This is a genomic window from Streptomyces sp. GLSS-08 (assembly GCF_056387915.1).
This window is the reverse complement of the sequence record NZ_JBWJAQ010000028.1, coordinates 1-55,230: the sequence shown is the minus strand read 5'-3', so window position 1 is coordinate 55,230 and position 55,230 is coordinate 1. Positions and strand designations below refer to the sequence as shown.

Below are 55,230 nucleotides of genomic sequence, written 5' to 3'. Positions count from 1 at the left end.
TCGTGCAGTGGCTGAACGCGCGCTTCGGGGCCGCGGGCCGCATCCTCGTCCTCGCCCTGCTGATGCTCCAGCTGACCTCGGCGGGCGGCACCTACCCCGTGCAGACCAGTCCCGGGTTCTTCAACGCCATCCACCCGTTCCTGCCGATGAGCCACGTCGTCGACGCCCTCCGCAGGCTCATCACGGGCGGCGGGCTCGGTCCGGTCTGGCAGGCGTGCGCCGTCCTCGTGGCGTTCACCGCGGGCGCCCTCGCCCTGACCGCCGTCTCCGCCCGCCGCAAGCAGGTGTGGACGCTCGACCGGCTGCACCCGGAGCTGACCCTGTGACCGTTCCTGTGAGAATCAAGGCCATGGAAAGCACCAGTGCCACGGGGGCCGGGAGCAGCCGTCGCGAGGCGACCCGGCAGAAGCTCTACGAGGCGGCCGTCACCCTCATCGCCGAACAGGGGTTCTCCGCCACCACCGTGGACGAGATCGCCGAACGGGCGGGAGTCGCGAAGGGCACCGTCTACTACAACTTCGCGAGCAAGTCGGTCCTCTTCGAGGAGTTGCTGCGGCACGGCGTCGGGCTCCTCACCGCGTCCCTCAGAGACGCGTCCGAGACGGCGGCGCGGGAGGGCGGCAGCAAGGTCGACGCGCTGGACGCGATGATCAGGGCCGGGCTCGTCTTCATCGACCGCTATCCCGCGTTCACCCAGCTGTACGTGGCCGAGCTGTGGCGCACCAACCGGGCCTGGCAGTCCACCTTGATGGTGGTCAGGCAGCAGGCGGTCGCGGTCGTCGAGGACGTCCTGCGCGACGGTGTGGCGAACGGCGAGCTCAGCGACGAACTCGACATCCCCCTGACGGCGGCGGCGCTGGTCGGCATGGTCCTCGTGGCCGCCCTGGACTGGCAGGCGTTCCAGCCGGAGCGATCCCTGGACGACGTGCACGCGGCGCTGTCCCGGCTCCTCCAGGGGCGCGTGAGCGGCAGCCGCTGAGCCGGCCGGCACGCGAAGGCGCCGGTCCGCGTGAGCGGCAGCCGCTGATGCGGCGGGTGCACGAAGGCGCCGGTCCGATCCGGCCGCGTCCCCCGCGGGCCGCCCCGAACCGGCGCCTTTCCGTACTCCCCCGTACTCCCCCGTGCCCCGTCGGCCCGGTGCGGTCGTCCACCGAGTCCCCCGTGCCTCGCTCCCACCGAATGCCGGCGGAAGGAGCGGTCGAGGGCCCGGCTCCGTTCCGCCGCCCCGTGCCGGCGGTGCCGGAGCCGCGCCCCTCTCCGTGCCTCCACTCTGCCGTTTCCGCAGGTCGAGCCCATCCGTGCGGCTACTCATCCCGTCGGCTGAGTACACCTACTCAGCCGTGGGCACAGGGGCCCAGGACGCGGCGGCGCCGCCTGGATACGATCGCGTCCGTGTCCGTACTCCCTTTGGTCTTCACCAGCGGCTGGGCCAGCGGCATCAACGCGTACGCGGTGGTGCTGCTCCTCGGCGTCTTCGGCGCGACCGGCCTGAGCGACGAGGTGCCGGAGTCCCTGCAGCGCCCGGAGGTCCTGATCACCGCCGCGGTGCTCTTCCTCTGCGAGGCGGTCGCCGACAAGATCCCGTACGTCGACTCGGTGTGGGACTCGGTGCACACCGTGATCCGGCCCGTGTCGGGGGCGGTGGTCGGGGCCCTGCTCGCCGGACAGAGCGGTTCGCTCCCGGATCTCGCGGCGGGCGCCGTCGGGGGTTCGACGGCGCTGGCGAGCCACGCGGTCAAGGCCGGCACCCGGATGGCGATCAACAGCTCTCCCGAGCCGTTCAGCAACATCATCGTGAGCCTGGCCGAGGATCTCGGGGTCGCCGGGATCCTCACCTTCGCGATGTTCCACCCGCAGGCAGCGGCCGTCATCGCGGGCGTCCTGCTGCTCGCCGGACTGCTGGTGCTCTACTTCCTGGTCTCCCGCATCCGGCGTTTTCTGCGCCGCAGGGCCCAGCGCCGGGAGGAGCGGCGGCTCGCGGCGCGGACGGCGTGGCCGCCCGGCTGACGGCCGCGCGCCGGGCTTTCGGTGGCGGCCGATAAAGTCCCTGGCATGGCACGGATTGCGGTGATCGGCGCCGGGATGGGCGCGATGGCGGCCGCCGCCCGGCTGGCCGTCGCGGGCCACCGGGTGGTGGTGTACGAGCGCGCGGCGACGTACGGCGGCGCGCTGCGCCGTTTCGAGCGCGACGGATTCTCCTTCGACCTCGGGCCGGGACTGCTGACGCTGCCCGCGGTCTACCGCGACCTGTTCGTCAAGACCGGCAAGGAGCCGCTGGAGGCGTGCGCCGAGCTGGTCCAGGTGGACCCGTCGGCGCAGCACGTCTTCGCCGACGGCACCCGGGTCGCCCTGTCGAACGCCTCCCGCGCGGGCGTCGTCAGCGCCCTGGACGAGGCGCTCGGCGTCGGCGCGGGGGCCCGCTGGGGCGACTTCCTGGTGCGGGCGCGCGAGGCGTGGGACCGCACCCGCCGGCCCCTCCTGGAGGAGCCGCTCTGGCCGAACTGGCCGGTGCTGGCCGAGCGCGAGCCCTACCCGGCGGTGCCGCACAGGCGTCTGCTGCGCACCCGGCGGGCCGCCACGCTCGCCGAGGTCGGCGCCCGGGAGCTGCGCGACCCGCGGCTCACCGCCCTGCTGGAGAGCCATGCCCTGGCGTACGGGCTCGACCCCCGCACCGCCCCCGCGGCGGCGGCCGTCCTGCCCTACATGGAGCACGCCTTCGGCACCTGGTACGTGCGCGGTGGCGTCCGTGAGCTGGCCCGGGCGGTGTACGAGCGGTGCCTGGACCGCAGGGTGGAGTTCGTGTTCGGTGCGCGGGTCGCGCGGATCGTCGTGCAGGACGGGCGGGCGGCGGGCGTAGAGCTCGGCGGGAGCGCGGGCACGGTCGCCGAGGCCGACCTGGTGGTGGCGGGGGTCGCTCCGGGTGTGCTGGAGGCCCTCGCCCCGGGCACGGCGCTGCGGGGCGGTGCCGGCGTCGTCCCGGCGCAGCGCGGCGCGGCGAGCCGGTTGACGGTGCTGCTGGCGCTGAGAGGCGGCCGGCCGGCCGGGGCGGCCCACCGGACCGTGGTGCACGCGGCGGACCGTGACGAGGAGTTGCACCGGCTCTTCGGCGACCCTCCGGGGCTCGCCGCCGCCCCCACCCTCACGCTGCTGCGCCCGGACGACCCGGCGTCGGCGCCGGACGCGGAGCACGAGGCGGTGACCCTGACCGCGACCGTCCCGGCGGGTCTGGAGGTGTCCGCACCGGACGTGGAGCGGCTGCTCGGCGTCGCGGAGCGTGCCCTGCCGGGGCTCCGCGACCGTCTTCTGTGGCACGAGGTCCAGACGCCCGCGGACATCGCCGAGGCGACCGGCGCGGCCGGTGGCGCGGTGCCCGCCCCGGCGCTCGCGGCGGCGGACGGACGGCTGCTGCACCCGTCGAACAGCACCGCGCTGCCGGGGCTGTTCGCCGTCGGCGGCTGGGCACACCCCGGCGGCGGGCTGCCGCACGCGGGGATGTCGGGTGCGCTCGTCACCGGCCTCGTCGTGGAGGGGCCGGACTTCCGGGGCTCGCAGTGAGGTGACCCGGGGGGCTCCGGGCTCACAGTGAGGTGACCGGGGGCTCCGGGCCACCGGGGCTCCTCAACGGACGCGGTGGCCGTGGCGGCGCTCCTGGGGGTCAGTACCGGTACTGCTCGTCGTAGCCGGTGCTGCTGCCGTTGCCGTCGCCCTGGTAGGGATACGGCTGCTCCGGCGGGAGTTCGCCGCCGTAGGGATCCTCGGCGTTGCGCTGCTGGGGCACCCACACGCCGCCGGGCGGGGTCTCGCCCGCGGAGGTCCCGGTGTACTGGGACTGGTCGTGGTTCTGCTGCCCGTACGCCTGGCCGTGGTAGGCGGCGGTGTCGTACGGGGCGCTGCCGTAGGTCTGCGTGCCGATGTACGGGTCGGAATAGGCCGCGTACTGCTGCTGCCCGGTGTCGTAGCCGTACTGCTGCTGGTCGTATCCCGCGTAGCTGTCGTAGGCGTAGGCCTGCTGGTCCTGGGGCTGGCCGGTGCCCTGGGGCGGGTTGCCGGCGTACGCGTTCTCGTCGTAGACGCCGTAGGAACCGGTGTCGTCGGGCAGCGGCTGCGGCTCGTAGACGGCGGTGGCCGCGGGGGCGGACGGCTGCGCGGGCGTGAAGACGTCGTCGGGGTCGTAGTCGTCGTCGCGTGTGTACGGCCGGTCGCCGGTCGCCTCCGCACCGGAGACCTCCGGCGCGGGCTCCTGGCGGCCCTGCTCGCCGCGGCGCCGCTTGCTGGCGCCCGGACGGCCGCCGATGGCCCAGCCGGTCGAGAAGCCGCGGCGGAAGGACAGCGTGACGTACGTCTGCCCGACCGCGAAGGCGGCGGCGCCCAGTCCGATGACCACCACGGAGGGGATCAGCACGCCGACGACGACGCAGAGGAAACCGCCGAAGGCGAGCAGCCGCCAGCGCAGCCGCGCCTTGTACTGCAGCAGCACCTCACCCAGCAGCCACAGCGCGACCATCCCGAACGCGATGTAGAGGACCGTCCAGCCCATGTACGCCCCTCTCCCAGTAACCGCTACGCAGTGTGTCGCACACCGGCGCGGCCGGTCCAGGCCCGCTGTGGGTGGTGCAGGCCGAGATTCTCGTAGATCTCCAGTGTCGCCGTGGAGTTGTTGAGCGTGATGAAGTGCAGGCCGGGAACTCCCTCGGCCAGCAGTCGCGCGCAGAACTCGGTGGCGAACTCGATGCCAATGGAGCGTACAGCCGCCGGATCGTCTTTGGCTGTGAGGATCCGCTCTTTCAGCTCCGCCGGGATGGAGGCGTTGCTGAGTTGTGGCAGCCGTTCCAGCATCTTCACGCTCGTCACCGGCATGACCTCGGGGATCACCGGGGTGCCGCAGCCGGCCGCGGAGACCCGGTCGCGCAGGCGCAGGTACGACTCGGGGTGGAAGAACATCTGCGTGATCGCGTAGTCGGCGCCCGCGCGGCACTTGTCGACGAAGTGCGCGACGTCCAGATCCCATTCGGCGGACCGCGGGTGCATCTCGGGGAAGGCCGCGACGCCGACGCAGAAGTCACCGGACTCCTTGATCAGCCGGACGAGATCGGCCGCGTAGGCCAGGCCCTGGGGGTGCGGGACCCACTCGCCCATGGGGTCGCCGGGCGGATCGCCGCGCACCGCGAGCATGTTCCGGATCCCGGCGTCCGCGTACTGCCCGATGATGTTGCGCAGCTCCGCGACGGAGTGGTTCACGGCGGTGAGGTGGGCGACCGGGGTGAGTGTCGTGTCGGCGACGATCTGTTCGGTCTCCCGGACCGTGCCCGCTCGCGTGGAACCGCCCGCTCCGTAGGTGACGGAGACGAAGTCGGGCGCGACGGCCTCGACCCGGCGGAGCGCGTTCCACAGGTTCCGCTCGCCCTTGGGGGTCTTCGGCGCGGAGAACTCGAACGAGTACGTCTTCTTGCCGGTCGCGAGCATGTCGCGCACGGTGCGTGCGCGATCAGTCCTGGTGGAAGCAGATCCGGAGGCCATGTTCGCAGGTTAGCCAGGGGACGCCGGTCACCCAACCGGAGAGATGGGATTCGTCCGGATTCGTCGGCTTCTTGTCCATCCCTCGGACACCGGGCGTCACCGCGGCGCAGGGGCGTCCCGCAGCCGCTTCGCGAACGCGCCGGCCGCCGCTCCCGGATCGTCCGCCTCGGTGATCGCCCGGACGACGACGACCCTGCGGGCGCCGGCCTCCAGGACCTGGTCCACGTTGCCGAGGTCGATGCCGCCGATGGCGAACCAGGGGCGGTCGGTGTCCAGCGAGGCGGTGTACCGGACCAGATCGAGGCCCGGCGCGTGGCGGCCGGGCTTAGTAGGGGTGGGCCAGCAGGGACCCGTGCAGAAGTAGTCGACGCCCTCCTGGACCGCGGCGGCCGCGGCCTCGGACTCCGCGTGCGTGGAGCGTCCGATCAGGATGTCGTCGCCGAGGACGGCGCGGGCCGCGGGGACCGGCAGGTCGCCCTGGCCGAGGTGGAGGATCTGGGCGCCGGCCGGATGCGCGGCGCGGATCGCGTGGGCCACGTCCGCCCGGTCGTTCACCGAGAGCAGCGCGCCGTGCCGGCGGCAGGCGTCCGCGAACAGCTCCAGGCACGCGAGCTCCTCCGCCGCCTCCAGGCTCTTGTCCCGCAGCTGCACCAGGTCGACACCGCCCGCCAGGACCGCGTCGAGGAACTCGGGGAGGTCGCCCTGGCGCTTGCGGGCGTCCGTGCACAGGTACAGGCGGGCGTCGGCGAGCTGTGCGCGGGCGGCGGCACCGGTCTCGGGCATCGTTGAGTCCCCCGTGGTCGGCGGTGTACGGACCGCGGCGGCCGGGCGGGCCGGCGGGCCGTGGTCCGTACACCGGAGGTTGTCGTCGGATCAGACGGCGAGCGCCTGGGCGCGGCGCTTCACCTCCGTGCCGCGATTCTCGCTCAGAGCCTGCGCGGGGGTGCCGGGCAGGGTCGAGTCGGGGGTGAAGAGCCACTCCAGCATCTCTTCGTCGTTGTAGCCGTCGTCCCGCAGGAGCGTCAGGGTGCCGGACAGGCCCTTGACCACCTTCTGCTCGGCCCCGTCGATGAAGGCGGCGGGGACGTGCAGCGCGCGGTTCTCACCACGGCGTACGGCGATGAGCTGGCCGTCCTTCACCAGCTGCCGGACGCGGGTCACCTCGACGCCGAGCATCTCGGCGATGTCGGGAAGGGTGAGCCAGTCGGGGACGAGAGCATCGATCTTTGCGTCAATCTCGGTCACGGGACAAGCCTGCCATCTGGGACCGACAGTCGGAAGCCGGGCCCGTCCGACCTGGGGAGGGGGGCCGGGGCGGCCGGGACGGCAGCCGCTACGCCGCGGCCGCCTTCAGCGGCTTCGACGGGTCCGTCAGGGCGACCGCGTCCATCGGCGTGCCCGCCTCGATGAGCTTGCGTCCCTGGGCCAGGTCCCGGGGCCGGCCCACCGCGAGCAGGGCGACGAGGCGGCCCTCGCGCAGCCAGCACACCGTCCACGCGGCGCCCGACGGGTCGCCGCGCCACAGGGTGGTGTCGGCGGACGCGTGGTGGCCCACGTACTGCACGAAGCGCCCGAACTGCTCGGACCAGAAGTACGGCACCGGGTCGTACGCGACGGGGGTCTCGCCGATGATGTTCGCCGCCACCGCGCGCGGTCCCTGGAGGGCGTTGTCCCAGTGGTGGACCAGCAGGCGGCCCTCGTACCGCCCCGAGGGGAAGGAGGCGCAGTCGCCGACCGCGTAGACGTCGGACGCGGAGGTGCGCAGGTGCGCGTCGGCCACGATCTCGCCGTGGGCGCCGAGCTCGATGCCTGAGCCGGTGAGCCAGCCGGTCGCGGGGCGGGCCCCGATACCGACGACGACCGCGCCCGCGGGCACCCGGGAGCCGTCGTCGAGGACGACGGCGCCGGGCTCGACGCGCTCCACGCGCGCGTGCGTGCGCAGCGCGGCTCCGCTGTCGGCGTACCAGGCCGCCATGGGCGCGGCCACTTCGGGAGGCAGCGCCCCGGCCAGCGGACGGTCGGCGGCCTCGACGACGGTCACCGTGCAGCCGGCCTCGCGCGCCGCGGTGGCGAACTCGGCACCGATCCAGCCCGCGCCGACGACCACGATGTCGTGCTGCTCGGCGAGGACCGGGCGCAGCAGCTCGGCGTCGTCCAGGGTGCGCAGCAGATGGACTCCGGGGACGCCCTCCGTGCCGGGCAGCCGGATCGGTTCCGCTCCGGTCGCGAGGACCAGGACGTCGTACGGCACGGGACCTTCGGCGGTGTCCAGCTCGTGGTCCGCGGGGCGCACCCCGAGCACCTCGCAGCCGAGGCGCAGTCCGATGCCGAGCGCCTCGAAGTCGACGTCGAAGGCGGAGCCCTCGGCCTTGCCGAGCAGCACCGCCTTGGACAGCGGCGGCCTGTCGTACGGCTGGTGCGGCTCCGCGCCGATCAGCGTCACCGTGCCGGCGAAGCCCTGTTCGCGCAGGGCGACGGCGGTCTGCACCCCGGCCATGCCCGCGCCCACGACGACGACCTGCCGCGCCGTGCGTTCCTCAGCCCGCGTCTGCTCGCTCACCTGATCACCATAGACACCTGACGGTCCATCAGTCATCGGGTGCGCGGGGTGATCTCCTCCACCGCGCTCGTCCCGCTGCCCTCCTGCGACTCCCACTGCCAGCTCTCCTCAAGCCGTACCCGTCCGTCGGCCAGCTCGACGACCGAGGACACGCAGTGCCCGGAAGAGGTCGTTCCGTCGTGCTTCAGCTGCACGTACCGGAAGTCGAGGCGGTCACCCTCACGCCTACCCACGAGATGACCTCGTACGACATCCCCGCCCGAGTACTCGGCCCAGATCTCCCCGTTCCGCTCGTGGTAGGTGAACCGGGTGCGGGTGCCGACCTGGCCCGGCGCCTGGTCGGCGACCGGGGCGAGGACGAGGCCGTCGAGCGAGCGGGTCATGCGGGGAACTCCTCTACTGGGGTCCGGGGTGACGGGCTAGGCTGGCCAACGTAGAGCACACGCGGGAGCCCGGACGCACCGGGCTGAGAGGGAGGCTGGGCGGCCTCCGACCGTACGAACCTGATCCGGGTCATGCCGGCGAAGGGAGGGGCTGGACGCCCATGTCGCGTATGTCGCACGCCGCGCCCACCGCACCGGGGTCCGCGGACATCCCGGACGTCCTCGTCGTGGGCGGTGGCATCATCGGGCTGGTGACCGCCTGGCGGGCCGCACAACGGGGACTCAGCACCGCGGTCGTCGACCCCGAGCCGGGCGGCGGAGCCGCGCAGGTGGCCGCAGGCATGCTGGCCGCCGTCACCGAACTGCACTACGGCGAGCAGACCCTGCTGGGCCTCAACCTGGCCTCCGCGCGCCGCTATCCGGACTTCGTGGCCGAGCTGACCGAGGTGACCGGCCTCGACCCCGGTTACCGCAGGTGCGGCACGCTCGCCGTCGCGCTGGACGCCGACGACCGCGCGCACCTGCGCGAACTGCACGCCCTGCAGCAGCGGTCCGGCCTGGACTCGGAGTGGCTCAGCGGTCGCGACTGCCGCCGTCTGGAGCCGATGCTCGCCCCGGGTGTGCGCGGCGGGCTGCGGGTGGACGGGGACCACCAGGTCGACCCGCGCCGGCTCGCCGCCGCCCTGGTCGCGGCCTGCGAGCGGGCCGGAGTGGTCCTCCACCGCACCTGGGCCGAATGCCTGACCGTCGTACGGGGCCGGGCCGCAGGCGTGCTCACCCGCGACGGCACCGCCCTCGGGGCCGGCCAGGTGGTCCTCGCCGCGGGCAGCCTCAGCGGACGGCTGGCGGGCGTCCCCGACGACCTGCTGCCGCCGGTGCGCCCCGTGAAGGGGCAGGTGCTGCGGCTGACCGTGCCGAAGCTGTACGCGCCGTTCCTGAGCCGGACCGTGCGCGCCGTCGTGCGCGGCAGCCACGTCTACCTGGTGCCCCGCGAGAGCGGCGAGCTGGTCGTGGGCGCCACCAGCGAGGAGCTGGGCTGGGACACCACGGTCACCGCGGGCGGGGTGTACGAGCTGCTGCGCGACGCGCACGAACTGGTCCCCGGGATCACCGAGCTGCCGCTGACCGAGACGCGCGCCGGACTGCGCCCCGGCTCGCCGGACAACGCGCCGCTGCTCGGCCCGACCGGGCTCGACGGCCTGTTGCTGGCCACCGGCCACTACCGCAACGGCGTGCTGCTCACCCCGGTCACCGGCGACGCCATGGCGCACGTCCTCACCACCGGTGAACTCCCGGACGAGGCACGCCCCTTCACACCCGAACGCTTCAGCACGGCCCGCACGGAGCAGCCCGCATGAACATCCACGTCAACGGGGAGCGGCGGCACGTCGCTCCGGGCACGGCGCTCGACGCGCTCGTCGCGACCCTCACCGCGGCCCCCTCCGGGGTCGCCGCCGCCCTGAACGAGACCGTCGTCCCGCGCACCCGGTGGGCCGCGACGGCCCTCGCCGAGGGAGACCGCGTCGAAGTCCTCACCGCCGTCCAAGGAGGCTGACCCCATGGCCGACGACCCCTTCGTCCTCGGTGGTACGTCCTACTCGTCCCGCCTGATCATGGGCACCGGCGGCGCCCCCAGCCCGGACGTGCTGGAGCGCTCGCTGGCGGCCTCCGGCACGGAACTGACGACGGTCGCGATGCGCCGGGTGAACCCACAGGCGCACGGCTCGGTGCTGTCCGTGCTCGACCGGCTCGGCATCCGCGTCCTGCCGAACACGGCGGGCTGCTTCACCGCGGGCGAGGCCGTCCTGACCGCCCGGCTGGCCCGCGAGGCCCTCGGCACCGACCTGGTCAAGCTGGAGGTCATCGCCGACGAGCGCACCCTGCTGCCGGACCCGATCGAGCTGCTGGACGCCGCCGAGACGCTGGTCGACGACGGCTTCACCGTGCTGCCCTACACGAACGACGACCCCGTGCTGGCGCGCAGACTGGAGGACGTCGGCTGCGCCGCGATCATGCCGCTGGGCTCGCCCATCGGCTCCGGCCTCGGGATCCGCAACCCGCACAACTTCCAGCTGATCGTGGAGCACGCGCGCGTGCCGGTCATCCTGGACGCGGGAGCCGGTACGGCCTCGGACGCCGCGCTCGCCATGGAGCTGGGGTGCGCCGGTGTGATGCTCGCCTCGGCCGTGACCCGGGCCCAGGAGCCGGTGCTGATGGCCGACGCCATGCGGCACGCGGTCGAGGCGGGGCGGCTGGCCTACCGGGCGGGCCGCATCCCGCGCAGGCACTTCGCCGAGGCGTCCTCCCCGGTTCAGGGGCGTGCGCGGCTGGATCCCGAGCGCCCCGCCTTCTGACGCGAGCGCCGTCCACGAGCGCGTCCGCGAGGCCGCACAACAGTCACAGGTCTGCTGCATTCCGCCCCCGGAACGGGCGGAGCGGGTGGGCGGGACGGCGGCGGCTCGTAGACTCACCTGCGTGGATACGACCCTTCAGGACCCGCTTGTCGGGCAGGTGCTCGACGGCCGCTACCGCGTCGACGCGCGGATCGCGGTCGGCGGGATGGCCACGGTCTACCGTGCCCTGGACACCCGCCTGGACCGCGTGCTCGCGCTCAAGGTGATGCACCCCACGCTGGCCGCCGACGGCTCCTTCGTCGAGCGGTTCATCCGGGAGGCCAAGTCCGTGGCCCGGCTCGCCCACCCGAACGTGGTGCAGGTCTTCGACCAGGGGACGGACGGGTCGTACGTCTACCTGGCCATGGAGTACGTCGCCGGGTGCACCCTGCGTGACGTGCTGCGCGAGCGCGGGGCGCTGCAGCCGCGGGCCGCGCTCGACATCCTGGAGCCGGTGCTCGCCGCACTCGGCGCCGCACACCGCGCGGGGTTCGTGCACCGCGACATGAAGCCGGAGAACGTCCTCATAGGGGACGACGGCCGGGTCAAGGTGGCGGACTTTGGTCTCGTCCGGGCCGTGGACACGGTGACGAGCACCACGGGGTCCGTCCTCGGCACCGTCTCCTATCTGGCCCCCGAGCAGATGGAGCACGGCACGGCCGACCCCCGCGTCGACGTGTACGCGTGCGGCGTCGTGTTCTACGAGATGCTCACCGGCGAGAAGCCGCACTCCGGCGACTCCCCCGCCCAGGTGCTCTACCGGCACCTGAACGCGGACGTGCCGCCGCCGTCGGCCGCCGTGCCGGGGCTGCCGCCGGCCCTCGACGACCTGGTCGCCTCGGCTGCCGCCCGCGACCCCGAGGCGCGCCCGTACGACGCGGTGGCGATGCTCGCGCAGGTGCTGGAGGCGCGGGGCGGGCTGAGCCCCGAGCAGCTGGACGCCGTACCGCCGAAGGCCGTGACCGCGGACCACGACAACGCCGAGGACCGGACGAGCGTGATCCCGCGCTCACTGTCCGGGCAGCGGCCGCTGCCAGTGAACGAGGACGACGCCGCACTGAACCGGACGAGCCGCTTCGAGAGTCCGCCGCTCCCGCCGCGGCGGCGCGGGACGCGGCCGAGGCGCGGCCTGTTCGCGATCGTCGCGGCCGTGCTGCTGGTGCTCGGCGTCGGTGCGGGCGTCTGGTACATCAACTCCGGCCAGTTCACCAAGGTCCCGCCCGTGCTGGAGAAGACCGAGGCGCAGGCGCGGGACCGGCTCGAAGCGGCCGGCCTGGACGTCGAGAAGGTCGAGCGCGACTTCAGCGACACCGTCAAGCGCGGCAGGGTCAGCGGGATCGACCCGGGGGTGGGCGAGCGGATCCGGGAGAACGACTCGGTGACGCTGACCATCTCCAAGGGGCCCGAGCTCGTGAAGGTGCCCGATCTGGAGGGCGAGACGCTGAGCGGCGCCAGGGACCGGCTGAAGTCGGCGGGCCTGGCGGCCGGCATGGTGACGCGGGACTTCAGCGACGAGGTCGCCAAGGGGGCCGTGATCGGTACGGACCCGGCCACCGGCACCGAGCGGCACGCCGGGTCGGCCATCGCGATCACGGTGAGCAAGGGCAGGGCGGTGGACGTGCCCGACGTCACGGGTTCGTCGGTCGAGGACGCGACCGAGGAGCTCAAGGACGCGGGCCTGAAGGTCAAGGTCGCCGCCGGGCGGGTCACGTCGTCGGAGTTCGACAAGGACGAGGTCGTCGAGCAGAAGCCGAAGGGGGACGGCGGACGGCGGCTCGCCGAGGGCGACACGGTGACGCTGACGCTCTCCAAGGGCCCCGAGATGGTCGAGGTCCCGGACGTCGTGGGCGACAGCGTGGAGAAGGCGACGCAGCGGCTCGAGGACGCCGGGTTCGAGGTCGACAAGGACCGGGGGCTCCTCGGGCTCTTCGGGGACACCGTCGAGAACCAGTCGGTGGACGGCGGGGACAAGGCCCCCAAGGGGTCGACGATCACGATCGAGATCCGCTGAGCGAACCCGGCCGCTCCCCGGGGGCGGGCCGGTCGGGCCCCGGGGACATGCGGGGCCTGAGCACACGGGAGCGCGTGACACCCTGAAGGGCGTGACAAGCAAGCAGCTCCGCAACCCCGTCGGCGGCCATGTCCCGGTGGCGGGCGGCCTCTCCACCGTCGGCCTGGCCCATGCGCGCGAGGTGGGCGCCGAAGCCGTCCAGGTCTTCGTCGCCAACCCGCGCGGCTGGGCGACCCCGGCCGGCAACCCGAAGCAGGACGAGGCGTTCCGCGCGGCCTGCGCCGCCGAGTCGGTCCCGGCGTACGTCCACGCCCCGTATCTGATCAACTTCGGCTCGCACACGGAGGCGACCGCCGAGCGGTCGGTGCTGTCGCTGCGCCACTCCCTGCGCCGGGCCCGGGAGATCGGCGCGCTCGGCGTGGTCGTGCACACCGGGAGCGCCACCGGCGGACGGGAGCGGGCCACGGCCCTCGCGCAGGTACGGGAGCGGATGCTGCCGCTGCTCGACGAGCTGACCCACGACGACGACCCGTACCTGCTGCTGGAGTCGACGGCCGGCCAGGGTGCCTCGCTCTGCTCCCGCACCTGGGACTTCGCGCCCTACTTCGAGGCGCTCGACGCCCATCCGCGGCTGGGCGTCTGCCTCGACACCTGCCACATCTTCGCGGCGGGCCACGACCTGACCGGGCCGGACGGGATGCACCAGACCCTCGACCTGCTGGTCTCCACCGTCGGCGCCGGCCGGCTGCGGCTGATCCACGCCAACGACTCCATGGACGTGGTCGGCGCCCACAAGGACCGCCACGCGAACATCGGCTCCGGTCACATAGGGGAGGACCCGTTCCGTGCGCTGATGACCCACCCGGCCACCGCGGGCGTCCCCCTCGTCATCGAGACCCCCGGCGGCAGGGAGGGGCACGCGGCGGACATCGAGCGGCTGAAGAAACTCCGCGACGACGGACCTCGTCGAGGAATACCCCAGGGGGGTATACGGTTCCTGTCAGGTGCGGGAACCGATAACTGACGCTGGGGGCTTCTCATGCAGCACGACGCGCACACCGGACACGCTCACCACGACCACGACCACACCGACGCCCACGCCCCGGTCACCTGGGCGACGGCCGCCCGGGCCACCCTCCACTGCCTGACCGGCTGCGCCATCGGCGAGGTGCTCGGCATGGTGGTCGGGACCGCGCTCGGCTGGGGCAACGTGCCCACGATGGTCCTGGCCATCATCCTGGCCTTCTTCTTCGGATACGCGCTCACGCTGCGCGGGATCCTCGGGGCGGGTGTCGCCGTCAGGACCGCGTTGCGGGTCGCACTGGCCGCGGACACGCTGTCCATCGCGGTGATGGAGCTGATCGACAACACCGTGATCGCCCTGTGGCCGGGCGCCATGGAGGCGCACCTCGACGACCTGCTGTTCTGGGGCGCCCTGGCGATCTCGCTCGCGGTCGCCTTCGTGGTGACGACACCGGTGAACCGGTGGATGATCGGCCGCGGCAAGGGCCACGCGGTGGTGCACCGGTACCACCACTGACGCCCGCATCGGGAGGGTCAGATCTCGGGGCCGTCCCCGGGCTCCTCCTGGTAGGAGTACCGCTGCTCGCGCCAGGGGTCGCCGACGTTGTGATAGCCGCGCTCCTCCCAGAAGCCGCGGCGGTCGGCCGTCATGTACTCCACGCCGCGGACCCACTTGGGGCCCTTCCAGGCGTACAGGTGCGGGACGACCAGGCGGAGCGGGAAGCCGTGCTCCGCGGTGAGCAGTTCGCCGTCCTTGTGGGTGGCGAAGATCGTGCGCTCGGACGCGAAGTCGTCGAGCCGCAGGTTCGAGCTGAAGCCGTACTCGGCCCAGACCATCACGTGGGTGACGGAGGGAGCCGGCGGGGCGATCCGCAGGATCGTGCGCGCGGGGATGCCGCCCCATTCGGCCCCGACCATGCTGAACTTCGTCACGCAGTGCAGGTCGGCCACGACGGTGGCGTACGGCAGGGCCGTGAACTCCTCGTGGGTCCAGCAGCGCTTCTCCTGGTCGGCGGTGGCACCGAAGACCCGGAACTCCCAGCGCTCGGGGCGGAACTTGGGCACCGGGCCGTAGTGCGTGACCGGCCAGCCGCGCTGAAGTCGCTGCCCCGGGGGGAGGTCCGGCTGTGCCGCTTCTCCAGATTCACGCTCCACCGGCTGACCCATGACTCCATCCTGACAGACCTGGGACGGTGCACATGACCAGGCCTGTCCTGATTCGGGCAACTCATACTAAGCGTGCACTTACTGGACGGCCCCGGGTGCCGGTGCGAGGATGCGGCGCAACCTGCCCACTTCCCGCCTGGAAGGAGCCTCTGCGATGCAGGGCGACCCCGAGGTCCTCGAATTCCTCAACGAGCAGCTGACCGCCGAGCTCACCGCGATCAACCAGTACTTCCTGCACGCGAAGATGCAGGAGAACTTCGGCTGGACGAAGCTCGCGAAGTACACGCGGCACGAGTCGTTCGACGAGATGAAGCACGCCGAGCTGCTCACCGACCGGATCCTCTTCCTTGACGGCCTGCCGAACTACCAGCGGCTCTTCCACGTCCGGGTGGGACAGACGGTCACCGAGATGTTCCAGGCGGACCGGCAGGTGGAGGTCGAGGCGATCGACCGCCTCAGGCGCGGGATCGAGGTGATGCGCGCGAAGGGCGACATCACCTCCGCGAACATCTTCGAGTCGATCCTCGCGGACGAGGAGCACCACATCGACTACCTGGACACCCAGCTGGAACTGGTGGAGAAACTCGGCGAGGCGCTCTACATCGCGCAGCTGATCGAGCAGCCGGAGGGCTGAGCCGCCGCGGGAGGCGGGAGGGCCAGGGCCTGTCGTTTGGATCAGGCCGGCTGTGACCGACGGTTCGTCCTGATCGACCCGAGCGGGGTCTGGCGCGTGCAGCTGCAAGGCGGAGGAGGGAGTCGACGCGGAGCGTCGGCGACCGACGACAACGCCGCAGATGTGCGCGCCAGACCCCGCGACGTCGGCCTGATCCAAACGACAGGCCCTAGGCGGCCTCGTCCAGCGCGGCGGACTCCATGGCGCCGGCGAGGACCGGCCGGCCCCGGTCCATGAGCTCGGGGCGCGGGGTCGCGCCGCGGCCGAGCAGGGCCTGGATGCGGCGTACGCACGAACCGCAGTCCGTGCCGGCCTTGCAGGCCGAGGCGATCTGGCGGGGGGTGCAGGCACCGGCCTGCGCGTGCTGCTTCACCTGCGCCTCGGTGACACCGAAGCAGTTGCAGACGAACACGCGGCTCACCTCCCGACGGGATCCATGGGTCATGCCGTCCCGACTGATCGGTGAGGCAAACCTAACCTTACCCATAGCCCGAGGCCCCGCAAAAGTGGGAAGGGGCGCGGATCGTGTGTGATCCGCGCCCCATTTCACGCCGCCGTAACAGGCGGAACCCCTGCTGATCTGCTACTGGTCCCGGTACATCTCGGAGACCAGGAAGGCCAGGTCGAGGGACTGGCTGCGGTTCAGGCGGGGATCGCAGGCCGTCTCGTAGCGCTGGTGCAGGTCGTCGACGAAGATCTCGTCGCCGCCGCCCACGCACTCGGTGACGTCGTCACCGGTGAGCTCGACGTGGATACCGCCCGGGTGGGTGCCGAGCGCCTTGTGGACCTCGAAGAAGCCCTTCACCTCGTCGAGCACGTCGTCGAAGCGCCGGGTCTTGTGACCGGAGGCCGCCTCGTAGGTGTTGCCGTGCATCGGGTCGGTGATCCAGGCGACGGCCGCGCCGGAGGCGGTGACCTTCTCGACCAGCTCGGGCAGCTTGTCGCGGACCTTGTCCGCGCCCATGCGCACGATGAAGGTGAGACGGCCGGGCTCGCGGTCCGGGTCGAGGCGCTCGATGTACTGGAGCGCCTCCTCGGCCGTCGTCGTCGGGCCGAGCTTGATGCCGATCGGGTTGCGGATCCTCGAGGCGAACTCGATGTGCGCGCCGTCCAGCTGACGGGTGCGCTCGCCGATCCAGACCATGTGGGCCGAGACGTCGTACAGCCGGCCCGTGCGCGAGTCCACGCGGGTCAGCGCCGACTCGTAGTCGAGCAGCAGCGCCTCGTGGGAGGCGTAGAACTCGACCGTCTTGAACTCCTCCGGGTCCGCCCCGCAGGCGTGCATGAAGTTCAGCGCCTGGTCGATCTCCCGGGCGAGCTGCTCGTAGCGCTGGCCGGACGGGGACGACTTCACGAAGTCCTGGTTCCAGGCGTGCACCTGGCGCAGGTCGGCGTAACCGCCGGTGGTGAAGGCGCGCACCAGGTTCAGCGTGGAGGCGGAGGCGTTGTACATCCGCTTCAGGCGCTCGGGGTCCGGGATGCGGGCGGCCTCGGTGAAGTCGAAGCCGTTCACGGAGTCGCCCCGGTAGGTGGGGAGCGTCACACCGTCGCGGGTCTCGGTCGGCTTGGAGCGCGGCTTGGAGTACTGCCCGGCGATACGGCCGATCTTCACGACCGGCACCGAGGCGGCGTACGTGAGCACGGCGCCCATCTGGAGCAGTGTCTTCAGCTTGTTGCGGATCTGGTCGGCGGACACCGCGTCGAAGGCCTCGGCGCAGTCGCCGCCCTGGAGAAGGAACGCCTCTCCCTTGGCGACGGACGCCAACCGGGCGCGCAGCTGGTCGCACTCGCCCGCGAAGACGAGCGGCGGATACGACTCGAGGTCCGCGATCACATCGCGCAGAGCCTCGGCATCGGGGTACTCGGGCTGCTGCGCCGCGGGAAGGTCTCGCCAGGTGTTGCCAGCGCTCGCGCTGGACTTAGCGTTCACGGTCACCTCCCCAACATTACGGGGTCGTGTCGGGCGTCCGGCCACCTGCTCATCAAGTGAGACGGCGGGCGCTCGGACGGTGCCCTGCCGCGGACGGCCGCACGCGGCCGTCGGCGGGCCCGCCGTGGCGGACCCGCCCGGGTGGCCGCGGGCTCAGGGGCCCACGTCGAGCTGGTTGCGGTCGATGCCGATCTTCACCCCGCCGTGGGTCTCGGACCGGTCGCCCGCGTACTGGTGGATGCGCTGGTGGTCCGCCCACAGGTTCGCCGGGATCGACGGGTCGGAGGTGGTGGCGGAGTCGTTCCAGCGCGCGAAGTGGATCACGTCGGGGAGGGTGGTGCCGTCCGCGTTCGCGACGAGGTCCGGGACGAGGGAGGTGGCGCTGCCGTACGCCCCGGAGCGGTAGCCCAGCTCGTGCAGGCGCACGGTGTAGGCCTCCAAGTACGCGAGGACGCGCTGGGTCACCGTCCCGCCGCGCGTGTAGTGCTCCAGGTCGTTGTAGATCACCGTTCCCCCGCCGAACCCGAGTGCCTCCGCCTGCCGGGCCGCGTCGTCGGCCGCCGCCGTGCCCTGCGGCACCGGGTCCGTGATGGCCGCGCAGCCGCTCCCGCAGCTGCCGCCGTCGGACGTGGGCTGCCGGCCGACGTAGAGCGGGAAGAAGCGCCAGCCGTTGGTGTACTGCGTCCGTACCCAGCTCGCGGTGAGCTCGGGCTGGGCGCAGGCGCGGTTGATCCCGCCGAGGTAGACGCCGACGGCGCCGTAGCCGGACGTGTCCTTCCAGGCGTCCATGGCCGACTGGCTCGGCGCGGTGCAGGCGTCGAAACCCTTCCCCCGGAAGGACGTCGCGTCGGTGGGGAGGGCGGCCGGCGCCCCGGTGAGCGTCTCGGCCCGTGCGGAGGCGACGGGCAGACCGGCGCTGCGCAGGATCTCCTGGATCCGCGCGCGGTCCTGTCCGTAGGCGGCGGTGACGGCGATGCGGTCCGCGGTGGCGCGGTACGTGCCGGCCGTGCGGTTCTCGGTGACCTCGGTCCGGGTGTCCGCGGCGGGCTGCACCAGCAGCGCTTCCGTGCGCCCCGCCGGGTCGGCGGAGCAGTTCTGCCGGTCGCCCGGTGTGCCGAGGTACACCACGTGCCGGTCGAAGCGGACACAGGCGTCCGGGTCCTTCTCCAGGTCCACGACCCGCCAGGAGGCGGGGACGGTGAACACATGGCCTCGGTAGCTGACGTCGACGGTGTCGCCGGAGGTGCGCGGCGACGCGGGGGCGGTGTCGAGCGGGCCGGCGGCGAGGGCCGTGGCCGCGGCGAGCACGGTGAGCACGCGGGCACGGCCGCGCCGGAACTGGGGTGAACGCAGTGGATGGATGGCTCTCTCCTCGGTCGGGCTTCCTGGCCATCCATGGCCGCGCGGAGCGGTTCGTGAACCCCTCACCGGTCCGGTTCACGCTGTTGCCGGGCCGGGCTGTCGGGTAAGGTGCGGCGCATGTTCGCGCATTCGACCCAGAACTGGTGGTGGACCGCTCATCCGGCGGCCCACTGACTGCGCGTACGTACGACTTCGCGAAGGCCGCCCGAGGGGCGGCCTTCGGTGTTTTCCGGCCCGGCCGTTCCTCTCCGCAGAGCCCGCCCTCCCCGAGAGAAGGAACAGGATCGATGAACCTGCCCGACCTGCTCGACGACCCACGCCCCTTCGTCCTGCTGCGCCGGCGCACCCCCGGCCACGACCACGACACGGTGGAGCTGCTGCTCGGCCCGGTGCGCGTGGTCGACCGGCTGGCCGACATCCCCGTGGGCGAGCGCCCCTCCCTGGCCCTGGTGCCCTTCCGGCAGATCCGCGAGCGCGGCTTCGACGTGCGTGACGACGGGACGCCGCTCGCGGTGCTGACCGCCGAGGAGACGTACCGGATCCCGCTGGAACAGGCGCTCGCGCAGCTCCCGTCGCACGACGTGCGCGTCCAGGACGGGGGCTTCGACGTCAGCGACGAGGAGTACGCCCGCATCGTCGGCCGGGTGCTGGACGAGGAGATCGGGCGGGGCGAGGGAGCGAACTTCGTCATCCGCCGCACGTACGAGGGCGGGATCCCGGGGTTCGACCGGGCCGACGCCCTCGCCCTCTTCCGGCGGCTGCTGGTCGGCGAGCGGGGCGCCTACTGGACGTACGTCGTGCACACCGGGGACCGGACCCTGGTCGGGGCCAGCCCCGAGGTGCACGTCCGGATGTCCGGCGGGACCGTCGTGATGAACCCGATCAGCGGGACCTACCGCTATCCGGCGCAGGGGCCGACGCCCGAGGGCCTGCTGGACTTCCTGGCCGACGGCAAGGAGATCGAGGAGCTCTCGATGGTCGTCGACGAGGAGCTCAAGATGATGTGCACCGTCGGCGACCGGGGCGGTGTGGTGATCGGGCCGCGGCTGAAGGAGATGGCCCATCTCGCGCACACCGAGTACGAGCTGCGGGGCCGGAGCTCGCTGGACGTGCGCGAGATCCTGCGGGAGACCATGTTCGCGGCGACCGTCACCGGGTCGCCGGTGCAGAACGCGTGCCGGGTGATCGAGCGGCACGAGGTGGGCGGGCGTGGCTACTACGCCGGGGCGCTGGCCCTCGTCGGCCGGGACGCGGGCGGGACGCAGACCCTCGACTCCCCCATCCTCATCCGGACCGCCGACATCGACGCGGACGGGCGGCTGCGCGTGCCGGTGGGCGCCACGCTGGTCCGCGGCTCGGATCCCGCGGGCGAGGTCGCCGAGACGCACGCGAAGGCCGCCGGGGTGCTCGCCGCGCTGGGCGTGCGTCCCGGCAGGCGGCCGGCCGAGGGCGTACGGCCGCGGCTGGCCGACGATCCGCGGGTGCGCGCCGCGCTCGACGGGCGGCGGGCCGCGCTCGCGCCGTTCTGGCTGCGGATGCGGGAGCGGACCGCCGACCTGACCGGCCACGCGCTGGTCGTGGACGGCGAGGACACCTTCACGGCGATGCTGGCGCACCTGCTGCGGTCCTCCGGTCTCGAGGTGAGCGTGCGGCGGTACGACGAACCTGGGCTGCGGGAGGCGGTCCTGAGCCACGCGGGCCCGGTGGTCCTCGGCCCCGGCCCCGGCGACCCCTCGGACCGGACCGACCCCAAGATGCGGTTCCTGCGCTCACTGACCGCCGAGGTGCTTGGCCGGCACCGGCACGGGGTGCTGGGCGTGTGCCTCGGCCATGAGCTGATCGCCGCCGAACTGGGCCTGGAGATCGTCCGGAAGGACGTGCCGTACCAGGGCGCGCAGACGGACGTCGACCTGTTCGGGCGCACCGAGACCGTCGGCTTCTACAACAGCTTCGTGGCGCGCTGCGACGACGAGGCCAGCGCCGCGCTCCTCGCCCGGGGGATCGAGGTCGGCCGCGGCGGCACCGGGGAGGTGCACGCCCTGCGCGGTCCCGGGTTCGCGGGGGTGCAGTTCCACCCGGAGTCGGTGCTGACGCTGCGCGGTACGGACGTCGTCCGGGAGCTGCTGGCTCGGCTGGGCTCGGGTGGGCGTCGGACTGGACGCCGGAGGACAGGATCTCCACGGTGCCTCCCGGGCTGAGGTGGTCACCGCCGCATACGGGGCGGTGACCACCGGGGCGCCGAACGGCCGGGGTCCGCGAGGGCATCGGTGTGCCCCGGCCGACGAGGGCCGGGATCAGCCGAAGAAGACGCCGGCCTCCTCGTACAGCTTCGGGTCGACGGTCTTCAGCCTGGCCGTCGCCTCCGAGATCGGGACGCGGACGATGTCCGTGCCGCGCAGGGCGACCATCGTGCCGAAGTCGCCGTCGCGGACCGCCTCGATGGCGTGCAGTCCGAACCGGGTGGCGAGCCAGCGGTCGAACGCGCTCGGGGTGCCGCCGCGCTGGACGTGCCCGAGGACCGTGGTCCTCGCCTCGTTGCCGGTGCGCCGCTCGATCTCCTTGGCCAGCCATTCGCCGACCCCGGACAACCGGACGTGCCCGAAGGAGTCGAGCGTGCCGTCCTTGAGGACCATGTCGCCGTCCTTGGGCATGGCCCCCTCGGCGACGACCACAATCGGGGCGTACGAGGCCTTGAAGCGTGAGGTCACCCAGGCGCAGACCTGGTCGACGTCGAAGCGCTGCTCGGGGATCAGGATCACGTTCGCGCCGCCGGCGAGGCCCGAGTGGAGGGCGATCCAGCCCGCGTGCCGCCCCATCACCTCGCAGACGAGGACGCGCATGTGGGACTCGGCGGTGGTGTGCAGCCGGTCGATGGCCTCGGTGGCGATGCCGACGGCGGTGTCGAAGCCGAAGGTGTAGTCGGTGGCGGAGAGGTCGTTGTCGATGGTCTTCGGGACGCCGATGGTGCTGATGCCGTACTCGTCGTTGAGTCGCCCGGCCACCCCGAGGGTGTCCTCGCCGCCGATGACGACGAGCGCTCCGACCTCCTGCTTGGCGAGGTTCTCCCTGATCCGGCGGATACCGTCCTCCCGCTTGAGAGGGTTGGTGCGCGAGGAGCCGAGGATGGTGCCGCCGCGGGGCAGGATGCCGCGCACGGCCGGGATGTCGAGCCGCACGGAGCGGTTCTCCAGGGGACCTCGCCAGCCGTCCCGGAAGCCGACGAAGTCGTAGCCGTACTCCTGCACGCCCTTGCGGACGATGGCCCGGATGACGGCGTTGAGCCCGGGGCAGTCGCCGCCTCCGGTCAGTACTCCGACCCGCATGGAAAGTCCCTTCGCCGGGGATGCCTGACAGGACTCACGCTAGTAGTGATCCAGGTCACTTCGGCATGGGGCGGATGGTCAATTCCGGTGCAATGTCCGGGAGTTGATCACGCACTTCACTCGAAGGTGGGGTTTCGGCGCTCCCGGCAGCGCGTCAGGCGTCGTCGAGGCCCCGCTCTATGGCGTAGCGCACCAGCTCCACCCGGTTGTGCAGCTGGAGCTTGCCCAGGGTGTTCTGCACGTGGTTCTGCACCGTGCGGTGCGAGATGACCAGGCGCTCGGCGATCTGCTTGTAGCTCAGTCCCTTGGCGACCAGGCGCAGGACCTCGGTCTCCCGGTCGGTGAGCTGCGGGGCCCTGGGCTCGTCCCCGGCGGCGGGTGCGGGCTCGGAGGCGAGCCTGCGGTACTCGCCGAGGACCAGGCCCGCGAGACCGGGGGTGAACACCGGGTCGCCGGCCGCCGTACGGCGCACCGCGTCGATCAGTTCCTCCGTGGACGCGGACTTCACCAGGTAGCCGGTGGCGCCGGACTTGACCGCCTCCAGGACGTCCGCGTGCTCGCCGCTGGCCGACAGGACCAGGACGCGCAGCGCGGCATCGGCTCCCACCAGCTCCTTGCAGACCTGGACGCCGGGCTTGGCGGGCAGGTTCAGGTCCAGGACGAGGACCTCCGGCGAGACGGCCCGGGCCCGGCGTACGGCCTGCTCGCCGTCGCCGGCCGTGGCGACCACGTCGAAGCCGGCCTCGGCGAGGTCGCGCGCGACCGCGTCGCGCCACATGGGGTGGTCGTCGACGACCATCACCCTGATCGGATCCTTGCCCACCTGCTGTGCGGCCTGCGTGGCCCCCGTCATGTCCGTCATCACTGCCCCGTCGTCCTCGTCATCGCGTTGTCGTCGTCCTGCTCGTCGTTCTCGTTCGTCGTTCTCGTTCGTCGTTCTGCTCGTCGTTCTCGGAGGCACCCGCACCGGCACCGGCGTCCGGGTCAGCGTGTCTCCGCGGCCTCCCGCGCCGCCTTCGGGACCCTCAGCTCGACCTCCGTGCCCTGCCCCGGGACCGAGATCAGCTCGGCGGTGCCGCCGATGTCGCGCAGCCGGCCGCGGATCGAGAGGGCGACCCCGAGCCGCCCCTCCCCCTCTGCCTGCGCGAGCCGCCCCTCCGGGATGCCGGGGCCCTCGTCTCGCACGGTCACGATCACCGCGTCCGGCTCGTCCTCCAGCAGGATCCAGGCGCGGGCGCTCTCGCCGACGTGCCTGGCGACGTTGTCCAGGGCGGCGCCGACCGCGCCGGCCAGCTCCCGGGCGGCGGCCGGGGCGAGCGGCACGGGCGCGCCGGGCTCGGACAGGGTGACGTGCGCGCGGGCGTACCGGGCGAGCAGGGGACGCAGGTCGACGGGGTCGCCGTCCGTGTCGTCGTCCGGCTCGTCGACCGCGCGGACGACGGCCCCGAGCGCGGCGTCCTCGGAGACCCGGGAGACCGGTACGAGGCCGCCGGACACCAGCGAGCGCAGCGCCACCTCCTGCTCGCCCGCCAGCCGGCCCAGTTCGGCCGCCTCGCCGCCGAGCACCGCACCGCGCCGCTGCACCATGGCGAGGACCTGGAGCACCCCGTCGTGGATGTCACGGGCCAGGCGCTCGCGTTCTCGGGTCGCGGCCTCGATCTCCAGCGCCCGGGCGAGGGTCCGCTCGGAGGCGCGGGCGACCTCGACGACGTAACCGATGGCGATGGAGGCGACCCAGACGAGGATCACGTTGTGGACGGTGTCGCGGGTCGGGGCGCCGCGCTCGGCGACGTTGACCACCGCGACCAGCGTGGAGGCGAAGGCCGCCCAGCGCCAGCCGCCCTTGATCGCGAAGGCCAGGACGGACCCGGCGGTCCAGATCGACGGCAGGGTCGGGCCGCCCGCCTCTATCCGGGACACGTCGTCGGCGACCCGGGTGAGCAGGACGCCGACGAGCGCGACGGTGAGGTCGGCGGTGAGGAACGGCTTGGTGCAGGCTGCGGCGCCGGAGACCCGGGGCAGGGTCGCGAGGGTCCACGCGGCCAGCACCACGTAGTAGGCGACGGCCACCCAGGGGCGGGGGAATTCGTCGTACGCGGTGACGAAGAGACCGATCGCGTAGCACAGGGTGAGGACGCGGTACGCGGTGAGCGCACGCCACAGCGGCTGCTCGACCGACATCCTCATGACTCTCTCGCGTCTGGCCATGTCCCCCACCCCACCCCGACGGACGCGGCTACGAGCCGGACCGTTCCCGCTGTGCCCGTTCCTTGTGGTCCGTCTCCTGCTGCGCCAGGTCCTTCGCGGCCTGGGCCCGCTCCTTCTCCGCCTGCGCGAGGGCCGCCCTGGCGGCCTTCTCGGCCTCCTTCTCCGCCTTCGCCGCCTCCGCGATCTGCCGCTTGGCGGCCGTCGCGTACATGTCGACGTACTCCTGGCCGGAGAGCTTCATGATCTCGTACATGACCTCGTCGGTCAGCGCGCGCAGCACGAAGCGGTCGTGCTCCATGCCGCCGTACCGGCTGAAGTCCAGCGGCCTGCCGATGCGGATGCCGGGCCGCATCAGCTTGGGCATCACCTGGCCCGGGGGCTGGATCTTCTCCGTGTCGATCATGGCGACCGGGATGACCGGGGCTCCGGTGGCGAGCGCCACGCGCGCGAGGCCGCCCGGCTTGCCCCGGTAGAGACGGCCGTCGGGCGAGCGCGTGCCCTCGGGGTAGATCCCGAACAGCTCACCGCGCTCGATGACGTCGACCCCGCTCCTGATGGCCGCCTCGCCCGCGCCGCGCCCGCCGGAGCGGTCCACCGGCAGCTGGCCCACGCCCTTGAAGAAGGCCGCAGTCATCCGCCCCTTGATGCCGGGCGTCGTGAAGTACTCGGCCTTCGCGATGAAGGTCACCTTGCGGTCGAGGACCGCGGGGAGGAAGAAGGAGTCCGAGAACGACAGATGATTGCTCGCCAGAATCGCGGGGCCCTCGGCGGGAATGTTCTCGAGGCCTTCCACCCAGGGCCTGAAGGCGAGCTTCAGCGGCCCCCCGATGGAAAACTTCATTGCGCCGTAGATCAACCGAGTGCCTCCTGTGTCGTCGGTGAGACCTTAACCCGGAGCACCGCCAATGGCCCCGACGACCCTGGTCGGTGTCAGCGCGGTCGCGTACGGTGAAGTACGCCCCGAACCTCGGGCGGCCGTCCTGCCGCAGTCGTCGTGCCGTCTTCCGTTCGCCCGCACGCCCCATGACCGTTCCCGCCCCCCTCATGAACAAGGAGACCGAAGGTGCCGGTCCTTCCCGGAGCCGAGCCGTACCGCCACGAAGGCGGAGAGATCGGCGTCCTCCTCTGCCACGGCTTCACCGGTTCCCCGCAGTCGCTGCGGCCCTGGGCGGAGTATCTCGCCGAGCGCGGTCTCACCGTCGCGCTGCCGCTGCTTCCCGGGCACGGCACGCGCTGGGAGGACATGCAGCTCACCGGCTGGCAGGACTGGTACGCGGAGGTGGACCGCGAGCTGCGTGCCCTGCGGGAGCGGTGCACCCGGGTGTTCGTCTGCGGGCTGTCCATGGGCGGCGCCCTGACCCTGCGGCTGGCCGCCCGGCACGGGGACGACATCAGCGGCATCGTCGTCGTCAACCCGGCGAACAAGGTGCACGGACTCTCCGCGTACGCCCTTCCGGTCCTGCGGCACGTCGTGCGCACGACGAAGGGGCTCACCAGCGACATCGCCAAGGAGGGCGGCGTCGAGATCGGCTACGACAAGGTGCCGCTGCACGCCGCCCACTCCCTGCGGAACTTCTTCCGGATCGTCGACGCCGAGCTGCCGCAGGTCACCCAGCCGATGCTGCTGCTGCACAGCCCCCAGGACCACGTGGTGCCGCCCGCGGACTCGGCGCGCATCCTCGGCCGCGTGTCGTCCACGGACGTGACCGAGATCCTGCTGGAACAGAGCTACCACGTCGCGACGTTGGACCATGACGCGGACCGGATCTTCGACGAGAGCTACGCGTTCATCGGCCGGCTCGCGCCCGCCGTCGGCAAGGAGTCCGAAGCGGGTCGGGTGAGTCAGCAGGAAGGGACGGCCACCGGTGGCTGAGTACGACGCGGACCGCGGCGAGCCCGACGAGAAGGACCCGCCGCTCGGGGACGAGCAGAGCGTGCCCTTCGACGAGCAGGCCGCCTGGGCGGCGATCGTCGCGGGATACGGTGCCGAGCCGCCGGACCCGCCCGGCTCGAAGCCCTTCAAGTCCGTCGAGGACCTGGCCCTGCTCGCCCCGGAGACGAACGACTCGGACGCGGGCGACGCCGGCACGGGCGATCCGGAGGCGGGAGCCCCGGACCAGGGGGACCCGTCGCGGCGCCCGCAGGAGCCCCCGGCGTCCGCGAGACCGCTCGGCAGCTCGGTCGCCTTCGCACCCGGCGTCACCGGCGGCCCCCGCGACTACGAGTCCCCCGACGCCCTCGACGACGACTTCGGCGACGACGACGAGGGCCACTTCGTGCCGCCCGAGCCGCCCCCGCTGCCCGCGGCCGACACCACGGCCAAGTTCGCCTGGCTCGCGGTGCTCGGCGGTCCCGTGCTGCTGCTCCTCGCCGTCCTGCTCGGCTGGGACATGACGTGGTGGCTCGCCACCCTCGGCATCGGCGGCTTCCTCGGCGGCTTCGCCACGCTGGTGATGCGCATGCGGGGCGACGACGAGGGCGAGGACGACCCCGGACGGGGAGCTGTCGTCTGACACCGCGTGACATCGGGGGCCGGGCCGGACATCGTCCGGCCGGGCCCCTCGCGCGTCCGGCGCCGGCTCAGCCGGCGGGAATCCTGATGGCGGCCAGCACCGGAAGGTGGTCCGTGGCCGCCCTCAGGTCCGCCTCCGTCACCCCCGGCTGGCCGAGCGGCACCCCGCACCCCAGGACCTCGATGCCGGGGGTCGCGAAGATCGCGTCGATGCGCTGGTGGGGCGCGGCCGGGGTCGAGGTGTGCTCGCCGCCCCAGGGCGCGGTCGCCCAGCAGTCCCGGAGGCTGGCACCAAGACGCTCGAAGGCCCGGCCGCCGGGGCGTTCGTTGAGGTCGCCGCCCGCGACGGCGTGCCGGGTGCCGAGTCCGGCGAGACGGTCGACGAGCAGCCCCGCCTGCTCGTACCGCTCGTCCTTCTGCAGCGAGAGGTGACAGCTCAGGACGCCGAGGCGGGCGCCGCCGAAGCGGACCACCGCGGTCGCGAAGCCGCGCCGGTGCAGACCCGGGGTGAGCGGGAGCAGCACGTCCTCGGTGTGCTCGACCGTCGCGCGCAGACTGCACAGGACGGCGGGACCGGCGGCCGTGGCACCGCCCGACAGGACCACCTGCCCCGAGGCCGCCGCGAGCCGGGCCAGCTTCTTGCGCCAGCGGAAGAAGCGCGGCGCCTCCTGGACGAGGACCAGGTCGGGTGCGCAGGCCCTGATCACCCGGGCGAGCGCGTCGGTGTCGTCACGCATCGACCGGATGTTGTAGCTGAGCACTCGGACGACGGCCGAACCGTCGGCGTCGGTACGGGAGTCGGGCAGCGGACGGGTCGCGCTCGGCGTGCTCGCAGACATGCCGATCAAGATACGGCAGCCGGACCCGGCGCAGGGTCCCGGCGCCACCTGCCCCGCGCGGTCCGCCGCGCCGCGGTGCCGGGCCGCGTCCGGCGCACGGCAGCGCCCGCCGGTCCCCTTCGGGGAGCGGCGGGCGCTGTGCGGAGCGAGTGCGTCACATGACGGGGTCGGGCTCCCGGGCCAGGTCCGCCGCCCCGACGAGACCGGCCTTGTTGCCGAGCTGCGCGGCGATGACGTCGGCCACCGGCCGCCAGTTGCCGCCGACCAGCCACCGCTTGTACGACTTGCGGATCGGGTCGAGGACCAGCTCGCCCTCGTCCGAGAGACCGCCGCCGACGATGAAGGCGGACGGGTCGAAGAGGGACGCCAGGTCGGCGAGACCGGCGCCCGCCCAGCGGGCCAGCTCGCGGTAGGAGTCCACCGCCACCGGGTCGCCCTGCCGCGCCGCCATCGAGATGTGCTTGCCCTCGATGCCGTCGGGGGTGCCGTCGCCCAGCGAGAGCAGGGTCTCCGCGCGCTCGGGGGTCGCGTTGGCCCGCTGCTTGGCGTACCGGACGAGGGCCCGGCCGGACGCGTACTGCTCCCAGCAGCCCTGGCTGCCGCACCCGCACAGCAGACCGTCCGGGACCATCCGGATGTGGCCGAACTCGGCGGCCACGCCGAAGTGCCCGCGCCGCAGTTTGTTGCCGATGATGATGCCACCGCCGAGACCGGTGCCGAGGGTGATGCAGATGACGTTGCGGTGCCCCTTGCCGGCACCGAACCTGTACTCCCCCCAGGCGGCGGCGTTCGCGTCGTTCTCGACGACGACGGGCAGGCCGACGCGGGCCTCGACCTCGTCCTTCAGCGGCTCCTGCCGCCAGTCGATGTTCGGCGCGAAGTACACGGTCGAGCGCTGACGGTTGACGTAACCGGCTGCACCGATGCCCACGCCCACGATGTCGTGGCCCGCGCGGGCACCCTCCACGGCCGCGGCGATGGCGTCCACGATCGCCTGCGGTGTGGTGGGGGTCGGCACCTTGAAGGTCGAGAGGATGTTGCCTTCCTCGTCGACCACGCCGGCCGCGATCTTCGTGCCGCCGATGTCGACGCCGATGGTGAGTCCCATGAATCCCTCAGTTTCGGTCGAGCCCCGCTACGGCCAACCGTACCCGAGGGGGCCTCAGTCCAGGTCGATGTGTTCCCCGGGACCGGGGCCCTCCTCGCGGGGGTCCGTGCCCCGTGCGGTCCAGCGGCGCTCCTGGGCCTCGACGGCCGAGCGGTAGGCGGCGAGCAGCTCGGAGCCGGCGGCGGCCAGGTGGTCGAAGACGTCCGGGTTGCGCTCTATGACCGGTTCCACCGCCGCCTTGGCCTGCTGCACGACCTGGCTGACCATCTGCTGGGCCGCGCCCGAGGCGACGCTGTTGAACAGGGGCGACTGGAGGCCGGACAGCTTGTCGGCGACGGCGTCGACGAGTCTGCGCAGTTCCTCGGCGGCGGAGCCGGGCGGCGTGCCCTGCTCGGACCGGCGGCGGGCCTTCTCCGCCGCGAGGTCCTCGGCGCACGCCTTCGCCCAGGCGTCGGCGTCGGCGGCTCGCACCTCGTCGGCCCCCTGCTGAGCGGCGTCGGACGTGGGGCGCTCTTCGCTCATGGCGGACTCCTGACTACGGTTCGTCCCTCCGACGTTACCCGAACGGGGGTATGCGGTTCACGTGTCCGCGGCCCGGTGTCCCGGCGGCGCCCGCGATCCGGTCACCTGCCCTGCGGCCACAGCCCGGGATCGGGGGTGAAACGGACGCGCAGCTCGCCGTCGCGCAGGGCCGCGCCGGCCACCGTGCAGCGGCGCAGGACGGACGGCAGCGGGACGATCCTGCGGAACTGCCCGGCGGAGACGACGAGTTCGTCGCCGCGGCGGACCAGGTCCAGTTCCTCGCGTATCGCGCCGGGGAGCGGGATGTGCCAGACGAGCACCCCGTCGTCGGCGAGGTGGTCGGTGACGGGCCACTCGACCGGCTGCCCGGATTCACCCGCACCGGGGACGGCGAGCGCGGTGAGGTCGTCGCCGCCGCGGGGGTCGTGACCGAGGTGCGGGACCTCGTGGAGGGCGTACGTGCCCCGCCACTCGTCCAGCGCCTTGGACTGCTGGGCGGCGAGCGCGGCCGCCCACGGGTCCTTCGGGGCGCCGGGCAGGACCCGGTTGGCGACCAGGGAGTCGACGCGCAGGCCCCGCAGGGCGAGGGCGGTGGCGGCGGCGCGTACGGCGTCGGCACCGGCCGGACCGGGTTCGGCGACCAGCCGTACGGTCGTGGCGCGGTCCCCGACGACCGCCTCCGCGGCGGCCAGTTCGACGTCCCAGCGGGCGGCCGTCTCGTACAGCCACTCCGCGGGCATCGGTACGCCCGCCAGCCGGCCGAGCAGAGGGCGCAGGGCGCGGGCCGCCTGGCGTTCCGCGGGGAGCAGCCGGCGCAGATAGCGGCGCAGCTCCTCGGGGAGGGAGAGGAGGGCGAGCGCCTGCGGGGCCGGCGGGAGGTCCACCACCAGCAGGTCGTACGGGCCCGAGGTCGCCGCGTCGCGCAGCGCGCGGAGCAGGGCGAGTTCCTCGGCGCCGGGCAGCGGGGTGACTTCCTCGGCGTCCAGGCGGGTGGCGCCGAGGAGGTCGAGGGCGCTGGTGGCGCGCTCCTGGAAGGCGGTGAGGTCGTCGCGGAAGCGTTCCGCCGCGTCGGGGCGCCAGGCGGCCAGGTTCGGTGCGGCCTCGACGGGCTCCGCGCCGGTGCGGACGCCGAGGACGGCGCCGAGGGTGTCGGTGCGGTCGGCGCTCAGGACGAGGGTGCGGGTGCCCTCGCGGGCGGCCTTCAGCGCGGTGGCCGCGGCGACGGTGGTGCGGCCGGTGCCGCCCTGGCCGGTGATCAGGATGGTGCGCATGGGGGTGAACGGTACCTGGGCCTTGCCGGCCGGGGGGGGCCGGGCTCACCTGGGTCTCTTGCGGCGGGGCCGGGGGCGTCCGGGCGAGTTTGCCTGCCTGGCGGTTGTCGCGAGTCGGCCTTGGTCCGGTGGGCGCCGGTCGCCCGAAGGGCTCGTCCTCAAACGCCGGACGGGCTGATAATTCCGGCCCGGGTCGGGAGGTGTCCGGACAGACGGGCTGATGATTCCGGCCCGGGTTGAGTGATGACCGGACGGATGGGCTGGATGATTCCGGGCCGGGTCGGGAGGTGTCCGGAATCCAGGTGCCGCGGGGGCTACTTGTCGCCGGACTCCACTCGCTTCTTCAGGCCGGCCAGTGCGCGGTCGATGATGACCTTCTCGGCCTTGCGCTTGATCATGCCGAGCATGGGGATCTTGACGTCGACCGTCAGCCGGTAGGTGACCTCGGTGGCGCCGGCACCGGCCGGCTTCAGGAGGTACGTGCCGTCCAGCGAGCGCAGCATCTGGGACTTGACCAGGGTCCAGGAGACCTCGTGGTCGCCGGTCCAGGTGTACCCGAGCGTCTGGTCGTCCTTGATGGCACCCGCGTCCATGACGAGACGCACCTGCTCGGCGCGGCCCCGCGCGTCCGTGGCGAGCACCTCCGCCTCCTTCACCTCGCCGGTCCAGTCGGGATAGCGGGCGAAGTCCGCGATCACCGCCATGACGTCGGCCGGTGCCGCCTCGATCGTGATGCTCGAGCTGGTGTGTTCCGCCATCGCGGTGGCTCCTCCAGATGCGGTCCGGTGAGGAAGGGTGCTGCGCACGTGTGTGCAGCGTGAAGGCTACCGCGCGCGGACCTGCCCCCCGGCACCGCGTCCGGCCGCCCGCCGCCCGTCACCACTCCAGCGCCCAGGGCCGGCCCGACCCCGCGAAGTGCCCGACGTTCACGCACTCGGTCGCCCCGATGCGCATCCGGCGGACCAGCGGCTGGTGGACGTGGCCGAAGAGCGAGTAGCGCGGGCGGGTGCGGTGGATCGCGTCCAGCAGGGCGCGGCTGCCGCGCTCGAAACGGCGCGCCACCGTGTCGTACACCAGCTCCGGCACCTCCGGGGGGATGTGCGTGCACAGCACGTCGACCTCACCGACCGCCTCGATCTTCGCCGCGTACTCCTCGTCGCTGATCTCGTACGGCGTGCGCATGGGGGTTCTGAGGCCGCCGCCGACGAACCCGAAGACCCATCCGCCGATCTCCGCCCGCCCGCCGTCCAGCACGGTCGTACCGGGTCCGGCGTACTCCGGCCACAACGTCGGCATGTCGACATTGCCGTAGGTGGCGTACGTCGGCGTCGGAAACGCGGCGAACAGTTCGGCGTACTGCTTGCGTACCGCCTTCTCGATGGCGGCGCCCCGGTCCGCGCCGATCCCGCCCCACAGCCGGGCCCCGAACTCCCGGGCCTCCTCGAAGCGGCGGGCCGTGCGCAGCTCGACGATGCGGTCCGCGTTCTCGGCGCCGAACAGGTCGGGGAAGATGCCGCGCGAGTGGTCGGCGTAGTCCAGGAAGAGCACCAGGTCACCGAGGCAGATCAGGGCGTCGGCGCCCTCCCCGGCCCTCGCCAGGTCGCGCGCGTTGCCATGCACGTCGCTGACGACATGGACGCGCGTCCTTCGGTTACCGCCTCGTGTGGGTGCCATGACGATCAAGCGTAGGCGTGTGCGGCAAACGTGAACAGAGGCGGTCGGACCTGCGGTTACTGGCTGGTTCCGAAGGGCTTGGACTACTGTGCGCCAAGGAACGCCAACACGTGTGACGCATAGAACATCTCACCAGGACCCCCTGTCGGAGAGGCCATACCGGCGGGTAACGTCCGGGCCGTCCAGTCGTGCTCAGGATTTCAACCATGACGTCCACGAGCACCTGCCCGAGCCTTGGACGCACCGTCGCATCACACAGAGTCGTGGCGCCGGCGCCCTATGAGGAGCAGCAGTCTTGCGCGAGTTCAGCCTTCCGGCTTTGTACGAGGTCCCTGCGGACGGCAATCTGACCGACATCGTCCGCAGAAACGCCGCGCAGCATCCCGATGTCGCCGTCATCGCCCGCAAGGTGGGCGGGACGTGGACGGACGTGACCGCCACCACCTTCCTCGCCGAGGTACGGGCCGCGGCCAAGGGCCTGATCGCGTCGGGCGTGCAGCCCGGCGACCGGGTCGGGCTGATGTCCCGCACCCGTTACGAGTGGACGCTGCTCGACTTCGCCATCTGGAGCGCGGGCGCGGTCACCGTGCCGGTGTACGAGACCAGCTCGGCGGAGCAGGTGCAGTGGATCCTGGGCGACTCGGGCGCGACCGCCTGCATCGTCGAGCTGGACACGCACGCGGCCTCCGTCGAGTCGGTGCGCGACGGGCTGCCCGCCCTCCGGCACGTCTGGCAGATCGAGGCCGGCGGTGTCGAGGAGCTGGAACGCGCGGGCAAGGACGTCTCCGACGAGACCGTCGAGGAGCGCAGCTCGGCCGCCAAGGCGGACGACCCGGCGACCATCGTCTACACGAGCGGCACGACCGGGCGCCCCAAGGGCTGTGTCCTCACCCACCGCAGCTTCTTCGCGGAGTGCGGCAACATCGTGGAGCGGCTGCGTCCGCTGTTCCGCACGGGCGAGTGCTCGGTCCTGCTCTTCCTGCCGCTGGCGCACGTCTTCGGGCGCCTGGTGCAGGTGGCGCCGATGATGGCGCCGATCAAGCTCGGCTGCGTCCCGGACATCAAGAACCTCACCGACGAGCTGGCCTCGTTCCGGCCGACGCTGATCCTCGGTGTGCCGCGCGTCTTCGAGAAGGTGTACAACTCGGCACGCGCCAAGGCGCAGGCGGACGGCAAGGGCCGGATCTTCGACAAGGCGGCGGACACGGCGATCGCGTACAGCCGCGCGCTGGACACGCCCTCGGGCCCGTCCCTCGGTCTGAAGATCAAGTACCGGACGTTCGACAAGTTCGTCTACAGCAAGCTCCGCGCGGTGCTCGGCGGACGCGGCGAGTACGCGATCTCCGGCGGCGCCCCGCTCGGCGAGCGCCTCGGCCACTTCTTCCGCGGCATCGGCTTCACGGTCCTGGAGGGCTACGGCCTCACCGAGTCCTGCGCCGCGACCGCGTTCAACCCGTGGGACCGCACGAAGATCGGCACGGTCGGCCAGCCGCTGCCCGGTTCCGTGGTGCGCATCGCGGACGACGGTGAGGTGCTGCTGCACGGCGATCACCTGTTCAAGGAATACTGGAACAACGAGGGCGCGACCGCCGAGGCGCTGGCGGACGGCTGGTTCCACACCGGTGACATCGGCACCCTCGACGAGGACGGCTACCTGCGCATCACCGGCCGCAAGAAGGAGATCATCGTCACGGCGGGCGGCAAGAACGTCGCCCCCGCCGTGATCGAGGACCGCATCCGGGCGCACGCGCTGGTCGCGGAGTGCATGGTGGTCGGCGACGGGCGACCCTTCGTGGGCGCGCTGGTCACCGTCGACGAGGAGTTCCTGTGCCGCTGGGCGCAGGAGCACGGCAAGCCGGCGGGGTCCACGGCGGCGTCGCTGCGGGAGGACCCGGATCTGCTGAGCGCGATCCAGGCCGCCGTGGACGACGGCAACGCGGCGGTGTCCAAGGCGGAGTCGGTGCGCAAGTTCCGGCTGCTGCCGTACCAGTTCACCGAGGAGTCGGGGCATCTCACGCCGTCCCTGAAGCTCAAGCGCAACGTGGTGGCGAAGGACTACGCCGACGAGATCGAGGCGATCTATCGGGGCTGACGCCCGGGGTACGTCCCAGGTGCCGGGGGGCTGTCCGCGGCAGGGCGGTGCCCTGGCCGGGGGCGCCGCTTCGCCGTGGGGGCGGGCGAGGTCTCGCCTGCGGGTGACCCAACGTCGTGGTTGCTCGCGCCGTTCCCCGCGTCGTTGACGGGGCGCCCCTTCGCCATGGAGGCGGGGACTCGCCTGCGGGTGACCCACCGTCGTGGCCGCCCGCGCCGTTCCCCGCGCCCCTGACCGGGCGCCCCTACGCCATGGGGGGCGAGGACTCGCCTGCGCGTGACCCACCGTCGTGGTCGCTCGCGCAGTTCCTCGCGCCCCTGACCGGGCGCCCCTTCACCATGGGGGGCAGGGTCTCGCCTGCGGGTGACCCAACGTCGTGGTTGCTCGCGCCGTTCCCCGCGCCCCTGACCGGGCGCCCCTTCACCGTGGGGACAGGGACTCGCCTGCGCGTGACCCACCGTCATGGTTGCCCGCGCCGTTCCCCGCGCCCCTGACCGGGCGCCCCTACGCCATGGGGGGCGAGGACTCGCCTGCGGGTGACCCAACGTCGTGGTTGCTCGCGCAGTTCCTCGCGCCCCTGACCGGGCGCCCCTTCACCGTGGGGACAGGGTCTCGCCTGCGGGTGACCCACCGTCGTGGTCGCTCGCGCCGTTCCCCGCGCCCCTGACCGGGCGCCCCTTCACCGTGGGGACAGGGTCTCGCCTGCGGGTGACCCAACGTCGTGGTCGCTCGCGCCGTTCCCCGCGCCCCTGACCGGGCGCCCCTTCACCGTGGGGACAGGGTCTCGCCTGCGGGTGACCCAACGTCGTGGTCGCTCGCGCCGTTCCCCGCGTCGCTGGCGGGGCGCTACAGAAGTTCCTTCAGGTGTTCCGCCAGGAGGTCCCAGCGCCACTTCTCCTCGACCCATGCGCGGCCCCGCTCCCCCATCCGGCGGCGCAGCTCCGCGTCGCCCAGCAGGGCGACGATCCGGTCGGCGGCCTCCTCGGGCGCGCCTCCGCGGACGACCCAGCCGGTCTCCCCGTCGAGCACGGCGTCGGGCGCGCCGCCCGAGTCCCCGGCGACCACGGGCAGCCCGGTCGCGGACGCCTCCAGGTACACGATCCCGAGCCCTTCGACGTCGAGCCCGCCGCGGCGCGTACGGCAGGGCATGGCGAAGACGTCACCGGCGCCGTAGTGCGCGGGCAGCTGCGACCAGGGCACCGCGCCGGTGAAGCGGACCGAGCCGGCCACGCCGGTGTCGTGCGCGAGCCGGCGCAGCTCCTTCTCGTACGGGCCGCCGCCGACGACGAGCAGCACCGCCTCGGGCTCCCGGGCCAGGATGCGCGGCAGGGCGCGGATCAGCGTGTCCTGGCCCTTGCGCGGGACGAGCCGGGAGACGCAGACGACGACGGGCCGGTCGGTCAGACCGAGCCGGGCACGGACCTCGTCGCCGCCCGAGCCGGGATGGAACGTCTTCTCGTCGACGCCGGGCGGCAGCTGGACCATGCGGGAGGCGGCCTCGGCCGTGAGCGCCGAGGCGATCCGGGAGCGCGTGTACTCACCGAGATAGGTCATCGTGTCCGTGGACTCGCCTATCCGGCGCAGGAGTCGGCGCGCGGCCGGCAGCTGCGCCCAGCCCGCCTCGTGGCCGTGCGTGGTGGCCACGAGCCGCCGGGCGCCCGCCTTCCGCAGCGCCGGCGCCATCAGGCCGAGCGGTGCCGCCGCCCCGAACCACACCGACGTACAGCCGTGTTCGCGCAGCAGGCCGGCCGCCCGCCGGGTTGCCGCGGGCGTCGGCAGCAGCATCGTCGTCCGGTCCCGTACGACGGTGAAGGGCTGCTCCGCGTCGAAGGCGGCCGTCGCTTCGGCACCCTCACGGCCGCGCTTCCAGGTCGACGCGTAGACCACGAGCTGCCCGGGATCCAGCCGCAGCGCCATGTTGTGCAGGAACGCCTGGATGCCGCCGGGCCGGGGCGGGAAGTCGTTGGTCACGATCAGGGTCTTGTCCATCGCGCCCGACCCTACCCAACCGCCCTCCCGGCCGTACTCACAGCTCCGTACGGCCGCGCTTCATGGCCGTCGCGCAGCCCCGCAGGCCATCATGACTGCGCGAAACCGCACGGGATCCGGACGAACGAGGGCCAGGTGGGCATGACCGGCACAAGGGGGGAAGGATTTCCGTACGCGCTCCCGGGGACCTGGGGCCTGACCAGACTGCTGCTGCTCCTCTTCGTCTTCAAGGTGTTCACCTTCCCGGGCCCCGACGTCACGAGCGACGTCTCCGTCATCTACCAGGGCTGGTACGAGGTGCTGCGTACGGGGACGTTCCCGCTGGACGACGTCACCTGGCAGTACCCGCCCGCCGCCGCGCTCGCGGTCCTCTCCCCCGCCCTGCTGCCCTTCCTCGACTACACCTCGGCCTTCTTCGTACTGGCCCTCCTCGCCGATCTGCTGGTGTTCGCGCTGCTCCGGTACGCGGGGCTGCGTCCCGGCAAGTCGCCGCGCGGGGCCTGGATGTGGGTGGCGGGCGTCGCCCTGCTCGGCCCGACGGTGTATGCCCGCTACGACGTGATGGTGACGGCGGTGGCCGTCGCCGCGCTGCTGGCCGGGGTGCGCCACCCCCGCACGATGGGGGCGCTCGCGGGTCTCGGCGCGCTGCTGAAGGTGTGGCCGGTGCTGGTGCTGGTGGGCGCTGCCAGGGGGAGCGCCAAGCGGGCCTGGGCCTCGGCCGCGGTGACCGTCGGGGGCCTCGCCCTGCTGTGCGCGGTGTCGATGCCCGGGGCGTTCTCCTTCCTCGCCTTCCAGCGCAACCGCGGCACGGAGGTGGAGTCGCTCGGCTCCCTCGTCCTCCATGTCGCCCGGCACTTCGGCTGGGACGGTGAGGTGCTGCTCAACTACGGCTCGGTGGAGTTCGTGGGCGCGCACGTCAAACTGGTGAGCGGGGCGGCGCTCCTCCTCACCGCGGTCGCGTTCGGCTGGATGCTGCTGTGGCGGCTGTGCGCCCGGCGGTTCCTCGCGCACACCCTCGTCGAGGCCGCGTTCGTGGCGGGGCTCATGTTCACCACCACGAGCCGGGTGATCAGCCCGCAGTACATGGTGTGGCTGGTGGGGCTCGCGGCGGTCTGCCTGTGCTTCCGCGGCACCCGGATGACCCGGCCGGCCGCACTGGTCCTGGCGGCGGCCCCGGCGACCGTCCTGGAGTTCCCGCTGTGGTTCTCACACGTGGTCGCGAGCGACGCCCTCGGGATCGCCCTTCTCCTCGCGCGCAACGGCCTGCTGGTGGCCGCCACCCTCACCGGGGCCCTGGAACTGTGGCGCGGCACGGTCTCCCAGCCGGCCCCCACCGTCCCCGGGCAGGCGACCCGCACCAGGGAGACCCTGACCTCGTCCTGAGGGCACACCGGGACACGGGGGCAGGCCCGCGCCCCCGGTCAGCCGAGCTGCGCCCGCAGGTACTCCCGCCACCGCCCCGTGAACGCCTCGGGTGTCGTGTGCAGGACGTCCCGCAGGGCGCCCTCGACGGCCCCGGCGCGCTGCCGGTGGGCGCCGACGGCGCGGTAGAAGTCGTTCAGCCGGACCTCGCCCCAGCGGTCGGCGATCAGCCGGCAGGCCATCCAGCCGCCCTCGTACGCCCGCGCGAGCCTCGCCGCGTCCCCGGTGAAGCCGAAGTCCGCGTCCTCGGGCAGCGCGGCGGGCAACCGCCCGTCGGCCACCGCGCGCTGAAGCTCCGGTGCGACCTGGACGGCGGGCCGACCGCTGCCGAGGTAGCCGGCCCAGTCGGCGTACCCCTCCGACAGCCACAGGGGCGTGGCCGCCGTGGTGTGGGCGCGGCTGGCGACATGGGTGGTCTCGTGGGTGAGCACGACCTGTCTGCCGAGGTCGCCGAGGACGCCGTACGCCTCCGGGTTGATGATGATCCGGTCCGCGGGCGCCCTCGCCGGTCCGCCCGCCTCGCCCGTGGTGACGGCCGCGATCCCCCGGTACCCGGAAGCCGCCGCGCCGAGCAGCCCCGCCATCCCCTCCAACGACTTCGGTACGAGCACGACGACGTGCCCCGGCCAGTCCGTGCCCCACGTCCGCGACACCGCGGGCACCGCGCGGTCCGCAAGGCCCGCGAACCGGCGCAGCGTCTCCCGCGACTGCCCCGCGCCGAGGACGAGGCTGTGCTCGCCGCGTACGACGCTGACGGCCCCCTGCTCCCACAACTGCTCGGCCGCCTTCTTGGCGGGCCTGTCGGAGGTGACGCGCCAGCGCCCCTCGCCGCGGACCAGGCGCAGGGTGCGGCCGGTGGTGACGGGGGCCCGGTCGTAGCCCTCGACGCGGTAGCTCAGGTCCACGTCGGCGGTGGCGCGGTCGCCGGTGCGGTGGAAGCCGGTCAGCCGGTAGGACCAGGCGGCCAGCGGGACTTCGCGCAGGTTCGCCAGCCCGGGGGCCGCCCCGGTCGCGCGGTAGGCGGCGGCGTCCCGGTGCAGGACCGCGGCGGCCCGCCGGTCGAGGACACCCTGGACCGTGTCGGCGGCGGTGTCGTGCGCCGGCCGGCCCGAGCAGCCCACCAGGGCGACGAGCAGCAGCACACAGCTCGCCACCACCCCCGGCACGCGCCCACGACCAGCCACGTTCCCGATCGTACGGCGGCCGGGCCGGGCCGTAGGCCCGCTGCCCGGGACCCGGCCGGAACCGGACCTTGGGACCGGGCCCGCGGCATCGGACCGGGCCGCGTGAGGGTCAGACCCGCGTCACCGAGGAGACCGGCATCATGCCCACCGGGTCGTAGCGCACCGGCGCGCCCGGGTAGGGGGCGTGGATCACCTGGCCGTTGCCCATGTACATCGCGATGTGGCTCGCGTCGGACCGGTAGGTCACCAGGTCGCCGGGCTGCGCCTGGGAGAGCGGCACCTGCCGGCCGGCGTACCGCTGCGCCTGCGAGGTGCGCGGCAGACCGACACCCGCCTGCGCGTACGACCACTGCATCAGGCCAGAACAGTCGAAGCCGCCGGGCCCGCTGGCGCCCCACACGTACGGGCGCCCGAGCGCGGAGCGTGCCGCGGCGACGGCGGCGGCCGCGCGGCCCGAGGACGGCGCCGCACCCTCGAAGCCGGGCATGCCGGGGCGTCCGGAGCGGGAGGCCCGGTCGTAGGCCGCGCGCTCCGCGGACGGCAGCGAGTCGAGCAGCCGGCGTGCCCGGTTCAGCTTCTGCACGACGGTCCTCTTGTGCCGGGCGACGGCCTTGCTGCTCCTGTCCAGCTCGGCGAGCTTGCCGCTCGCCTCGTCACGCCGCTGGGCGAGGTCGCGCATGGCCGTCCGGAGCCTCCTGATTTCGCCCGCCTGGTGCGCGCCGATGCGGTCGAGCACGGCGGCCTTGTCGAGGTAGTCGTCCGGGTCGTCGGAGAACAGCAGGGCGAGCGAGGGGTCCATGCCACCGGAGCGGTACTGGGCTCCGGCCAGCGAGCCGAGCGCGTCCCGCATGGTGTTGATGCGCTCCTGCTGGCGGGCGATCTCGTCCTGAGCCGTGGACACCTGCTCGCGCAGGGTGTCGGCACGCTCGTCGGCCTTGTTGTACGCCTCGGTGGCCTGCTCGGCCTGCTCGTACAGTCGGTCCACGGCGGACCGGGTGTCGTCCTCGGGCTCGGCGAGTGCCGGCACGGCGCCCAGGGCCGCGGCCGCGGCGGACAGCACACAGACGGCGGCGCTGGTCGCGCCCCGGTCGAACCCGGATGGTGCAAGGCGACGATGGGACCCCACGGGTAGCCGCTCTCCCTCCGCTGACGGACCCCCGGAATGGGGGAAACGCGCCAGACAGTAGCCGGGCGGCTACGCACCGGCCAACGACCCCGACGGCCACACACCGTGACGCCCCGCTTCAGACGCAGGTCATCAGCGGGGCGCGGGGTCAGCGGGAGCGACACCGATTCGCCCGTTCGGGCGGTGTGGTGAGGGCTTTCCGGGACGGCCGACGTGGCCCGACCGGACAGAACGCGTCAGATGCGGACGCCGAACTGGAAGGGCATGTTGCCGATCGACTCGTAGCGCACGACCGTGCCGGTGCGCGGGGCGTGGAGCACCTGGCCGTTGCCGGCGTAGAGACCCACGTGGTGCTGGTCTCCGTAGAAGATGACCAGGTCGCCGATCTGGAGGTCGCTCTGCGAGTAGATGCGCGTACCGGCGTTGGCCTGGGCCTGCGAGGTGCGCGGTATGGAGACACCGGCCTGGGCGTAGGCCCACGAGGTGAGTCCCGAGCAGTCGAAGGAGCTGGGGCCGGTGGCGCCGTAGACGTACGGCGAACCGATCTTCGTCTGCGCGGCGGCGTACGCGGCGCCGGCCCGGCCGGAGGCGGGCTTGGCGGCGGAGTCGGTGTCGAGGGCGCTGCGCTCGCTGGTGCGGGTGGCGCGCGTCTGCTCCGCGTCGAGGGCGGCCTTCTCCTTGGCCGTCAGGGTGTTGAGGAGCTTCTGCGCCTCGGCGAGCTTGCCCTGGACTTCCTTCTTCTTCTTGCCGAGTTCGGTGCGGGTCTCGGCGAGGTCCTTGAGCTTGGTCGAGGCTTCCTGGCGCTGCTGGGCGAGCGAGCGCTGCTTCTCCTGGATCTTCTTCAGCGACTCGACCTGCTGGCCGCTCAACTGGTCGAGCGTGGACGCCTTGTCGAGGTAGTCGTCCGGGTCCGAGGAGAGGAAGAGCTGGAGGGAGGGGTCGATGCCGCCGGAGCGGTACTGGGCGGTGGCCAGCGAACCGAGGCCGTCACGCAGGTCGTTGAGCTCTTCCTGACCGCGGGCGACGTTGTCCTGCAGGGTGCCGATCTGCTTCTCGAGCTTGTCCTGCTTCTCCTTGGCCCCGTTGTACTTCTCGGTGGCCTTCTCGGCGTCTTCGTAAAGCTTGTCGACCTTGGACTTGACCTCGTCCTTGCTCGGCTTCTCGCTCGGCGCGGCGTTCGCGGCCTGCGAGCTGAGGGCAACTGCGGCGGCAGCAGCGGTGGTGAGCACGGTCACGCGAGTGCGGCTCGGCTGCTTGGGTCGACGGTGGGACGCCACGAAGGCGAGCTCCTTCTTCCTCCAGCCGCCTGCCGATGCGCCGACGGGCGGTGTCCCTCCACCGTCACTCCCAATGAGTGATCACCCGAGCGGAGGTTCGAGGCTGACCCTAGTGACCTTCTTGTGATCAGTTCAAATCCTCATAGGAAAAATCTCGGTCACCGAGTGCATTCTTTACCGACAACTCACGTGCAGTCATGCGCGTTTGACGCTACGTTGCGTGAAGGTTTCGCCAATTCGGGCATCTGGCCCAGACGTTATGCATGGTGCGTACGTTGCCTATGATCCGGTAAGCACGGAAAGACACCACCGCGGACTCGGCCCCGGAAAGCGGTGCATTCCGCTCCGGTTCAGCCGCGCGAGAAACGCTTGAGGAGTACGACGGACGCCACCGGGCGAGCGCCGGCCCTGGCGATCCCGTCGGCCACCTCACGGTCGGTCGACACGACGATGACGGGCCGCCCCACCGGCTCCGCGCGCACCAGCTGGCGGATCAGCTCGTCGGCGGTGACACCGGCCTTGGAGAACAGCACCCGCACCCCGCGGGGCGGCGCGAGCAGCACGGGCGCGGCCAGTTCGGCGCCGTCGAAGACACAGGTCACCTCGGCGCCGGTCTGCGCGGCCAGCTGCGAGAGCTGCCCGAGCAGCCGCAGCCGCTGCTTCTCCAGCGGCATCTGCGGATAGCCGGTCTTGGTGACGTTGTAGCCGTCGACGACCAGATGCGCCTGCGGCAGCGCGAGCAACTGGTCGAGGATCGCGGGGTCGTTCTCGGACAGCGCGCGGGCGGCGATGTCCTTCGGCGTCATCCGCCCCGGCTCGACGGCGTCGACGGTCTCGGCGGGCCGCTGGGACACCGGCGGCAGGGCGAGCTCGCGCCGCAGCCCCTGAGCGGCGTCCAACACCGTGTCTAGCAGCAGCCGCACCCTCATGTCCTCCACGCTGCGGCCCTCGCGCGCGGCCCTGCGGGTGGCCTCCAGGGCCGCCTCGGCCTCCCCGAGCCGCGTCTTGAGCCGCCGGTTCTCGCTCTCCGCGGCCGACACCTGGGCCTGCGCGTCGGCGCGCGCGGTCTCCGTCTCGCTCTGGACCCTGCGCAGGGCCGCCTCACCGCGCTTGACGTCACTGAGGGCGCTGCGCAGCTTGCGGTGCAGCGATTCGGCTTCCTTCCTCGCCGCCTCCAGCTCCGTACGCAGCCGCTCGGTCTCGGCCCTGGTCTGGCCGCGGGCCGCCGCCAGCTCCTCGCGCAGCCGCTCCAGCTCGGCCCGGTTCTCCTCGTCGGCGCGCTCGGCGTCCGCCCGCTGGGCCTCCTCGCCCGCGGCGGTCACCAGCTTCACCCAGCCCGTGGGGCGCAACACGTAGGCCGCGGCCCCCACGTCCAGCGGGTCCGCGGCCGGGGGCGGTGAGCCCGCGTCGAGGGCGCCGGTCAGTTCCGGCTGGGCCTCTCTCAGCTTCTCGGCGATGCGCTGTCTGAACAGCGGGTCCGTCTCCAGCGCCGCGGCCATGGCGTTGCCCGCGAACTTGGCCCGCCGGTTCGGGGCGAACCGCGCATACTGCCGCAGCTGGGCGGGGAGTTCGGCCATGGTCAGCCCGCCGAAGCCGTCGGAGACGATCTGCACGACCCGGCGGCGCACGCCGTCGGGCAGCGGACGGTCGAGCACCTCGGCGGTGCCGTCGTCCGGCTCCCCGTCCGTGGTCTCCACCATCCCTCACACCCCAATTTCTCGCGGGGCCCTCCCCCACTCTCGGCTTCGCTCGAGCGGGGGGACCCCCATCGTCAGGAGCCGGCGCCCGGCCTGTCCACGAGTTCCACCTGGTCCACCGCGTTGCACCAGCGGCACCGCACCGAGTCGATGGTCTCACTGACCACCTCCCGCTCCTCGACCTTCGGCTCACCGGCCAGGTCGAGGTGCACGTACTCGACGACCTTCGAGGAGCGGGTCACGTCGAAACGCGTGAGGTTGCCGCAGAGCATGCAGCGCCACCGGGTCTCGGTGGTCGGCAGGGGAACCGTCATCGTGGCTGTTTCGCCTTCCCTCTAGTGTCCGTGATGCGCCAGCTTTCCTGGTGCGTGTGGCTCGTACCCTACGGCCTGGCGGGACCCCGACGCTCGGGCGTCCACGCGGCGAGGCGGTCTGTGCGGCCCCGTCCTGTTACGTCATGCTTTGCCGCATGACCGGAAAGTGGAGTGCGGCGGTCGGCCGGACGAGCCGGGGACGGTCGGCGCCGGTGACGTACGGACTGATCGGCCTCTGCTGCCTGATCTTCGTCATCGGCCCCGCTGCGGGACTCAACCCCGCCTACGGCACCGGGGACGAGCTGCTCGCCGCCCAGCAGGCCTACTTCCGCCGCTGGGGCGTGGTGCCGGCCGAGCTTCTCGACGGAGTGCCACGGGCCTGGCTCACCCCCGCGACAGCCCTGTTCATCCACGGCAGCTGGCTCCATCTGCTGGGCAACATGCTCTTCTTCTGCGTCTTCGGGGCGATGGCGGAGGAGCGCATGGGCCATGTCGAGTTCGCCCTCTTCTATCTGGGCTGCGGATATCTCGCCCTGCTCGGGTACGCGATCGCCAACGCCGAGTCCACGCAGCCCCTCGTCGGCGCCTCGGGGGCGGTCTCCGCGGTCCTCGGCGCGTTCCTGTACCTGTTCCCCGGCGCCCGGGTGACCAGTCTCTTCCCGTTCCTCTTCTTCCTGCCCCTGCGCTTCCCGGCCTGGGTGGTGCTGCCCTTCTGGGCGGTCCTGCAATGGCTGGCGGCGGGCCGCGACGACCAGGGCCCCGGGGTCGCCTACCTGGCCCACCTGCTGGGCTTCTTCGCCGGGTTCCTCCACGCCTGGGTGCGCTTCGGCCGTGCGACTAGAGTGAAAACCCCAGTGACGGCCCCCGAGGGAGAGAACCAGCCGTGATCACCGCGATCGTGCTCATCAAGACCAGCGTGGACCGGATCCCCGAGATCGCGGAGTCGATCGCGGCCCTCGACAGCGTCAGCGAGGTCTTCTCCGTCACCGGGACCTACGACCTGATCGCCATGGTCCGCGTCCAGGCGCACGACGACCTGGCCGACGTCATCCCCGGCCGGATCAGCAAGATCCCGGGCGTCGAGGGCACGGACACCCACGTCGCGTTCCGCACGTACTCCCAGCACGACCTGGAGGCGGCGTTCGCGATCGGTCTCGACTCCTGACCCGCCGGGACCGCACCGCTCCCACCGCCCCCGGGCGCTGAGCCCTTCCTACGGCGTCAGACCGCCGGGACGCAACGCCCGTCCTCGGTCCGGTACTGCCACCGGGCGCCGTCCCGCACGAGTTCCCGCACGGCGCGGACGAAGCGCTCGACGTGCTCGTCCGGGGTGCCCGCGCCGAAGCTGACGCGGATGGCGTTCAGCGACTTCTCGCCGGGCGCGGCCTCCGGGGCGCCGCACTCCCCCTGGCTCTGCGGGTCGGTGCCCAGCAGGGTACGCACCAGGGGGTGGGCGCAGAAGAGTCCGTCGCGCACGCCGATGCCGTACTCGGCGGACAGCGCGGCCGCGAAGTGCGAGCTGTTCCAGCCCTCGACGACGAACGAGATGACGCCGACACGCGGGGCGTCGTCGCCGAAGAGCGACAGCACCCGCACCTCGGGCACCTCGGCGAGGCCCGCGCGGACCGTGTCGATGAGGTGCTGCTCGCGGGCCACCAGGGTGTCGAACCCGGCCTCGGTCAGCGCCTTGCAGGCTGACGCGATGGAGTGGACACCGATCACGTTCGGCGAGCCGGCCTCGTGCCGGGCCGCGCTCTCGTGCCACTCCACGTCGACCCCGCCGTCCGTGCGCCGCGACACCTTGCGGCTGGCGCCGCCGCCCGCGAGGTACGGCTCGGCCTCGGTCAGCCAGTCGGCGCGGCCGGCGAGGACCCCGGAGCCGAAGGGCGCGTAGAGCTTGTGCCCGGAGAAGGCGACCCAGTCGACGTCCAGGTCCTGCACGGACACCGGGTGGTGCGGGGCGAGCTGGGCTGCGTCGAGGACGATGCGCGCGCCGTGCGCGTGGGCGGCTGCGGCGAGCTCGCGCACCGGCCACAGCTCGCCGGTGACGTTGGAGGCACCGGTGACGCACACCAGGGCCGGCCCGTACGGGTCGCGGCCGGCCAGCGCCCGCTCCAGCGTCGCGACGGCCTCGCCCGGGGTGCGCGGGGCGTTCAGGTACGTCACTCGGGCGTCCCGCCAGGGCAGCAGCGAGGCGTGGTGCTCGGTCTCGAAGACGAAGACCTGGCAGTCGGCCGGCAGGGCGGAGGCGAGCAGGTTGAGCGAGTCGGTGGTGGAGCGGGTGAAGACGACCTGGTCGCCGGCGCGGCAGTCGAGGAACTCGGCGACGGTCCTGCGGGCGTTCTCGAAGAGGTCGGTGGACAGCTGGGACAGGTATCCGGCGCCGCGGTGCACGCTGCCGTAGTAGGGGGCGTACGCGGCGACGTCGTCCCACACCCGCTGCAGGGCGGGGGCGCTGGCCGCGTAGTCCAGCGCGGCGTACGTGACCTCGCCGCCGGTGACCAGCGGGACGGTGACATCCCGTCCCAGAACGGGCAGCGGGGCACAAACGGACCGGTCGGCGGCAGTGGTGGGGACAGACATGGCGAACTCCTGTGAGAAGCAGGCGGATTCGCTGTGCGGACGGCCCGTGAAGGGGGCGGCTCCGGCACAGGAAAAGGTGAAAAGGGTGTGCGGAGGCGGGGCGCTGCGCCCTATCGCATTCGCTTGCTCACAGAAGGCTCCCTCGACGACCAGGACCCCTGGTGAGGCGAGGGGTCCGCGCTTGCCGCAGACCTCGCTGCCTACGGCCTGGTCTTCACCCGGGGCACCCCGCCACGGACGGAGGGTTGCCGGACAGCCGGCCGGGGCCTCATGGCTGTCGCTCATGACCTGGTACAGCATCTTGCCAGAAGATCGTCGACGCGCAAGGCGCAGTCCAGAATCCGGACCGCGCCCCGCGCACCTCGCTTTCGGCTCAGGCGTGGCTGGCCGCGACCCACCGGTCGAGGGTCCGCTTGGCGGCCCCGGAGTCGATGGCCTCGGCCGCCTTCGCCATCCCCGCGCGGATCCGCTCCGCGAGCGGTCCGTCTCCGGGCTCCAGGGCGACCAGGGCCGCCGCCGAGTTCAGCAGCACCGCGTCCCGTACGGGCCCGGTCTCGCCGTCCAGCAGCCGCCGGGCGACCTCCGCGTTGTACGACGCGTCGGCGCCCCGCAGAGCCTCCACGGGGACGAGCCCGAGGCCGACGTCACGCGGGTCGAAGCTCTCCTCGCGGACCTTTCCCTCGCGGACGACCCACACCCTCGACGTGGCCGTGGTGGTCAGCTCGTCGAGACCGTCGTCGCCGCGGAAGACCAGCGAGGAGTGGCCGCGCTCCGCGAAGACACCGGCGACGATGGGCGCCATCCTGAGGTCGGCCACACCCACCGCCTGGGCCTTCACCCGGGCCGGGTTGGTCAGCGGGCCCAGGAAGTTGAAGGTGGTCCGGATCCCCAACTGCCCACGCGCGGCGGCCACATGACGCAGCGCCGGATGGAACTTCACCGCGAAGCAGAAGGTGATCCCGGCCTCCTCGGCCACCTCGGCAACCCGCTTGGGCGTCAGCTCCAGATTGACGCCGAGCTTCTCCAGGACGTCCGAGGCGCCGGACGCGCTCGACGCCGCCCGGTTGCCGTGCTTGACCACCTTGGCGCCCGTGCCGGCCACGACGATCGCGGACATCGTGGAGATGTTCACCGTCTTGGCCCCGTCACCGCCCGTACCGACGATGTCGACGGTCTCGCCGGGCACCTCGATCACGTTGGCGTGCTCGTACATCGTGCGGACGAGACCGGAGATCTCCTGGACCGTCTCACCCTTCGCGCGCAGCGCGACCGCGAACCCGGCGATCTGCGCGTCCGTCGCCTCGCCGCGCATGATGCGGTCCATCGCCCAGGCCGTCTCGTCCGCGCTCTGGTCGCGGCCCTCGAGCAGGCCGTTCAGCACCTGGGGCCAGGAACGGCCCGCCGCGATGTCGCCTCCAGCGGGGGTCACAGCACTCATATGCCGCTCCTGGTTCGGGTAAGAGGACGAGAAGACACGTGCACGACGTGTGACAGACAGGGTCCACCCTATCCAGGCCCGGGGACGGCAAAGAGCCCCGTCCATGCAATGGACGGGGCTCCAGCCGTGGCGATCAGTGCGTGACCGGGGTGCGGATCAGTGGTGGCCGTGGCCGCTCGTGATCTCCTTGTACTCCTCGACCGTGGGCTTGGGGATCTGGTTCTCTTCCCCGTAGTACGCGTTGCTGAGCTTCGCGCGCAGCTTCTGCGTGCCCGTGACCTTGCGCTCGACACCGTTCTCGTCGACCGCGGGGCCGATCTCGGCCGGCTCGTACTGCTCGTGCGCGGTGAGCGTGTGCAGCGACTCCTGGCTGAGCGGCTCGTGCACCTCGACGAACTCACCGTGCGGCAGGCGCTTGATGATGCCCGACTCGCGGCCGTGCAGCACCTTGTCCCGGTCCCGGCGCTGGAGGCCGAGGCAGATCCGCTTGGTGATGAGGAACGCGACGACCGGCGCCACGAAGAACGCGATGCGCACGAACCAGGTGATCGAGTTGATCGACATGCGGAAGTGGGTGGCGAAGAGGTCGTTGCCACCGCCGATCAGCATGACGACGTACCAGGTGATCCAGGCGACACCCACGGCCGTACGGGTCGGGACGTTGCGCGGGCGGTCCAGGATGTGGTGCTCGCGCTTGTCGCCGGTGACCCAGGACTCGATGAACGGGTAGACCGCGATGACGACCAGCACCAGCGGGAAGATCATCAGCGGGACGAAGACACCCATGACGAGGGTGTGGCCCCACAGGTTGATCTCCCAGCCCGGCATGGTGCGGATCAGGCCCTCGGAGAACCCCATGTACCAGTCGGGCTGCGCGCCGGTCGACACCTGGTCCGGCCGGTACGGGCCCATGGACCAGATCGGGTTGATCGAGGCGATGGCCGCGATCACCGCGATGACGCCGAAGACCAGGAAGAAGAAGCCGCCCGCCTTGGCCATGTACACCGGCAGCAGCGGCATGCCGACGACGTTCTTCTCGTTCTTGCCCGGGCCCGCCCACTGCGTGTGCTTGTGGTAGAAGACCAGGATCAGGTGGGCGACCAGCAGGCCGAGCATGATGCCCGGCAGCAGCAGGACGTGGATCGAGTAGAACCGCGCGACGAAGTCGCCGCCCGGGAACTCGCCGCCGAAGAGGAAGAACGAGAGGTACGTGCCGACGATCGGCACGGACAGGATCGCGCCCTCCATGAAGCGGACACCGGTGCCGGAGAGCAGGTCGTCCGGGAGCGAGTAGCCGGTGAAACCGGTGAACATGCCGAGGACGAACAGCAGGAAGCCGAACAGCCAGTTGACCTCACGCGGCTTGCGGAACGCACCCGTGAAGAACACGCGCATCATGTGCACGAACATGCCGGCCAGGAAGACCAGCGCCGACCAGTGGTGGATCTGCCGGATGAGCAGACCGCCGCGCACGTCGAAGGAGATGTGCATGGTCGAGTTGAACGCCTCGGACATCAGCTGTCCCTGCAGCGGGACGTAGCTGCCGTGGTACTCCACCTCGTTCATCGACGGGTGGAAGAACAGCGTCAGGTACACACCCGTGAGGATGATGATGATGAAGCTGTAGAGGCAGATCTCACCCAGCATGAAGGACCAGTGGTCCGGGAAGATCTTGCGCATGTTGGACTTGGCGAGGGAGTAGATCCCCAGCCTGCCGTCCGCCCAGTCCGCCACCCGCTCACCGGCGGGGGCCTTCCCGCGCGAACGCTCGCTCTTTGAAGTACTCATCCGCGCTCCCAGAAAGCAGGACCGACGGGCTCTTCGAAGTCGCTGAGCGCCTGAAGGTAGCCCTCATCGTTCACACCGATGCGCAGCTGCGGCAGCGGGTGACCGGCCGGGCCGAAGATCACTCGGGCACCGTCGGAGAGGTCGAAGGTGGACTGGTGGCACGGGCACAGGACGTGGTGCGTCTGCTGCTCGTACAGGGAGATCGGGCAGCCCACGTGGGTGCAGATCTTCGAGTACGCCACGATGCCCTCGTGCGACCACTCGAGCTCGCGCTTGTCCTTGATGTCGTCCGGCTGGAGCCGGACGATCATCAGGGCCGCCTTGGCGATCTCGGTCTGGAACTCCTCGCTGTGCTCCTCGAGGCCCTCGGGCTTGACGAAGGTGAGCGAGCCGACGACGACGTCCGAGGGACGCAGCGGCTCGTTCGTGTTCATGTTGACGAGGAGCTTGCCCTTGGACCACATCGTGTGACGCAGCTTGTCCCCGGGCAGCGGGCCCAGGTCCCGCAGCAGGACGATGCCGGACAGCGGCACCAGGGTCAGCGCCCCGAACATCGTGTTCCGGATCAGCTTGCGACGGCCGAGCGCGGACTCCTTGGCGCCCTGCTGGAAGTCGGCCAGCACCTTGGCGCGGACCTCCGGCGACGCCTCGATCGGGTGACGGTCGTCGGCGACCTCCTCGTCGGACATCAGCGTGCGGGCCCAGTGGACCGCGCCCGCGCCGATGGCGAAGAGCGCGATACCGAGCGTGGTGCCCAGCGCGAAGTTGAGTCCGCTGATGTGCCCGAGGGGCCAGATGAAGACCGACCGGTCGGCCGGGATCGTCACGAACGAGACGATGAAGGCGACCGTGGCCAGCATCGACAGCGTGAACAGCATGGCGACCACGCGCTCGGAGCGCTTGGCGGCCCGCTCGTCGATGTCCTGGACGCGGTGCTCGTGGGGCGGCAGCCCCGGGTTCGCGAACGGGTTCTGCTCGTCCGCGATGCCGACCGCAGCGCGCTGCTCGTCGGTGGCCCGCTCAGCAGGCAGGTTCTCTGGAATGTCTTGGCTACTCATGACTTCTTGGCCTTTGCGGTCCGAGCGGCGACCCAGACGGCGACGGCGATGAGCGCGCCGAGTCCGAAGATCCAGCCGAACAGACCTTCGCTGACCGGCCCGAGGCCGCCCAGGTCAAGGCCGCCGGGGCTCTCGGTGTCGTCTCCGTTGACCGCGTGGAGGTACGCGATGATGTCCTTCTTGTTCTTCTCCGGCATCGTCGTGTCGGGGAAGGACGGCATGTTCTGCGGGCCGGTCTGCATGGCCTCGTAGATGTGCTTCGGGTCGACGTCTTCCAGGCCCGGCGCGTACTTGCCCTCCGAGAGCGCACCACCCTTGCCGGTGAAGTTGTGGCACTGCGCGCAGTTGGTGCGGAAGAGCTCGCCGCCCTTGGCGATGTCCGCACCCTCAGGGCTGTACTGATTCTTCGTCGGCACCGAGGGACCCGCACCGAGCGAGGCGATGTACGCCGCGAGCTGGTCGATCTCGGCCTGCGAGTAGATGTTCTTCTTCTTCGGGATCTGAGCACCGGGCTGCTGGGCCGGCATGCGGCCCGTGGCGACCTGGAAGTCGACGGCCGCGGCGCCCACACCGGTCAGGGGGGGACCGTCTGTGGTTCCCACACCGCCGGTGCCGTGGCAGCTTGCGCAGCCCACGGAGTACAGCTTCTTGCCCTCGTCGATCGCGAGGGACTGGGCGGTTTCGTCGGCCTGCGCCTTGCTCGCGGGTGCGAACGCGGCGTACAGCCCCCCGGTGGCCGCCAGCGCGAGGAGTAGGACGACGACCGCCGCCAGCGGATGGCGTCGTCGTGCGGAGAGCTTTTTCACGGATTACCCCGGTGTCAGGATCTTCTGCGTCGATGCTTCGGGAATGGATCGGTCCGCCGTTGCGGCGCGCCGACTACTTGATCATGTAGATCGTGGCGAAGAGGCCGATCCAGACGACATCGACGAAGTGCCAGTAGTAGGACACGACAATGGCGGCGGTTGCCTGCTCGTGAGTGAACCTTCTGGCCGCGTACGTGCGGCCGAGGACCAGCAGGAAGGCGATGAGACCGCCCGTCACGTGCAGGCCGTGGAAGCCGGTGGTCAGGTAGAACACCGAGCCGTACGGGTCGGAGGAGAGCGAGAGCCCGTCCTTCTTGACCAGCTCCGTGTACTCGAAGACCTGACCGCCGATGAAGATCGCACCCATGATGAAGGTGACGATGAACCACATCCGGAGCTTCTTCACGTCCCCGCGCTCGGCGGCGAAGACGCCGAGCTGGCAGGTCAGGGAGGAGAGCACCAGGATCGTGGTGTTCGTCGCCGAGAACGGGAAGTTCAGGCTGGACGCCATTTCCTTCCAGTGATCCGGCCCGGTCACCGATCGCAGGGTGAAGTACATCGCGAAGAGGGCCGCGAAGAACATCAGCTCGGAACTCAGCCAGATGATCGTTCCGACGCTGGTGAGGTTCGGCCGATTGACCGACGGGTGCGCGTGCCCGGTTTCTACTGTCGTTGCTGTCGCCACGACCGACATTATGTCGGTCGCTTATCCCGCCCTCACCCCGGGGGGTGCCGTTCGGAGTGTCCGGGGGGTGTGTCCAGCCCGTATGGCCCATCGAAGCCCTGTCCGAACCCGTGCTGAGGCGGTGTGCGAGGGAGTAGCATCCGCGCAGCGGTTCACACCCGTACGACGCCGAAGTCACGGAGGAACAATGCAGCCGACCGCCACGGTGCTGGTCTACAGCGACGACTCCAACACCCGCGAACAGGTACGGCTCGCCACCGGCCGCCGCCCGGCCGGTGACGTTCCCGAGGTCGAGTTCATCGAGTGCGCCACGCCCGCCGCGGTCCTGACGGAGCTGGACAAGGGCGGGATCGACGTCTGCGTGCTGGACGGCGAGGCGGTGCCGATGGGCGGGATGGGTGTGTGCCGCCAGATCAAGGACGAGATCTTCGAGTGCCCGCCGGTGCTCGTGCTCATCGGGCGCCCGCAGGACGCCTGGCTGGCCACCTGGAGCCGCGCGGAGGCCGCGGTGACCCATCCGGTCGACCCGGTGGAGTTCGCCGCCACACTGGCCTCCCTGCTGCGCCGCAGGGCCCTGCTGGGAACCTGACCGGCCGGCCGGCCGGGCGGGTCGGCGGCCGCGGGCCGTCCGGGGCAGCCGGATCCGTCGTCCGTGCGGCGGGGCGGTGCCGGTCACGGCCCCGCGCCCCTCGCGGGGCGCGGCCTCAGGCACTCTCCGGACGCAGCCGCGCCCGGTCCGCCGGCCGGGGTCCGTCGGGGGTGCCGCCGAGCAGCGCGCTTCCGGTGCGCCACTTCTCCCAGTCGAGGTTCCAGTCCCCGAAGCCGTTGCCGAACGGGTCCATGGTGTCACCGTTCGAGTTCTCGACCTTGACGATGTCGCCGGCGCGGAAGTTCTTGAAGAACCACTCGGCGTTGGCGGTGCTCATGCCGGTGCAGCCGTGGCTGACGTTGGCGGAGCCCTGGGAGCCGGTGGACCAGGGGGCCGCGTGCACGTACTCGCCGCTCCAGGTCACCCGGGTCGCGTAGTAGACCGGCAGGTCGTAGGAGTCGGCGCTGCCCTCGGAGATGCCGATGCTGGTGCCGCGCATGCGTACGAAGTACTCCTTGCCGAGCACGACCTTGACGCCGTTGCGCGTCTCGAAGCCCGGCTTGCCGGTGGTGACGGGGATCTCCTTGATCTCCTCGTCGTTGCGGTAGACCCGCATCGAGTGCGCTGCGGCGTCGGTCACGGCCACCACCCGGTCACCCGTGGTGAGGCTCAGGGGTTTGGCGTTGCCGCCCCAGAGCCGGTCACCGATCTTGATGCCGGCGAGGTTGGCGTGCGCCTGGATGGCCGCGTCCGCGGGCCAGTACTCCTTGGGGCGGTAGTGCAGCTCCTTGTCGTCCACCCAGTGCCAGGCGCCCTCGACGGCGGGCGTCGAGTCGACCTTCAGCGCGCGCTCGACGACGGCCCGGGAGGCCTTGTCCTTGACGGGGGCGCTCAGCTCGGCGGTGACGGGCTGGCCGACGCCGTACTCGCCCGCCTTGGGCCCGAAGGTGACGTCCAGGCGCTTCTTGGCGGTGGGTTTGCCGGTGTCGAAGGAGAGCATCTTGCGGCCGGGCGCGCCGTCCTCGTCCTCGGTGCTCACGCGGACCGTGTAGTGGGCCTCGGCGGCCAGCGGGGAGGTGCTGTGCCAGCGGCGGCCGTCGGCGGCCAGTTCCCCGGCCAGGTACCTGCCGGTCGCGTCCACGGCCGTTACGTCCGTGATGCGCCCCTCGGAGCCTCTGGTGGTGATCTCCAGGGGCTTGTCCGGGTCGGCCTTCCCGCTGTCGCCGGCGGGGCCGTTGAAGGCGATCTGGTCCGCCGCGTCGTACGGCTCGGCCGTGAGCGCCTTGTCGTCCGCGCTGCAGGCGACGGAACCCGCGCCGAGGGCGGCCACCAGCAGGGCGCAGCCCACGGCCGTACGGACGGGCCGGCGTGGCGGCGCGGAGAGGCCGAGCGCGCGCGGGCCCGAAGGGTCGAGCACGGTCGGCCTCTCCGCGCCGGCTCCTGCGCCTCGGAAGAACACTGTGTGGTTCATGGCCTCACGCTATGAACCACCGTCGGCCACGGCGCGGCGAGTGAGCCGTGCGGGGGACACCGTGTACGGCAAACGAGGGAGCCCGGACCCTCCTGACGGAGTGTCCGGGCTCCCGGGCGCTTGGCGCGTGCTACTGGGTGCGGTTCTCACCGCGGTAGTACTCGAAGACCCAGCCCCACAGACCGATGAAGATGATCGGGGCCGAGAAGTAGAGCAGCCACCAGCCGAAGACGACGCCCATGAAGGCGAAGGCGCCACCGATGCCGAGGGCGAGCGGCTGCCAGCTGTGCGGGCTGAAGAAGCCCACCTCGCCGGCCTCGTCCGCGACGTCGGCCTCCTTGTCGTCCTGCGCGAGCTGGTCGACACGCCGGGCCGTGAAGGCCAGGTAGTAGCCGATCATGAGGCTCAGGCCGAAGCCGAGGAACAGTGCCGTGGTACCGGCCGGCTCCTTCGACCACACGCCATAGACGATCGCCATGACGAGGATGAAGGCGGCGAGCCAGATGAACATCTTGCCCTGGATCTTCACTTGCCGGCCTCCTTGCTACCCGCGAGGGCGCTGGCACCCTGACCGTCGTGACCGAGCTGCTCGAGAGCGGCGATCTCCGGGTGGTGCAGGTCGAACGCCGGGGATTCGGAGCGGATCCGCGGCAGGGTGAGGAAGTTGTGCCGCGGCGGCGGGCAGGAGGTCGCCCACTCGAGCGAACGGCCGTAGCCCCACGGGTCGTCGACCTCGATCTTCTTGCCGTACTTGGCGGTCTTCCAGACGTTGTAGAAGAACGGCAGGATCGACAGGCCCAGCACGAACGAGCAGATCGTCGAGATGGTGTTCAGGGCGGTGAACCCGTCGGCCGCGAGGTAGTCCGCGTACCGGCGGGGCATGCCCTCGGCGCCCAGCCAGTGCTGCACCAGGAACGTGCCGTGGAAGCCCACGAACAGCGTCCAGAAGGTGATCTTGCCGAGGCGCTCGTCGAGCATCTTGCCGGTCATCTTCGGCCACCAGTAGTGGAAGCCGGAGAACATCGCGAACACCACGGTGCCGAAGACGACGTAGTGGAAGTGCGCCACCACGAAGTACGAGTCCGAGACGTGGAAGTCCATCGGCGGAGAGGCCAGGATCACGCCGGTCAGACCGCCGAAGGTGAAGGTGATCAGGAAGCCGGTGGCCCACAGCATCGGGGTCTCGAAGCTCAGTGACCCCTTCCACATCGTGCCGATCCAGTTGAAGAACTTCA

The 55,230-nt window shown here is 71.9% G+C and carries 55 protein-coding genes and 2 riboswitches (1 of these 57 only partly in view); of the genes, 20 read left to right on the top strand and 35 right to left on the bottom strand.

Translation table 11 applies throughout. The annotated features are described in order from the left end of the window. The 4 genes from AC0ZLC_RS31745 to AC0ZLC_RS31730 all read left to right on the top strand — a co-directional run. Positions 1–326: the 3' end of a YhgE/Pip family protein gene (locus AC0ZLC_RS31745; RefSeq protein WP_476755392.1), read on the top strand. Its footprint begins 1,759 nt before the window's first position; the window shows 326 of its 2,085 coding nt (coding positions 1,760–2,085); its start codon lies off the left edge, out of view; its stop codon occupies positions 324–326. 23 nt (positions 327–349) lie between these two features. After that, positions 350–979: a TetR/AcrR family transcriptional regulator gene (locus AC0ZLC_RS31740; protein ID WP_476755391.1), complete on the top strand. Its 630-nt coding sequence runs from the start codon at positions 350–352 to the stop codon at positions 977–979. A gap of 413 nt (positions 980–1,392) precedes the next feature. Beyond that, complete coding sequence (locus tag AC0ZLC_RS31735) at positions 1,393–2,007, top strand: DUF4126 domain-containing protein (RefSeq protein ID WP_476755390.1); 615 nt, start codon at positions 1,393–1,395, stop codon at positions 2,005–2,007. A 45-nt stretch (positions 2,008–2,052) separates the two neighbouring features. Continuing rightward, positions 2,053–3,555 (top strand): phytoene desaturase family protein, encoded by a 1,503-nt coding sequence (locus AC0ZLC_RS31730; protein ID WP_476755389.1) that lies wholly within the window; start codon positions 2,053–2,055, stop codon positions 3,553–3,555. A gap of 100 nt (positions 3,556–3,655) precedes the next feature. Here AC0ZLC_RS31730 and AC0ZLC_RS31725 read toward each other — a convergent pair whose 3' ends face one another. The 6 genes from AC0ZLC_RS31725 to AC0ZLC_RS31700 form a co-directional block, all read right to left on the bottom strand. Beyond that, positions 3,656–4,537 carry an SCO2102 family sporulation regulator gene (locus tag AC0ZLC_RS31725; protein ID WP_476755388.1) on the bottom strand — a complete coding sequence of 294 codons (882 nt, stop codon included), beginning with the start codon at positions 4,535–4,537 and terminating at the stop codon, positions 3,656–3,658. A gap of 23 nt (positions 4,538–4,560) precedes the next feature. Then, positions 4,561–5,517 (bottom strand): methylenetetrahydrofolate reductase [NAD(P)H], encoded by a 957-nt coding sequence (metF, locus tag AC0ZLC_RS31720; protein WP_476755387.1) that lies wholly within the window; start codon positions 5,515–5,517, stop codon positions 4,561–4,563. Between the two features lie 96 nt (positions 5,518–5,613). After that, positions 5,614–6,300, bottom strand: coding sequence for a thiamine phosphate synthase (gene thiE, locus AC0ZLC_RS31715; RefSeq protein WP_476755386.1), 687 nt, complete (start codon positions 6,298–6,300; stop codon positions 5,614–5,616). A gap of 90 nt (positions 6,301–6,390) precedes the next feature. After that, positions 6,391–6,762: an Rv2175c family DNA-binding protein gene (locus AC0ZLC_RS31710; RefSeq protein ID WP_476755385.1), complete on the bottom strand. Its 372-nt coding sequence runs from the start codon at positions 6,760–6,762 to the stop codon at positions 6,391–6,393. An 88-nt stretch (positions 6,763–6,850) separates the two neighbouring features. Then, positions 6,851–8,077, bottom strand: coding sequence for an NAD(P)/FAD-dependent oxidoreductase (locus tag AC0ZLC_RS31705; protein WP_476755384.1), 1,227 nt, complete (start codon positions 8,075–8,077; stop codon positions 6,851–6,853). A gap of 32 nt (positions 8,078–8,109) precedes the next feature. Then, positions 8,110–8,460 carry an avidin-fold protein gene (locus AC0ZLC_RS31700; RefSeq protein WP_476755383.1) on the bottom strand — a complete coding sequence of 117 codons (351 nt, stop codon included), beginning with the start codon at positions 8,458–8,460 and terminating at the stop codon, positions 8,110–8,112. Positions 8,461–8,511: 51 nt separating this feature from the next. Next, a riboswitch (TPP riboswitch) is annotated at positions 8,512–8,624 on the top strand. Here AC0ZLC_RS31700 and thiO point away from each other — a divergent pair. The 6 genes from thiO to AC0ZLC_RS31670 all read left to right on the top strand — a co-directional run bounded on the left by thiO (position 8,622) and on the right by AC0ZLC_RS31670 (position 14,404). Continuing rightward, positions 8,622–9,818: a glycine oxidase ThiO gene (gene thiO / locus AC0ZLC_RS31695; protein ID WP_476755382.1), complete on the top strand. Its 1,197-nt coding sequence runs from the start codon at positions 8,622–8,624 to the stop codon at positions 9,816–9,818. It overlaps the preceding riboswitch by 3 nt. Next, positions 9,815–10,015 carry a sulfur carrier protein ThiS gene (gene thiS / locus AC0ZLC_RS31690; RefSeq protein ID WP_476755381.1) on the top strand — a complete coding sequence of 67 codons (201 nt, stop codon included), beginning with the start codon at positions 9,815–9,817 and terminating at the stop codon, positions 10,013–10,015. The genes thiO and thiS overlap by 4 nt, the downstream gene beginning before the upstream one ends. A gap of 4 nt (positions 10,016–10,019) precedes the next feature. Then, positions 10,020–10,814 (top strand): thiazole synthase, encoded by a 795-nt coding sequence (locus tag AC0ZLC_RS31685; protein ID WP_476755380.1) that lies wholly within the window; start codon positions 10,020–10,022, stop codon positions 10,812–10,814. 121 nt (positions 10,815–10,935) lie between these two features. Continuing rightward, positions 10,936–12,864 carry a Stk1 family PASTA domain-containing Ser/Thr kinase gene (pknB, locus tag AC0ZLC_RS31680; protein WP_476755379.1) on the top strand — a complete coding sequence of 643 codons (1,929 nt, stop codon included), beginning with the start codon at positions 10,936–10,938 and terminating at the stop codon, positions 12,862–12,864. Between the two features lie 91 nt (positions 12,865–12,955). Then, entirely contained in the window at positions 12,956–13,888 is a 933-nt protein-coding gene (locus tag AC0ZLC_RS31675) for a deoxyribonuclease IV (protein ID WP_476755378.1), read from the top strand. A gap of 15 nt (positions 13,889–13,903) precedes the next feature. Next, positions 13,904–14,404 (top strand): DUF4396 domain-containing protein, encoded by a 501-nt coding sequence (locus AC0ZLC_RS31670; protein ID WP_476755377.1) that lies wholly within the window; start codon positions 13,904–13,906, stop codon positions 14,402–14,404. Positions 14,405–14,421: 17 nt separating this feature from the next. Here the strand turns inward: AC0ZLC_RS31670 and AC0ZLC_RS31665 are convergent, their stop codons facing one another. Beyond that, positions 14,422–15,054: a sulfite oxidase-like oxidoreductase gene (locus AC0ZLC_RS31665; protein ID WP_476755376.1), complete on the bottom strand. Its 633-nt coding sequence runs from the start codon at positions 15,052–15,054 to the stop codon at positions 14,422–14,424. Positions 15,055–15,208: 154 nt separating this feature from the next. On the opposite strand from AC0ZLC_RS31665, the gene bfr reads away from it, so the two are divergent. Next, on the top strand, positions 15,209–15,688 hold the full coding sequence (gene bfr, locus AC0ZLC_RS31660; RefSeq protein WP_358853508.1) for a bacterioferritin: 480 nt from the start codon (positions 15,209–15,211) through the stop codon (positions 15,686–15,688). Positions 15,689–15,896: 208 nt separating this feature from the next. Here the strand turns inward: bfr and AC0ZLC_RS31655 are convergent, their stop codons facing one another. From AC0ZLC_RS31655 to AC0ZLC_RS31645, 3 genes are all read right to left on the bottom strand, one after another. Next, positions 15,897–16,148, bottom strand: coding sequence for a (2Fe-2S)-binding protein (locus AC0ZLC_RS31655; protein ID WP_476755375.1), 252 nt, complete (start codon positions 16,146–16,148; stop codon positions 15,897–15,899). Between the two features lie 162 nt (positions 16,149–16,310). Continuing rightward, positions 16,311–17,663 (bottom strand): class II 3-deoxy-7-phosphoheptulonate synthase, encoded by a 1,353-nt coding sequence (locus tag AC0ZLC_RS31650; protein ID WP_476755374.1) that lies wholly within the window; start codon positions 17,661–17,663, stop codon positions 16,311–16,313. A 147-nt stretch (positions 17,664–17,810) separates the two neighbouring features. Further along, positions 17,811–18,974: a glycoside hydrolase domain-containing protein gene (locus AC0ZLC_RS31645; protein ID WP_476755373.1), complete on the bottom strand. Its 1,164-nt coding sequence runs from the start codon at positions 18,972–18,974 to the stop codon at positions 17,811–17,813. A gap of 162 nt (positions 18,975–19,136) precedes the next feature. Between AC0ZLC_RS31645 and AC0ZLC_RS31640 the strand changes: the two genes are divergently transcribed. Continuing rightward, a complete protein-coding gene (locus AC0ZLC_RS31640; protein ID WP_071528813.1) occupies positions 19,137–19,193 on the top strand; it encodes a trp operon leader peptide in 57 nt (18 codons plus the stop codon). A 113-nt stretch (positions 19,194–19,306) separates the two neighbouring features. After that, positions 19,307–21,217: an anthranilate synthase family protein gene (locus AC0ZLC_RS31635; RefSeq protein ID WP_476755372.1), complete on the top strand. Its 1,911-nt coding sequence runs from the start codon at positions 19,307–19,309 to the stop codon at positions 21,215–21,217. 96 nt (positions 21,218–21,313) lie between these two features. Here the strand turns inward: AC0ZLC_RS31635 and AC0ZLC_RS31630 are convergent, their stop codons facing one another. The 4 genes from AC0ZLC_RS31630 to AC0ZLC_RS31615 all read right to left on the bottom strand — a co-directional run bounded on the left by AC0ZLC_RS31630 (position 21,314) and on the right by AC0ZLC_RS31615 (position 25,391). Next, complete coding sequence (locus AC0ZLC_RS31630) at positions 21,314–22,342, bottom strand: 6-phosphofructokinase (protein ID WP_476755371.1); 1,029 nt, start codon at positions 22,340–22,342, stop codon at positions 21,314–21,316. Between the two features lie 154 nt (positions 22,343–22,496). Further along, positions 22,497–23,204 carry a response regulator gene (locus AC0ZLC_RS31625; protein WP_476755370.1) on the bottom strand — a complete coding sequence of 236 codons (708 nt, stop codon included), beginning with the start codon at positions 23,202–23,204 and terminating at the stop codon, positions 22,497–22,499. A 122-nt stretch (positions 23,205–23,326) separates the two neighbouring features. Further along, entirely contained in the window at positions 23,327–24,550 is a 1,224-nt protein-coding gene (macS, locus tag AC0ZLC_RS31620; RefSeq protein ID WP_476755369.1) for a MacS family sensor histidine kinase, read from the bottom strand. Between the two features lie 28 nt (positions 24,551–24,578). Beyond that, on the bottom strand, positions 24,579–25,391 hold the full coding sequence (locus AC0ZLC_RS31615) for a lysophospholipid acyltransferase family protein (protein ID WP_476755368.1): 813 nt from the start codon (positions 25,389–25,391) through the stop codon (positions 24,579–24,581). 222 nt (positions 25,392–25,613) lie between these two features. Here AC0ZLC_RS31615 and AC0ZLC_RS31610 point away from each other — a divergent pair, with 222 nt between their 5' ends. Continuing rightward, entirely contained in the window at positions 25,614–26,423 is an 810-nt protein-coding gene (locus AC0ZLC_RS31610; protein ID WP_358853517.1) for an alpha/beta hydrolase, read from the top strand. Next, the gene (locus AC0ZLC_RS31605) at positions 26,416–27,063 is read left to right on the top strand and encodes a hypothetical protein (protein WP_476755367.1); all 648 of its coding nucleotides are present in this window, start codon (positions 26,416–26,418) and stop codon (positions 27,061–27,063) included. The genes AC0ZLC_RS31610 and AC0ZLC_RS31605 overlap by 8 nt, the downstream gene beginning before the upstream one ends. Positions 27,064–27,130: 67 nt before the next feature. Here AC0ZLC_RS31605 and AC0ZLC_RS31600 read toward each other — a convergent pair whose 3' ends face one another. From AC0ZLC_RS31600 to AC0ZLC_RS31575, 6 genes are all read right to left on the bottom strand, one after another. Next, entirely contained in the window at positions 27,131–27,901 is a 771-nt protein-coding gene (locus AC0ZLC_RS31600) for an endonuclease/exonuclease/phosphatase family protein (RefSeq protein ID WP_476755366.1), read from the bottom strand. Between the two features lie 154 nt (positions 27,902–28,055). Continuing rightward, positions 28,056–29,009, bottom strand: a complete 954-nt coding sequence (locus AC0ZLC_RS31595) for an ROK family glucokinase (protein ID WP_476755365.1) — start codon at positions 29,007–29,009, stop codon at positions 28,056–28,058. Between the two features lie 54 nt (positions 29,010–29,063). Beyond that, positions 29,064–29,531 (bottom strand): DUF5304 domain-containing protein, encoded by a 468-nt coding sequence (locus AC0ZLC_RS31590; RefSeq protein WP_476755364.1) that lies wholly within the window; start codon positions 29,529–29,531, stop codon positions 29,064–29,066. A gap of 101 nt (positions 29,532–29,632) precedes the next feature. Beyond that, a complete protein-coding gene (locus tag AC0ZLC_RS31585) occupies positions 29,633–30,802 on the bottom strand; it encodes an ArsA family ATPase (RefSeq protein ID WP_476755363.1) in 1,170 nt (389 codons plus the stop codon). A gap of 314 nt (positions 30,803–31,116) precedes the next feature. Beyond that, complete coding sequence (locus AC0ZLC_RS31580; protein ID WP_388790575.1) at positions 31,117–31,560, bottom strand: SRPBCC family protein; 444 nt, start codon at positions 31,558–31,560, stop codon at positions 31,117–31,119. A gap of 118 nt (positions 31,561–31,678) precedes the next feature. After that, entirely contained in the window at positions 31,679–32,476 is a 798-nt protein-coding gene (locus AC0ZLC_RS31575) for a metallophosphoesterase family protein (RefSeq protein ID WP_476755362.1), read from the bottom strand. Positions 32,477–32,771: 295 nt separating this feature from the next. On the opposite strand from AC0ZLC_RS31575, the gene AC0ZLC_RS31570 reads away from it, so the two are divergent. After that, positions 32,772–34,568 carry an AMP-dependent synthetase/ligase gene (locus AC0ZLC_RS31570; RefSeq protein WP_476755361.1) on the top strand — a complete coding sequence of 599 codons (1,797 nt, stop codon included), beginning with the start codon at positions 32,772–32,774 and terminating at the stop codon, positions 34,566–34,568. A gap of 846 nt (positions 34,569–35,414) precedes the next feature. Here AC0ZLC_RS31570 and AC0ZLC_RS31565 read toward each other — a convergent pair. Beyond that, positions 35,415–36,557: a glycosyltransferase family 4 protein gene (locus AC0ZLC_RS31565; RefSeq protein WP_476755360.1), complete on the bottom strand. Its 1,143-nt coding sequence runs from the start codon at positions 36,555–36,557 to the stop codon at positions 35,415–35,417. Positions 36,558–36,698: 141 nt separating this feature from the next. On the opposite strand from AC0ZLC_RS31565, the gene AC0ZLC_RS31560 reads away from it, so the two are divergent. Further along, positions 36,699–37,940 (top strand): glycosyltransferase 87 family protein, encoded by a 1,242-nt coding sequence (locus tag AC0ZLC_RS31560; protein ID WP_476755359.1) that lies wholly within the window; start codon positions 36,699–36,701, stop codon positions 37,938–37,940. 38 nt (positions 37,941–37,978) lie between these two features. Here the strand turns inward: AC0ZLC_RS31560 and AC0ZLC_RS31555 are convergent, their stop codons facing one another. The 5 genes from AC0ZLC_RS31555 to AC0ZLC_RS31535 form a co-directional block, all read right to left on the bottom strand. Then, positions 37,979–39,163, bottom strand: coding sequence for a hypothetical protein (locus tag AC0ZLC_RS31555; protein WP_476755358.1), 1,185 nt, complete (start codon positions 39,161–39,163; stop codon positions 37,979–37,981). A 109-nt stretch (positions 39,164–39,272) separates the two neighbouring features. Further along, positions 39,273–40,289 carry a C40 family peptidase gene (locus tag AC0ZLC_RS31550; RefSeq protein WP_476755357.1) on the bottom strand — a complete coding sequence of 339 codons (1,017 nt, stop codon included), beginning with the start codon at positions 40,287–40,289 and terminating at the stop codon, positions 39,273–39,275. Between the two features lie 236 nt (positions 40,290–40,525). After that, positions 40,526–41,566: a C40 family peptidase gene (locus AC0ZLC_RS31545; RefSeq protein ID WP_476755356.1), complete on the bottom strand. Its 1,041-nt coding sequence runs from the start codon at positions 41,564–41,566 to the stop codon at positions 40,526–40,528. 350 nt (positions 41,567–41,916) lie between these two features. Further along, on the bottom strand, positions 41,917–43,266 hold the full coding sequence (locus AC0ZLC_RS31540) for an NYN domain-containing protein (protein ID WP_476755355.1): 1,350 nt from the start codon (positions 43,264–43,266) through the stop codon (positions 41,917–41,919). A 71-nt stretch (positions 43,267–43,337) separates the two neighbouring features. Next, positions 43,338–43,577 (bottom strand): hypothetical protein, encoded by a 240-nt coding sequence (locus AC0ZLC_RS31535; protein WP_476755354.1) that lies wholly within the window; start codon positions 43,575–43,577, stop codon positions 43,338–43,340. A 155-nt stretch (positions 43,578–43,732) separates the two neighbouring features. On the opposite strand from AC0ZLC_RS31535, the gene AC0ZLC_RS31530 reads away from it, so the two are divergent. Together AC0ZLC_RS31530 and AC0ZLC_RS31525 are read left to right on the top strand one after the other, a co-directional pair. Continuing rightward, positions 43,733–44,464 (top strand): rhomboid family intramembrane serine protease, encoded by a 732-nt coding sequence (locus AC0ZLC_RS31530; protein ID WP_476755353.1) that lies wholly within the window; start codon positions 43,733–43,735, stop codon positions 44,462–44,464. Next, positions 44,461–44,742 (top strand): Lrp/AsnC family transcriptional regulator, encoded by a 282-nt coding sequence (locus AC0ZLC_RS31525; RefSeq protein WP_355781475.1) that lies wholly within the window; start codon positions 44,461–44,463, stop codon positions 44,740–44,742. The genes AC0ZLC_RS31530 and AC0ZLC_RS31525 overlap by 4 nt, the downstream gene beginning before the upstream one ends. 56 nt (positions 44,743–44,798) lie before the next feature. Here AC0ZLC_RS31525 and AC0ZLC_RS31520 read toward each other — a convergent pair whose 3' ends face one another. The 6 genes from AC0ZLC_RS31520 to ctaE all read right to left on the bottom strand — a co-directional run bounded on the left by AC0ZLC_RS31520 (position 44,799) and on the right by ctaE (position 51,944). After that, positions 44,799–46,160 carry an aminotransferase class V-fold PLP-dependent enzyme gene (locus tag AC0ZLC_RS31520; RefSeq protein WP_476755352.1) on the bottom strand — a complete coding sequence of 454 codons (1,362 nt, stop codon included), beginning with the start codon at positions 46,158–46,160 and terminating at the stop codon, positions 44,799–44,801. A 172-nt stretch (positions 46,161–46,332) separates the two neighbouring features. Beyond that, positions 46,333–46,449: riboswitch (SAM riboswitch) on the bottom strand. An 84-nt stretch (positions 46,450–46,533) separates the two neighbouring features. After that, positions 46,534–47,598: an anthranilate phosphoribosyltransferase gene (trpD, locus tag AC0ZLC_RS31515; protein WP_476755351.1), complete on the bottom strand. Its 1,065-nt coding sequence runs from the start codon at positions 47,596–47,598 to the stop codon at positions 46,534–46,536. 156 nt (positions 47,599–47,754) lie between these two features. Then, positions 47,755–49,386 carry a cytochrome bc1 complex cytochrome b subunit gene (gene qcrB, locus AC0ZLC_RS31510; protein WP_476755350.1) on the bottom strand — a complete coding sequence of 544 codons (1,632 nt, stop codon included), beginning with the start codon at positions 49,384–49,386 and terminating at the stop codon, positions 47,755–47,757. After that, positions 49,383–50,444 carry a cytochrome bc1 complex Rieske iron-sulfur subunit gene (gene qcrA / locus AC0ZLC_RS31505; RefSeq protein ID WP_476755349.1) on the bottom strand — a complete coding sequence of 354 codons (1,062 nt, stop codon included), beginning with the start codon at positions 50,442–50,444 and terminating at the stop codon, positions 49,383–49,385. The genes qcrB and qcrA overlap by 4 nt, the downstream gene beginning before the upstream one ends. Beyond that, the gene (qcrC, locus tag AC0ZLC_RS31500; protein ID WP_476755348.1) at positions 50,441–51,250 is read right to left on the bottom strand and encodes a cytochrome bc1 complex diheme cytochrome c subunit; all 810 of its coding nucleotides are present in this window, start codon (positions 51,248–51,250) and stop codon (positions 50,441–50,443) included. Before qcrC ends, qcrA begins: the two co-directional genes overlap by 4 nt. 73 nt (positions 51,251–51,323) lie before the next feature. Further along, entirely contained in the window at positions 51,324–51,944 is a 621-nt protein-coding gene (gene ctaE, locus AC0ZLC_RS31495; RefSeq protein WP_355781457.1) for an aa3-type cytochrome oxidase subunit III, read from the bottom strand. 178 nt (positions 51,945–52,122) lie between these two features. Between ctaE and AC0ZLC_RS31490 the strand changes: the two genes are divergently transcribed. Further along, positions 52,123–52,524, top strand: coding sequence for a response regulator (locus tag AC0ZLC_RS31490; protein ID WP_476755347.1), 402 nt, complete (start codon positions 52,123–52,125; stop codon positions 52,522–52,524). 115 nt (positions 52,525–52,639) lie between these two features. Here AC0ZLC_RS31490 and AC0ZLC_RS31485 read toward each other — a convergent pair whose 3' ends face one another. The 3 genes from AC0ZLC_RS31485 to AC0ZLC_RS31475 all read right to left on the bottom strand — a co-directional run. Then, positions 52,640–53,995: a L,D-transpeptidase gene (locus tag AC0ZLC_RS31485; protein ID WP_476755346.1), complete on the bottom strand. Its 1,356-nt coding sequence runs from the start codon at positions 53,993–53,995 to the stop codon at positions 52,640–52,642. A 130-nt stretch (positions 53,996–54,125) separates the two neighbouring features. Then, positions 54,126–54,524: a cytochrome c oxidase subunit 4 gene (locus AC0ZLC_RS31480; RefSeq protein ID WP_476755345.1), complete on the bottom strand. Its 399-nt coding sequence runs from the start codon at positions 54,522–54,524 to the stop codon at positions 54,126–54,128. Next, positions 54,521–55,230 (bottom strand): cytochrome c oxidase subunit I (locus AC0ZLC_RS31475; RefSeq protein ID WP_476755344.1); only part of this gene is annotated, 710 nt, incomplete at its 5' end. The genes AC0ZLC_RS31475 and AC0ZLC_RS31480, both read right to left, overlap by 4 nt.

What these genes read in the sequence shown, in the direction of transcription:
- AC0ZLC_RS31740 (WP_476755391.1), top strand. Translation starts at nt 350, where the DNA reads ATGGAAAGCACCAGTGCCACGGGGGCCGGGAGCAGCCGTCGCGAGGCG.
- AC0ZLC_RS31730 (WP_476755389.1), top strand. Translation starts at nt 2,053, where the DNA reads ATGGCACGGATTGCGGTGATCGGCGCCGGGATGGGCGCGATGGCGGCC.
- AC0ZLC_RS31725 (WP_476755388.1), bottom strand. Translation starts at nt 4,537, where the DNA reads ATGGGCTGGACGGTCCTCTACATCGCGTTCGGGATGGTCGCGCTGTGG.
- metF (WP_476755387.1), bottom strand. Translation starts at nt 5,517, where the DNA reads ATGGCCTCCGGATCTGCTTCCACCAGGACTGATCGCGCACGCACCGTG.
- thiE (WP_476755386.1), bottom strand. Translation starts at nt 6,300, where the DNA reads ATGCCCGAGACCGGTGCCGCCGCCCGCGCACAGCTCGCCGACGCCCGC.
- AC0ZLC_RS31700 (WP_476755383.1), bottom strand. Translation starts at nt 8,460, where the DNA reads ATGACCCGCTCGCTCGACGGCCTCGTCCTCGCCCCGGTCGCCGACCAG.
- thiO (WP_476755382.1), top strand. Translation starts at nt 8,622, where the DNA reads ATGTCGCGTATGTCGCACGCCGCGCCCACCGCACCGGGGTCCGCGGAC.
- thiS (WP_476755381.1), top strand. Translation starts at nt 9,815, where the DNA reads ATGAACATCCACGTCAACGGGGAGCGGCGGCACGTCGCTCCGGGCACG.
- AC0ZLC_RS31685 (WP_476755380.1), top strand. Translation starts at nt 10,020, where the DNA reads ATGGCCGACGACCCCTTCGTCCTCGGTGGTACGTCCTACTCGTCCCGC.
- AC0ZLC_RS31670 (WP_476755377.1), top strand. Translation starts at nt 13,904, where the DNA reads ATGCAGCACGACGCGCACACCGGACACGCTCACCACGACCACGACCAC.
- AC0ZLC_RS31665 (WP_476755376.1), bottom strand. Translation starts at nt 15,054, where the DNA reads ATGGGTCAGCCGGTGGAGCGTGAATCTGGAGAAGCGGCACAGCCGGAC.
- bfr (WP_358853508.1), top strand. Translation starts at nt 15,209, where the DNA reads ATGCAGGGCGACCCCGAGGTCCTCGAATTCCTCAACGAGCAGCTGACC.
- AC0ZLC_RS31635 (WP_476755372.1), top strand. Translation starts at nt 19,307, where the DNA reads ATGAACCTGCCCGACCTGCTCGACGACCCACGCCCCTTCGTCCTGCTG.
- AC0ZLC_RS31630 (WP_476755371.1), bottom strand. Translation starts at nt 22,342, where the DNA reads ATGCGGGTCGGAGTACTGACCGGAGGCGGCGACTGCCCCGGGCTCAAC.
- AC0ZLC_RS31625 (WP_476755370.1), bottom strand. Translation starts at nt 23,204, where the DNA reads ATGACGGACATGACGGGGGCCACGCAGGCCGCACAGCAGGTGGGCAAG.
- macS (WP_476755369.1), bottom strand. Translation starts at nt 24,550, where the DNA reads ATGGCCAGACGCGAGAGAGTCATGAGGATGTCGGTCGAGCAGCCGCTG.
- AC0ZLC_RS31615 (WP_476755368.1), bottom strand. Translation starts at nt 25,391, where the DNA reads ATGAAGTTTTCCATCGGGGGGCCGCTGAAGCTCGCCTTCAGGCCCTGG.
- AC0ZLC_RS31600 (WP_476755366.1), bottom strand. Translation starts at nt 27,901, where the DNA reads ATGTCTGCGAGCACGCCGAGCGCGACCCGTCCGCTGCCCGACTCCCGT.
- AC0ZLC_RS31595 (WP_476755365.1), bottom strand. Translation starts at nt 29,009, where the DNA reads ATGGGACTCACCATCGGCGTCGACATCGGCGGCACGAAGATCGCGGCC.
- AC0ZLC_RS31590 (WP_476755364.1), bottom strand. Translation starts at nt 29,531, where the DNA reads ATGAGCGAAGAGCGCCCCACGTCCGACGCCGCTCAGCAGGGGGCCGAC.
- AC0ZLC_RS31585 (WP_476755363.1), bottom strand. Translation starts at nt 30,802, where the DNA reads ATGCGCACCATCCTGATCACCGGCCAGGGCGGCACCGGCCGCACCACC.
- AC0ZLC_RS31580 (WP_388790575.1), bottom strand. Translation starts at nt 31,560, where the DNA reads ATGGCGGAACACACCAGCTCGAGCATCACGATCGAGGCGGCACCGGCC.
- AC0ZLC_RS31575 (WP_476755362.1), bottom strand. Translation starts at nt 32,476, where the DNA reads ATGGCACCCACACGAGGCGGTAACCGAAGGACGCGCGTCCATGTCGTC.
- AC0ZLC_RS31565 (WP_476755360.1), bottom strand. Translation starts at nt 36,557, where the DNA reads ATGGACAAGACCCTGATCGTGACCAACGACTTCCCGCCCCGGCCCGGC.
- AC0ZLC_RS31560 (WP_476755359.1), top strand. Translation starts at nt 36,699, where the DNA reads ATGACCGGCACAAGGGGGGAAGGATTTCCGTACGCGCTCCCGGGGACC.
- AC0ZLC_RS31540 (WP_476755355.1), bottom strand. Translation starts at nt 43,266, where the DNA reads ATGGTGGAGACCACGGACGGGGAGCCGGACGACGGCACCGCCGAGGTG.
- AC0ZLC_RS31535 (WP_476755354.1), bottom strand. Translation starts at nt 43,577, where the DNA reads ATGACGGTTCCCCTGCCGACCACCGAGACCCGGTGGCGCTGCATGCTC.
- AC0ZLC_RS31530 (WP_476755353.1), top strand. Translation starts at nt 43,733, where the DNA reads ATGACCGGAAAGTGGAGTGCGGCGGTCGGCCGGACGAGCCGGGGACGG.
- AC0ZLC_RS31520 (WP_476755352.1), bottom strand. Translation starts at nt 46,160, where the DNA reads ATGTCTGTCCCCACCACTGCCGCCGACCGGTCCGTTTGTGCCCCGCTG.
- trpD (WP_476755351.1), bottom strand. Translation starts at nt 47,598, where the DNA reads ATGAGTGCTGTGACCCCCGCTGGAGGCGACATCGCGGCGGGCCGTTCC.
- qcrB (WP_476755350.1), bottom strand. Translation starts at nt 49,386, where the DNA reads ATGAGTACTTCAAAGAGCGAGCGTTCGCGCGGGAAGGCCCCCGCCGGT.
- qcrA (WP_476755349.1), bottom strand. Translation starts at nt 50,444, where the DNA reads ATGAGTAGCCAAGACATTCCAGAGAACCTGCCTGCTGAGCGGGCCACC.
- ctaE (WP_355781457.1), bottom strand. Translation starts at nt 51,944, where the DNA reads ATGTCGGTCGTGGCGACAGCAACGACAGTAGAAACCGGGCACGCGCAC.
- AC0ZLC_RS31490 (WP_476755347.1), top strand. Translation starts at nt 52,123, where the DNA reads ATGCAGCCGACCGCCACGGTGCTGGTCTACAGCGACGACTCCAACACC.
- AC0ZLC_RS31485 (WP_476755346.1), bottom strand. Translation starts at nt 53,995, where the DNA reads ATGAACCACACAGTGTTCTTCCGAGGCGCAGGAGCCGGCGCGGAGAGG.